The sequence below is a fragment of the Streptomyces sp. P6-2-1 genome (genome assembly GCF_050613165.1).
GTDB lineage: Bacteria > Actinomycetota > Actinomycetes > Streptomycetales > Streptomycetaceae > Streptomyces.
The window spans coordinates 831,828-886,243 of record NZ_CP192513.1 but is presented as its reverse complement, the minus strand read 5'-3'; the positions used below and the strand labels follow the sequence as shown (position 1 = coordinate 886,243).

At 73.5% G+C, this 54,416-nt stretch carries 58 protein-coding genes (2 of these 58 cut by a window edge); 39 read left to right on the top strand and 19 right to left on the bottom strand.

Annotation, left to right across the window (positions count from 1 at the left end):
- The 4 genes from ACQYWQ_RS04010 to ACQYWQ_RS03995 form a co-directional block, all read left to right on the top strand.
- A protein-coding gene (locus ACQYWQ_RS04010; RefSeq protein ID WP_431032482.1) for a hypothetical protein crosses the window boundary here: on the top strand, positions 1-405 show its final stretch. 918 nt of this gene lie to the left of the window's left edge; only the last 405 of its 1,323 coding nucleotides appear in the window; the start codon falls outside the window, past its left edge; the stop codon is at positions 403-405.
- Positions 402-1,562: a type VII secretion-associated serine protease mycosin gene (mycP, locus tag ACQYWQ_RS04005; RefSeq protein WP_431032481.1), complete on the top strand. Its 1,161-nt coding sequence runs from the start codon at positions 402-404 to the stop codon at positions 1,560-1,562. Before ACQYWQ_RS04010 ends, mycP begins: the two co-directional genes overlap by 4 nt.
- A gap of 93 nt (positions 1,563-1,655) precedes the next feature.
- Positions 1,656-2,525 (top strand): poly-gamma-glutamate hydrolase family protein, encoded by an 870-nt coding sequence (locus ACQYWQ_RS04000; protein ID WP_431032480.1) that lies wholly within the window; start codon positions 1,656-1,658, stop codon positions 2,523-2,525.
- Between the two features lie 114 nt (positions 2,526-2,639).
- Positions 2,640-3,371: an SseB family protein gene (locus ACQYWQ_RS03995; protein WP_431032479.1), complete on the top strand. Its 732-nt coding sequence runs from the start codon at positions 2,640-2,642 to the stop codon at positions 3,369-3,371.
- A 94-nt stretch (positions 3,372-3,465) separates the two neighbouring features.
- Here ACQYWQ_RS03995 and ACQYWQ_RS03990 read toward each other — a convergent pair whose 3' ends face one another.
- A complete protein-coding gene (locus ACQYWQ_RS03990; protein ID WP_431032478.1) occupies positions 3,466-3,819 on the bottom strand; it encodes a DUF1844 domain-containing protein in 354 nt (117 codons plus the stop codon).
- A 459-nt stretch (positions 3,820-4,278) separates the two neighbouring features.
- Between ACQYWQ_RS03990 and infC the strand changes: the two genes are divergently transcribed.
- From infC to ACQYWQ_RS03945, 9 genes are all read left to right on the top strand, one after another.
- Complete coding sequence (gene infC / locus ACQYWQ_RS03985) at positions 4,279-4,968, top strand: translation initiation factor IF-3 (protein ID WP_431032477.1); 690 nt, start codon at positions 4,279-4,281, stop codon at positions 4,966-4,968.
- A 104-nt stretch (positions 4,969-5,072) separates the two neighbouring features.
- Positions 5,073-5,267, top strand: a complete 195-nt coding sequence (gene rpmI / locus ACQYWQ_RS03980; protein WP_007829094.1) for a 50S ribosomal protein L35 — start codon at positions 5,073-5,075, stop codon at positions 5,265-5,267.
- A gap of 114 nt (positions 5,268-5,381) precedes the next feature.
- Positions 5,382-5,768 (top strand): 50S ribosomal protein L20, encoded by a 387-nt coding sequence (gene rplT, locus ACQYWQ_RS03975; RefSeq protein ID WP_008748864.1) that lies wholly within the window; start codon positions 5,382-5,384, stop codon positions 5,766-5,768.
- Positions 5,769-5,934: 166 nt separating this feature from the next.
- A complete protein-coding gene (locus ACQYWQ_RS03970) occupies positions 5,935-6,747 on the top strand; it encodes a TrmH family RNA methyltransferase (protein ID WP_431032476.1) in 813 nt (270 codons plus the stop codon).
- Between the two features lie 156 nt (positions 6,748-6,903).
- A complete protein-coding gene (locus ACQYWQ_RS03965) occupies positions 6,904-8,073 on the top strand; it encodes an ATP-binding protein (RefSeq protein WP_431032475.1) in 1,170 nt (389 codons plus the stop codon).
- Positions 8,074-8,275: 202 nt separating this feature from the next.
- Positions 8,276-9,403 (top strand): phenylalanine--tRNA ligase subunit alpha, encoded by a 1,128-nt coding sequence (gene pheS / locus ACQYWQ_RS03960; RefSeq protein ID WP_431032474.1) that lies wholly within the window; start codon positions 8,276-8,278, stop codon positions 9,401-9,403.
- On the top strand, positions 9,403-11,940 hold the full coding sequence (gene pheT, locus ACQYWQ_RS03955; RefSeq protein ID WP_431032473.1) for a phenylalanine--tRNA ligase subunit beta: 2,538 nt from the start codon (positions 9,403-9,405) through the stop codon (positions 11,938-11,940). The genes pheS and pheT overlap by 1 nt, the downstream gene beginning before the upstream one ends.
- 549 nt (positions 11,941-12,489) lie before the next feature.
- Positions 12,490-13,830, top strand: coding sequence for a transcriptional regulator (locus ACQYWQ_RS03950; RefSeq protein WP_431032472.1), 1,341 nt, complete (start codon positions 12,490-12,492; stop codon positions 13,828-13,830).
- 157 nt (positions 13,831-13,987) lie between these two features.
- A complete protein-coding gene (locus ACQYWQ_RS03945; RefSeq protein WP_431032471.1) occupies positions 13,988-14,518 on the top strand; it encodes an NUDIX hydrolase in 531 nt (176 codons plus the stop codon).
- Between the two features lie 163 nt (positions 14,519-14,681).
- Here the strand turns inward: ACQYWQ_RS03945 and ACQYWQ_RS03940 are convergent, their stop codons facing one another.
- A complete protein-coding gene (locus tag ACQYWQ_RS03940) occupies positions 14,682-15,746 on the bottom strand; it encodes an NAD(P)-dependent alcohol dehydrogenase (RefSeq protein ID WP_431032470.1) in 1,065 nt (354 codons plus the stop codon).
- A gap of 94 nt (positions 15,747-15,840) precedes the next feature.
- On the opposite strand from ACQYWQ_RS03940, the gene ACQYWQ_RS03935 reads away from it, so the two are divergent.
- Complete coding sequence (locus ACQYWQ_RS03935) at positions 15,841-16,419, top strand: TetR family transcriptional regulator (RefSeq protein WP_431032469.1); 579 nt, start codon at positions 15,841-15,843, stop codon at positions 16,417-16,419.
- A gap of 273 nt (positions 16,420-16,692) precedes the next feature.
- Positions 16,693-17,649 (top strand): PRC and DUF2382 domain-containing protein, encoded by a 957-nt coding sequence (locus ACQYWQ_RS03930; protein WP_431032468.1) that lies wholly within the window; start codon positions 16,693-16,695, stop codon positions 17,647-17,649.
- A 68-nt stretch (positions 17,650-17,717) separates the two neighbouring features.
- Here ACQYWQ_RS03930 and ACQYWQ_RS03925 read toward each other — a convergent pair whose 3' ends face one another.
- Complete coding sequence (locus tag ACQYWQ_RS03925; protein WP_431032467.1) at positions 17,718-18,323, bottom strand: GNAT family N-acetyltransferase; 606 nt, start codon at positions 18,321-18,323, stop codon at positions 17,718-17,720.
- A 240-nt stretch (positions 18,324-18,563) separates the two neighbouring features.
- Positions 18,564-19,436 carry a 3-hydroxybutyryl-CoA dehydrogenase gene (locus ACQYWQ_RS03920; protein WP_431032466.1) on the bottom strand — a complete coding sequence of 291 codons (873 nt, stop codon included), beginning with the start codon at positions 19,434-19,436 and terminating at the stop codon, positions 18,564-18,566.
- Positions 19,437-19,723: 287 nt separating this feature from the next.
- Here ACQYWQ_RS03920 and ACQYWQ_RS03915 point away from each other — a divergent pair, with 287 nt between their 5' ends.
- Positions 19,724-20,980 (top strand): glycoside hydrolase family 10 protein, encoded by a 1,257-nt coding sequence (locus ACQYWQ_RS03915; protein WP_431032465.1) that lies wholly within the window; start codon positions 19,724-19,726, stop codon positions 20,978-20,980.
- A gap of 95 nt (positions 20,981-21,075) precedes the next feature.
- Here ACQYWQ_RS03915 and ACQYWQ_RS03910 read toward each other — a convergent pair whose 3' ends face one another.
- The gene (locus ACQYWQ_RS03910; protein WP_431032464.1) at positions 21,076-22,020 is read right to left on the bottom strand and encodes a DMT family transporter; all 945 of its coding nucleotides are present in this window, start codon (positions 22,018-22,020) and stop codon (positions 21,076-21,078) included.
- On the opposite strand from ACQYWQ_RS03910, the gene ACQYWQ_RS03905 reads away from it, so the two are divergent.
- Entirely contained in the window at positions 22,019-23,458 is a 1,440-nt protein-coding gene (locus ACQYWQ_RS03905; RefSeq protein WP_431032463.1) for a PLP-dependent aminotransferase family protein, read from the top strand. The genes ACQYWQ_RS03910 and ACQYWQ_RS03905 overlap by 2 nt on opposite strands.
- An 85-nt stretch (positions 23,459-23,543) precedes the next feature.
- Here ACQYWQ_RS03905 and ACQYWQ_RS03900 read toward each other — a convergent pair whose 3' ends face one another.
- From ACQYWQ_RS03900 to ACQYWQ_RS03885, 4 genes are all read right to left on the bottom strand, one after another.
- Positions 23,544-24,032 carry a GNAT family N-acetyltransferase gene (locus tag ACQYWQ_RS03900; RefSeq protein ID WP_431032462.1) on the bottom strand — a complete coding sequence of 163 codons (489 nt, stop codon included), beginning with the start codon at positions 24,030-24,032 and terminating at the stop codon, positions 23,544-23,546.
- 43 nt (positions 24,033-24,075) lie between these two features.
- Positions 24,076-24,555, bottom strand: a complete 480-nt coding sequence (locus tag ACQYWQ_RS03895; RefSeq protein WP_431032461.1) for a DUF6314 family protein — start codon at positions 24,553-24,555, stop codon at positions 24,076-24,078.
- A gap of 113 nt (positions 24,556-24,668) precedes the next feature.
- On the bottom strand, positions 24,669-25,193 hold the full coding sequence (locus ACQYWQ_RS03890; RefSeq protein WP_431032460.1) for an AAA family ATPase: 525 nt from the start codon (positions 25,191-25,193) through the stop codon (positions 24,669-24,671).
- A 29-nt stretch (positions 25,194-25,222) separates the two neighbouring features.
- On the bottom strand, positions 25,223-26,131 hold the full coding sequence (locus ACQYWQ_RS03885) for a LysR family transcriptional regulator (protein WP_431032459.1): 909 nt from the start codon (positions 26,129-26,131) through the stop codon (positions 25,223-25,225).
- A 138-nt stretch (positions 26,132-26,269) separates the two neighbouring features.
- Between ACQYWQ_RS03885 and ACQYWQ_RS03880 the strand changes: the two genes are divergently transcribed.
- Positions 26,270-26,989 carry a flavodoxin family protein gene (locus ACQYWQ_RS03880; protein WP_431032458.1) on the top strand — a complete coding sequence of 240 codons (720 nt, stop codon included), beginning with the start codon at positions 26,270-26,272 and terminating at the stop codon, positions 26,987-26,989.
- A gap of 56 nt (positions 26,990-27,045) precedes the next feature.
- On the top strand, positions 27,046-27,543 hold the full coding sequence (locus ACQYWQ_RS03875) for a GNAT family N-acetyltransferase (protein WP_431032457.1): 498 nt from the start codon (positions 27,046-27,048) through the stop codon (positions 27,541-27,543).
- A 135-nt stretch (positions 27,544-27,678) separates the two neighbouring features.
- Here the strand turns inward: ACQYWQ_RS03875 and ACQYWQ_RS03870 are convergent, their stop codons facing one another.
- Positions 27,679-28,875 carry an alanine--tRNA ligase-related protein gene (locus ACQYWQ_RS03870; protein WP_431032456.1) on the bottom strand — a complete coding sequence of 399 codons (1,197 nt, stop codon included), beginning with the start codon at positions 28,873-28,875 and terminating at the stop codon, positions 27,679-27,681.
- 485 nt (positions 28,876-29,360) lie between these two features.
- Between ACQYWQ_RS03870 and argC the strand changes: the two genes are divergently transcribed.
- From argC to ACQYWQ_RS03840, 6 genes are all read left to right on the top strand, one after another.
- Entirely contained in the window at positions 29,361-30,389 is a 1,029-nt protein-coding gene (argC, locus tag ACQYWQ_RS03865; protein ID WP_431032455.1) for an N-acetyl-gamma-glutamyl-phosphate reductase, read from the top strand.
- A gap of 110 nt (positions 30,390-30,499) precedes the next feature.
- Positions 30,500-31,651 (top strand): bifunctional glutamate N-acetyltransferase/amino-acid acetyltransferase ArgJ, encoded by a 1,152-nt coding sequence (argJ, locus tag ACQYWQ_RS03860; RefSeq protein ID WP_431032454.1) that lies wholly within the window; start codon positions 30,500-30,502, stop codon positions 31,649-31,651.
- A gap of 101 nt (positions 31,652-31,752) precedes the next feature.
- Positions 31,753-32,697 carry an acetylglutamate kinase gene (gene argB / locus ACQYWQ_RS03855; RefSeq protein WP_431039055.1) on the top strand — a complete coding sequence of 315 codons (945 nt, stop codon included), beginning with the start codon at positions 31,753-31,755 and terminating at the stop codon, positions 32,695-32,697.
- The gene (locus ACQYWQ_RS03850; protein ID WP_431032453.1) at positions 32,694-33,893 is read left to right on the top strand and encodes an acetylornithine transaminase; all 1,200 of its coding nucleotides are present in this window, start codon (positions 32,694-32,696) and stop codon (positions 33,891-33,893) included. The genes argB and ACQYWQ_RS03850 overlap by 4 nt, the downstream gene beginning before the upstream one ends.
- Positions 33,894-33,909: 16 nt before the next feature.
- A complete protein-coding gene (locus ACQYWQ_RS03845) occupies positions 33,910-34,455 on the top strand; it encodes an arginine repressor (protein WP_431032452.1) in 546 nt (181 codons plus the stop codon).
- 87 nt (positions 34,456-34,542) lie between these two features.
- Entirely contained in the window at positions 34,543-35,265 is a 723-nt protein-coding gene (locus ACQYWQ_RS03840; RefSeq protein ID WP_431032451.1) for a restriction endonuclease, read from the top strand.
- On the opposite strand, the gene ACQYWQ_RS03835 is transcribed toward ACQYWQ_RS03840, so the two are convergent.
- Positions 35,253-35,456: a hypothetical protein gene (locus tag ACQYWQ_RS03835; RefSeq protein ID WP_431032450.1), complete on the bottom strand. Its 204-nt coding sequence runs from the start codon at positions 35,454-35,456 to the stop codon at positions 35,253-35,255. The two genes, ACQYWQ_RS03840 and ACQYWQ_RS03835, sit on opposite strands and share 13 nt — an antisense overlap.
- A gap of 60 nt (positions 35,457-35,516) precedes the next feature.
- Between ACQYWQ_RS03835 and ACQYWQ_RS03830 the strand changes: the two genes are divergently transcribed.
- Positions 35,517-35,864: a type I-E CRISPR-associated protein Cas6/Cse3/CasE gene (locus tag ACQYWQ_RS03830; protein ID WP_431032449.1), complete on the top strand. Its 348-nt coding sequence runs from the start codon at positions 35,517-35,519 to the stop codon at positions 35,862-35,864.
- Between the two features lie 6 nt (positions 35,865-35,870).
- On the opposite strand, the gene ACQYWQ_RS03825 is transcribed toward ACQYWQ_RS03830, so the two are convergent.
- Together ACQYWQ_RS03825 and ACQYWQ_RS03820 are read right to left on the bottom strand one after the other, a co-directional pair.
- Positions 35,871-36,893: a bile acid:sodium symporter family protein gene (locus ACQYWQ_RS03825; protein ID WP_431032448.1), complete on the bottom strand. Its 1,023-nt coding sequence runs from the start codon at positions 36,891-36,893 to the stop codon at positions 35,871-35,873.
- 88 nt (positions 36,894-36,981) lie between these two features.
- On the bottom strand, positions 36,982-37,833 hold the full coding sequence (locus ACQYWQ_RS03820; RefSeq protein WP_431032447.1) for a L,D-transpeptidase family protein: 852 nt from the start codon (positions 37,831-37,833) through the stop codon (positions 36,982-36,984).
- Positions 37,834-38,285: 452 nt separating this feature from the next.
- On the opposite strand from ACQYWQ_RS03820, the gene ACQYWQ_RS03815 reads away from it, so the two are divergent.
- On the top strand, positions 38,286-38,654 hold the full coding sequence (locus ACQYWQ_RS03815; protein WP_431032446.1) for a DUF805 domain-containing protein: 369 nt from the start codon (positions 38,286-38,288) through the stop codon (positions 38,652-38,654).
- Between the two features lie 119 nt (positions 38,655-38,773).
- Here the strand turns inward: ACQYWQ_RS03815 and ACQYWQ_RS03810 are convergent, their stop codons facing one another.
- Positions 38,774-39,364 (bottom strand): pyridoxamine 5'-phosphate oxidase family protein, encoded by a 591-nt coding sequence (locus tag ACQYWQ_RS03810; RefSeq protein ID WP_431032445.1) that lies wholly within the window; start codon positions 39,362-39,364, stop codon positions 38,774-38,776.
- Between the two features lie 102 nt (positions 39,365-39,466).
- Here ACQYWQ_RS03810 and ACQYWQ_RS03805 point away from each other — a divergent pair, with 102 nt between their 5' ends.
- From ACQYWQ_RS03805 to ACQYWQ_RS03795, 3 genes are all read left to right on the top strand, one after another.
- Positions 39,467-39,835, top strand: coding sequence for a DUF488 domain-containing protein (locus ACQYWQ_RS03805; protein ID WP_431032444.1), 369 nt, complete (start codon positions 39,467-39,469; stop codon positions 39,833-39,835).
- A gap of 122 nt (positions 39,836-39,957) precedes the next feature.
- On the top strand, positions 39,958-41,394 hold the full coding sequence (gene argH, locus ACQYWQ_RS03800; protein WP_431032443.1) for an argininosuccinate lyase: 1,437 nt from the start codon (positions 39,958-39,960) through the stop codon (positions 41,392-41,394).
- A gap of 231 nt (positions 41,395-41,625) precedes the next feature.
- The gene (locus ACQYWQ_RS03795) at positions 41,626-42,597 is read left to right on the top strand and encodes an aldo/keto reductase (RefSeq protein ID WP_431032442.1); all 972 of its coding nucleotides are present in this window, start codon (positions 41,626-41,628) and stop codon (positions 42,595-42,597) included.
- Positions 42,598-42,643: 46 nt separating this feature from the next.
- Here the strand turns inward: ACQYWQ_RS03795 and ACQYWQ_RS03790 are convergent, their stop codons facing one another.
- Entirely contained in the window at positions 42,644-43,147 is a 504-nt protein-coding gene (locus ACQYWQ_RS03790; protein WP_431032441.1) for an HAD domain-containing protein, read from the bottom strand.
- 162 nt (positions 43,148-43,309) lie between these two features.
- Between ACQYWQ_RS03790 and ACQYWQ_RS03785 the strand changes: the two genes are divergently transcribed.
- Both ACQYWQ_RS03785 and ACQYWQ_RS03780 read left to right on the top strand, forming a co-directional pair.
- Complete coding sequence (locus ACQYWQ_RS03785; protein ID WP_431032440.1) at positions 43,310-43,858, top strand: TetR/AcrR family transcriptional regulator; 549 nt, start codon at positions 43,310-43,312, stop codon at positions 43,856-43,858.
- Positions 43,859-43,860: 2 nt separating this feature from the next.
- A complete protein-coding gene (locus ACQYWQ_RS03780; protein WP_431032439.1) occupies positions 43,861-45,468 on the top strand; it encodes an MFS transporter in 1,608 nt (535 codons plus the stop codon).
- A gap of 130 nt (positions 45,469-45,598) precedes the next feature.
- Here the strand turns inward: ACQYWQ_RS03780 and ACQYWQ_RS03775 are convergent, their stop codons facing one another.
- Entirely contained in the window at positions 45,599-46,270 is a 672-nt protein-coding gene (locus tag ACQYWQ_RS03775) for a lysophospholipid acyltransferase family protein (protein ID WP_431032438.1), read from the bottom strand.
- 443 nt (positions 46,271-46,713) lie between these two features.
- Here ACQYWQ_RS03775 and ACQYWQ_RS03770 point away from each other — a divergent pair, with 443 nt between their 5' ends.
- From ACQYWQ_RS03770 to ACQYWQ_RS03760, 3 genes are all read left to right on the top strand, one after another.
- Positions 46,714-47,898: a glycerophosphodiester phosphodiesterase gene (locus ACQYWQ_RS03770; RefSeq protein WP_431032437.1), complete on the top strand. Its 1,185-nt coding sequence runs from the start codon at positions 46,714-46,716 to the stop codon at positions 47,896-47,898.
- A gap of 152 nt (positions 47,899-48,050) precedes the next feature.
- A complete protein-coding gene (locus ACQYWQ_RS03765; RefSeq protein ID WP_431032436.1) occupies positions 48,051-48,638 on the top strand; it encodes a sigma-70 family RNA polymerase sigma factor in 588 nt (195 codons plus the stop codon).
- 25 nt (positions 48,639-48,663) lie between these two features.
- Positions 48,664-49,161 (top strand): GNAT family N-acetyltransferase, encoded by a 498-nt coding sequence (locus ACQYWQ_RS03760; protein ID WP_431032435.1) that lies wholly within the window; start codon positions 48,664-48,666, stop codon positions 49,159-49,161.
- 132 nt (positions 49,162-49,293) lie between these two features.
- On the opposite strand, the gene ACQYWQ_RS03755 is transcribed toward ACQYWQ_RS03760, so the two are convergent.
- The 3 genes from ACQYWQ_RS03755 to ACQYWQ_RS03745 all read right to left on the bottom strand — a co-directional run bounded on the left by ACQYWQ_RS03755 (position 49,294) and on the right by ACQYWQ_RS03745 (position 51,092).
- Positions 49,294-50,040: an SAM-dependent methyltransferase gene (locus tag ACQYWQ_RS03755; RefSeq protein ID WP_431039054.1), complete on the bottom strand. Its 747-nt coding sequence runs from the start codon at positions 50,038-50,040 to the stop codon at positions 49,294-49,296.
- 227 nt (positions 50,041-50,267) lie between these two features.
- Positions 50,268-50,729: a hypothetical protein gene (locus ACQYWQ_RS03750; protein WP_431032434.1), complete on the bottom strand. Its 462-nt coding sequence runs from the start codon at positions 50,727-50,729 to the stop codon at positions 50,268-50,270.
- A gap of 3 nt (positions 50,730-50,732) precedes the next feature.
- On the bottom strand, positions 50,733-51,092 hold the full coding sequence (locus tag ACQYWQ_RS03745; RefSeq protein ID WP_431032433.1) for a hypothetical protein: 360 nt from the start codon (positions 51,090-51,092) through the stop codon (positions 50,733-50,735).
- A 264-nt stretch (positions 51,093-51,356) separates the two neighbouring features.
- Between ACQYWQ_RS03745 and ACQYWQ_RS03740 the strand changes: the two genes are divergently transcribed.
- The 4 genes from ACQYWQ_RS03740 to ACQYWQ_RS03725 all read left to right on the top strand — a co-directional run.
- The gene (locus ACQYWQ_RS03740; protein ID WP_431032432.1) at positions 51,357-52,001 is read left to right on the top strand and encodes an HAD family hydrolase; all 645 of its coding nucleotides are present in this window, start codon (positions 51,357-51,359) and stop codon (positions 51,999-52,001) included.
- Between the two features lie 409 nt (positions 52,002-52,410).
- On the top strand, positions 52,411-53,460 hold the full coding sequence (locus tag ACQYWQ_RS03735; protein WP_431032431.1) for a methionine ABC transporter ATP-binding protein: 1,050 nt from the start codon (positions 52,411-52,413) through the stop codon (positions 53,458-53,460).
- Positions 53,457-54,206 carry a methionine ABC transporter permease gene (locus ACQYWQ_RS03730; protein ID WP_431032430.1) on the top strand — a complete coding sequence of 250 codons (750 nt, stop codon included), beginning with the start codon at positions 53,457-53,459 and terminating at the stop codon, positions 54,204-54,206. The genes ACQYWQ_RS03735 and ACQYWQ_RS03730 overlap by 4 nt, the downstream gene beginning before the upstream one ends.
- Positions 54,207-54,358: 152 nt before the next feature.
- Positions 54,359-54,416, top strand: the 5' portion of a protein-coding gene (locus ACQYWQ_RS03725) for a MetQ/NlpA family ABC transporter substrate-binding protein (protein WP_431039053.1). 800 nt of this gene lie beyond the right edge of the window; only the first 58 of its 858 coding nucleotides appear in the window; its start codon is at positions 54,359-54,361; its stop codon lies off the right edge, out of view.

Genomic DNA, 54,416 nt, shown 5'->3' with positions numbered 1-54,416 from the left:
CTCACCACCGTGGGACTCCTCTTCACCAAGACCGATCCCGCGGGGATGGCCGCGCTGCGCACCCGCTTCCGCACCGAGCACCTCGACACGCGCACCGACCTGCTGCCCCTGCCCTACGGGCCCAAGGGCACGCTCGCCGAGGGCTTCGGCGCGCGTCAGCGCGTCAGCTGGAGCCTCGCGGTGCGCGCGGACCTGCCCGCCGTGGTCTGGGCCGTCTCCGGCTTCGCCGACGGGCGGACCTTCGCCACCCCGGTCCCCGCCGCGCACGCGACCCGCGCGGGCGCCGACGGCACCGTCGCGCTCTCGGGGCTCGGCCACGCCGCCGCCGCGCTCGCCGCCCGTACCGACGCCGCCCTCACCAAGGCCGCCGGTGCCGTCAACCCCTCCGAGGAGCCCTCCCTGTGACCGCGCGGCGCGTCCTGCTCGCCGGGGCCACGAGCCTCGCCCTCGTCCTGCTGCCCGCTCACAGCGCGGCCGCCGACGGCATCCGCGCGCAGCAGTGGGGCCTCGGCGCCGTGCACGCGCAGGAGGCCTGGGCCACGACCAGGGGCAAGGGCGTCACCGTCGCCGTGCTCGACACGGGCGTCGACGCCGAGCACCCCGACCTCGCGGGGAACGTCCTGGCGGGCAAGGACCTCGTCGGCTTCGGCGCGCGTGCGGGCGAGGAGCACTGGGCCGAGCACGGCAGCGCGATGGCGGGGATCATCGCCGCGCACGGCCACGGTCCTGGCGCCGCCGACGGCGTCATGGGCATCGCGCCCGAGGCGAAGATCCTGCCCGTGCGCGTCATCCTGGAGGACGAGGACCCGCAACGCCCCCGTGCGGGGCGCACCAGGGGCGAGGCACTCGCCCAAGGCATCCGGTGGGCCGCCGACCACGGCGCCGACGTCATCAACCTCTCGCTCGGCGACGACAGCACCGAGGCCCGCCCGCAGCCCGCGCAGGACGCGGCGGTGCGGTACGCGCTCGGCAAGAACGTCGTCGTGGTCGCTTCGGCGGGCAACGACGGTGAGAAGGGCGACCACGTCTCGTACCCGGCGGCCTACCCCGGCGTCATCGCGGTCGCGGCCGTGGACCGCTACGGCGAGCACGCGCGTTTCTCGACGCGCCGCTGGTACGCGACCGTCGCCGCCCCCGGCGACGACGTCGTGACCCTCAACCCCGACCTGCGCTACTACGAGGGCTGGGGGACGAGCGCGGCGGCCGCCTTCGTCTCGGGGACGGTCGCCCTCCTGCGCGCCGCCCACCCGGACCTGCCCCCCGACCGCGTACGCGCCCTGCTCGCGAGGACCGCGAGCGCGCGCCCCTCCGGCGGGCACGACGACACGCGCGGCTTCGGCACGGTGGACGCGCGGGCGGCACTCGCCGCGGCGGCGAAGGAGGACCCGGACCACCTGCGCACCACGAGCGAGCACGCCCGCTACTTCGGCGAGGGGCCGGACCCGCTCCCGCACGGAGGAGGCGGGAAGCTCCCCTGGACGGTCCCGGCGGCGGCGACGCTCGGCGCGGTGTTCCTGGGCGCGGCGGCGCTGCTGTGGCGGCGCGGGCGGGGGACGCGGTAGCGGCGCGGGCGGGGACGCGGTGGCGAGGCGCGGCGGAGTGCGAGGGCCTGACGGGGCCTTGCCAAGATCATTCCGCCCGCACACGCTTGCGCCATGAAGAAATCGAACAGTCGTACGTCAGACGTCCGCTCCCGACCCGCGCTCTCGCGCCGCGCCCTCCTCGGCGGCCTCGCCCCGCTCACCGGCGCCGGACTGCTGGGTCTCGCCTCCGCCGCCCCGGCCGCGGCCGCCGGGGACACGTACCCGTCCAACACCGCGCTCTACGCCGACCCCGCCGTGACCGAGGGCGTCGACTACGCACGCCGCTACCGCAGGCACGCGCTCGACGACCAGGACCTTGTCACGCAGGGCGGCTTCACGCGGAGCGTGATCCTCGCGCCCCACGGGGGCGGTATCGAGGTAGGAACCTCCGAGCTGTGCCTCGCCGTCGCCGGCTACCACCCGGACGGGCTCGCGCCCACGCCCGCCGAAGGGCCCCGGCACGACTTCTGGATGTTCGAGGGCCTGCGCTCCAGCGACAACGGCACCCTGCACGTCACGGCGACCCACTGCGACGACACCGTCGCGCGCTCGCTCGCCGCCGCGAGCCTCAACGCGCTCGCCCTGCACGGATGCACCGCGGCCCAGACCGGCCTCGGTGAGGGGGTCGCCGCCGTGCTCGTGGGCGGCCGCAACGCGAACCTGAAGAAGGCCCTCCTCGCGCACTTCGCCGCCGCCGGGATCACCGCGGCGGACGCGGCCGGCAAGCCCGACCTCGCGGGCGTCTCGCCGGACAACATCGCCAACCGCACGCTGCGGGGCGAGGGCGCCCAGCTGGAGATCACCACCGCACTGCGCGCCGCGATGTTCGAGGTCAACACGCGCGCGGGCAGGAAGACGTCGACCACGCGGCTCTTCTGGGACTTCACGGCGGCGACCCGCGCCGCCCTCGCCGCGACCGAGGCGGCACAGCCGGTCCTGTGAGGGGCCCAGGGGCGCGGCCGCGCACCCCCGCCGGACGCGCGGCGGGCGGGCGGGGAGACCCGGGCCAGCCGGTCCGCGCGTCCGCGGCGTCCGGGCCCTCGGTAGGGTCGTCGCGTGGCGAACAAGAACATCCCTGATTCCGGATTCAGCGACGACGACGGCTCCGCCGACCCCGCGCTCGGCGCGGCGCTCGCCGCCTGGGCCGAGGACCGTACGGCGACCGGGCCCGTGCTCGCCGCCCTGCGCCGGGCGCGGCTCCTCGTGCCCGTCGTCGCCGTGCTCGGGGAGACCGAGGAGGGCCAGGACGGGCTCAGGCGCGAGAAGAACAGCGAGATGGCGGTGCCCACGCTCAAGGCTGGGGACCGCACCGCGCTGCCCGCCTTCACGTCCACGGCGAGCCTCGCCCGGTGGGACCCGGCGGCCCGCCCCGTCGCCGTACCGCTGCACCAGGCGCTCCAGGCGGTGGCGCACGAGGGGGCCGACACGCTCGTGCTCGACCTCGCCGGGCCCGTTCCCTTCGAGGTGAGCGGCGGTGCGCTCCGCGCGCTCGCCGAGGGCAGGGACAGCGCGGCACCGCTCGCGGACCCGGCCGTCACGGAGGCGGTGCGCGACACCCTCGCCGCCGAGCCCGCCGTGCTCCGCGCCCACCTGCTCCCGTCCCGCGCGGCGGACGGCACGCTCGCGCTCGTCCTGCACAAGGACGCGGCGCCCGAGCCTGCCGCGCGCGCCGTCGCCGGGAGCCTCGCCGCCCACCCGGTCCTTCGCGAGCGCCTGGAGCGCGGCATCGAACTGGCCCTGCTCCCGCCGGACGCGACGGTGCCGGGGCAGCCGCTCTTCATCCGCTGACGCGCCAGGCCGCCGGAAGGCCGCCCCGGCTCCCGGCCCGGTCCGCGGCTCCCGGCCCCCCGGCTTCCCGCCCCCGGCCCCGGGCCCCCGAGGCTCAGCCGAAGACCGGCCCCGTGTACTTCTCGCCCGGGCCCTGGCCGGGCTCGTCAGGGACGATGCTGGCCTCGCGGAAGGCGAGCTGGAGGGACTTGAGGCCGTCGCGGAGCGGAGCCGCGTGGAAGGAGCTGATCTCGGTGCCGCCCGCGTCGAGGAGCCCGGCGAGCGCGTGGATCAGCTTGCGGGCCTCGTCGAGGTCCTTGTGCGCCTCGCCGTCCTCGGCGAGCCCCAGCTTCACCGCCGCCGCACTCATCAGGTGCACCCCCACGGTGGTGATCACCTCGACGGCGGGCACCTCCGCGATGTCCCGGGTGACGTCGTCGTAGTCGGCTGCGGGCGTCGCTTCGCTCATCGCGGGGCGCTTCCTTCGTTGCGTACGGTGGGAAGGGCCGCACAGCGCCCGCATTCCCCTCGCGGGCGGGCGCCCGCGAGCCCCGTCAGCCTAGTGCGGCGTACGCGGCGCCCCGAGGCCCCGTCCCGCCCGCACGCGGGGGCTCCGGCCCCGTACGCCCTGGTATGCTGGAGGAACGACCGGCCGGAGTGTGTCAGTGGTGCCCGCGAGGGAGCCCGAGACTCCGGCCACAAGTGGAGGCTCCGCACTCCCACCTGATCGCCCTCACGGGCGGCGGGTCACCGGTCAGACGGCACCGCACCCGAGGCGGTGAGCGTCCGAAGTCGCGCCCCGCGTCCACGCGGCGGTGCTCCGGTCAGTACAGGAGCCCCGCTCGTGATCGTCCGGGGCATTTTTCATGTGCCGGCGCGGTTGGTCTCAGGAAGAAGCAAGAGTTGTGCGGCTGTCTGCCAGGCGGCCGTGCGGTGCTACCGAGGAGGATCCATCAGCGCCGAGCCCCGCATCGCCGAGCCCCGTATCAACGACCGGATTCGTGTTCCCGAGGTACGACTCGTCGGCCCCAGTGGAGAGCAGGTGGGCATCGTCCCGCTCGCCAAGGCCCTGGAGCTGGCGCAGGAGTACGACCTGGACCTGGTCGAGGTCGCGGCGAACGCCCGTCCGCCCGTGTGCAAGCTCATGGACTACGGGAAGTTCAAGTACGAGTCGGCCATGAAGGCCCGTGAGGCGCGCAAGAACCAGGCGCACACGGTCATCAAGGAGATGAAGCTCCGGCCGAAGATCGACCCGCACGACTACGACACCAAAAAGGGTCACGTCGTCCGGTTCCTCAAGCAGGGTGACAAGGTCAAGATCACGATCATGTTCCGTGGTCGCGAGCAGTCCAGGCCGGAGCTCGGCCGCCGACTGCTCCAGCGGCTCGCGGACGACGTCCAGGACCTCGGCTTCATCGAGTCGAGCCCGAAGCAGGACGGCCGCAACATGATCATGGTTCTCGGCCCGCACAAGAAGAAGACCGAGGCGATGGCCGAGGCCCGCGAGGCCCAGGCCGCCCGCAAGGCGGAGCGGCAGGGACGTGGCGCCTCCGCCGACGACCAGGACGAGGCCGTTTCCGGCGCGGACGAGGCCGCCGAGGAGCACGCCGAGGCCTGATCCGGGACAGCCGTCCCGGTGACACGGATACAACTGACGCCCCCGCGCGTCCGGTCCCCCCGGGGCCCGGCTGGGGGCGTCACCGACGAGGAGATAACGGCGCCATGCCGAAGAACAAGTCGCACAGCGGTGCCAGCAAGCGCTTCAAGGTCACGGGCTCCGGCAAGGTCCTGCGCGAGCGGGCCGGCAAGCGCCACCTGCTGGAGCACAAGTCGTCCCGCCTGACGCGCCGCCTCACCGGCAACGCCGAGATGGCCCCGGGCGACGCCAAGAAGATCAAGAAGCTTCTCGGCAAGTGAGGCCGGGCCCCCTTTCCCGGGGGCTCCCTCACCGGGGGCTCGCAGCCCCGTACCGGGACCCAATCGAACCGGGCCGTGTGACCACCCCACGGCCCCGCTACAAGGAGTAATCAAGTGGCACGCGTCAAGCGGTCCGTCAACGCCCACAAGAAGCGCCGGGCGATCCTGGAGCAGGCCAGCGGCTACCGCGGGCAGCGCTCGCGCCTGTACCGCAAGGCGAAGGAGCAGGTCACCCACTCCCTCGTCTACAACTACAACGACCGCAAGAAGCGCAAGGGCGACTTCCGTCAGCTGTGGATTCAGCGCATCAACGCCGCTGCCCGCGCCAACGGCATCACCTACAACCGCTTCATCCAGGGTCTCAAGGCCGCCAACATCGAGGTGGACCGCAAGATCCTCGCCGAGCTGGCCGTGCACGACGCGGGTGCCTTCGCGGCCCTCGTCGAGGCCGCGCAGAAGGCGCTGCCCGAGGACGTCAACGCGCCGAAGGCCGCCGCCTGATCAGGGCCCACGCCCAGGCAGGCTCCGCGCGCCGCGTGTCGGCGCGCCGCTCCACCGGACCCGCAGGCCCGCGACGGCCTGCGGGTCCCGTGTGTTCCGGCGGCACCCCGCGGGGCCGCGGCCCCGTCCACCTCCCGAGCCCCCGTACGTCCCCGAGAGTGAGCACATGCCGGCCCCCGAGCTGACCTCCCTGCGCTCCCCCCGCGTCGTCGCCGCGCGACGGCTCGCGAAGCGGAGCTTCCGCGGCAAAGAGCGCCGCTTCCTCGCCGAGGGCCCGCAGGCCGTGCGCGAGGCCGCCGGGCACCTCGTCGAGGTGTACGCGACGGAGGACGCCGCGCGCCGCCACCCCGAACTCCTCGCCGACGCGCGGGCCAGGGGCGTCCCCGTGCTCAGCGCGAGCGAGGAGGTGCTCGCCGCGATGGCCGACACGGTGACCCCGCAGGGCGTCATCGGCCTGTGCCGCTTCCTCGACACCGGCTTCGCCGACGTCCTCGCCGCGCGCCCCCGCCTCGTCGCGGTGCTCGCGCACGTCCGCGATCCCGGCAACGCGGGGACGGTGCTGCGCTGCGCGGACGCCGCGGGCGCGGACGCCGTCGTCCTCACCGACGCGTCGGTGGACGTCTACAACCCCAAGTGCGTGCGCGCCTCGGTCGGTTCGCTCTTCCACCTGCCCGTCGTGGTCGGCGTGCCCGTCGACGAGGCCGTCGCGGGGCTGCGCGGGACCGGGGTGCGGGTCCTCGCCGCCGACGGCGCGGGCGCCGACGACCTCGACGACGAACTCGACCGCGGCACGATGAGCGGCCCGACCGCCTGGGTCTTCGGCAACGAGGCGTGGGGCCTCCCCGAGGAGACCCGCGCCCTCGCCGACGCCGTGGTCCGCGTACCGCTCCACGGCAAGGCCGAGTCCCTCAACCTCGCGACGGCCGCCGCCGTCTGCCTCTACGCCTCGGCACGCGCCCAGCGGGGACGCGCGGCGTAGGCGGCACGGCGCACGCTCCCCTCCGGCGCGGGCGGGCACGCGACACGGGCGCGGGGCTCCCTCCGCCGCACCGGCGGAGCGCCGCCTCCCGCCCTCCCGCACCGATAGGGTGACCCCTCCGAGGGCCCACGGACCGGTCTGGAGGGTGGGGCGAGGATGACAGCCGAGAGTGCCGGGTACGGGGCGGGCGGGGTGGCCCCGGGGGAGTGGCGCGTGCGGGGGCCGCTGTCCGGGGACGCGGCCGCGCCGGCCGAGGTCCCCGCCCCGCGCCCCGCCGAGCCCCTGCGGCCCGACGATCTGCCCGACGGCCTCGTCGTCGCGGACGCCCGCGGGCTCGTCACGTGCTTCAACGCCGCCGCCGCGCGGATCACCGGGGTGCTCCCCGACGCCGCGCTCGGCAGCCCCCTGGAGGAGGTGCTGCCGCTCGAAGACCTCGACGGACGGCGGTGGTGGCGGCTCACCGACCCGTACGGGGGGCTCGCGATCCGGACCCGGCAGCCGGAGAGGAACCTGCTGCTCCCCGGGGGCCGCGAGGTCCTCGTCTCGGCCAGGTACGTGCGGACGCGCCCGCGCGGGCCGCTCGCACGGCTCGTCGTCTCGCTGCGCGACACCGGGGCCAGGCGCCGTACCGAGCGCAGCCACGCCGAACTGATCGCCACCGTCGCGCACGAGCTGCGCTCCCCGCTCACCTCCGTCAAGGGCTTCACGGCGACGCTCCTGGCCAAGTGGGAGAGGTTCAACGACGACCAGAAGCGGCTCATGCTCCAGACCGTCGACGCCGACGCCCACCGCGTCACGCGCCTCATCACGGAACTCCTCGACATCTCCCGCATCGACGCGGGGCGCATGGAGCTGCGCCGCCAGCCCGTCGACATCGCGGGCGCGGCGGCACGGCACGTGCAGGCACATATCGCGGCGGGCCGCTCCTGCGACCGCTTCCTCGTTACCGTGCGCCGCCCGCTGCCCGCCTTGTGGGCCGATCCCGACAAAGTCGACCAGGTTCTGAGCAATCTCCTCGAAAACGCGGTGCGCCACGGCGGCGGAACTGTCACCATCGACATCGCGCCCACGGCGGGCGGCGAGGGACCTGAAGGGACCGTGATCACGGTGAGTGACGAGGGGCCGGGTATCCCCGAGGAGTCGATGAACCGTGTCTTCACCCGCTTCTGGCGCGGCTCCAAGCGCGGCGGCACCGGTCTCGGCCTCTACATCGTGAAGGGCATCGTCGAGGTGCACGGCGGCTGGATCACGGTCGGCCGGGCCCCGCGCGGCGGCGCCCTCTTCCGATTCATGCTGCCCGTCGCGCTGCCGGCCCACCTCCAGTAGCGCCTCGGGCCCCCTCCCGCGCCGGGCCGCCCCACCCCCGTACCGCCTGTGACGTACGGCCCCGGGGCCGCCCACCCGCGCCACGCCCCACCCGCCCCCCGGTAGACTCGGTCTTTGGCACGTCCGCGTCCTCTTTCGTGGACGAATCGTCCACAGAACGAGACGGGACCCTCAGCCACCCACGTCGGAAGCACGGGAAGAAATGTCGGCACCCAACAAGTCGTACGACCCAGTAGAGGTCGAGGCGCTGAAGCCGGACGAGATCGCGCGCATGCGGGACGAGGCGTTCGCCGCCTTCGCCGCCGCCGCCGACCTCGACCAGCTCGCCCAGGCCAAGACCGCCCACACCGGCGGCACCTCGCCGCTCGCCCTCGCCAACCGCGAGATCGGCGCCCTGCCCCCGCAGGCGAAGGCCGAGGCGGGCAAGCGGGTCGGCCAGGCCCGCGGCGCCGTGAACAAGGCGCTCGCCGCCCGGCAGGCCGAGCTGGAGGCCGAGCGGGACGCGCGCGTCCTCGTCGAGGAGACCGTCGACGTCACGCTCCCGTACGACCGCGTCCCCGCCGGAGCGCGTCACCCGCTGACCACGATGATGGAGCGCGTCGCCGACGTCTTCGTCGCGATGGGCTACGAGGTCGCCGAGGGCCCCGAGGTGGAGGCCGAGTGGTTCAACTTCGACGCGCTCAACTTCACCCCCGACCACCCCGCCCGGCAGATGCAGGACACCTTCTTCGTCCAGGGCCCCAAGGGCACCGAAGCCGACGAGTCCGGTGTCGTGCTGCGCACCCACACCTCGCCCGTGCAGGCCCGCTCGCTCCTGGAGCGCGGCGCGCCCGTCTACGTCGTGTGCCCGGGCCGCGTGTACCGGACCGACGAGCTGGACGCGACGCACACCCCGGTCTTCCACCAGATCGAGCTGCTCGCCGTGGACGAGGGCCTGACGATGGCCGACCTCAAGGGCACGCTCGACCACATGGTCCGCTCGCTCTTCGGGCCCGACATGACGACGCGGCTGCGCCCCAACTACTTCCCCTTCACCGAGCCGTCCGCCGAGATGGACATGCTCTGCTACGTGTGCAAGGGCGAGTCGGTCGGGAACCCGGACCGCCCCTGCCGTACCTGCTCCAGCGAGGGCTGGATCGAGCTGGGCGGCTGCGGCATGGTCAACCCGAAGGTCCTCACGGCCTGCGGAGTCGACCCCGAGAAGTACAGCGGATTCGCGTTCGGTTTCGGTATCGAACGGATGCTGATGTTCCGCCACAACGTCGAGGACATGCGAGACATGGTCGAGGGTGACGTCCGTTTCACCCGGCCGTTCGGGATGGAGATCTGATGCGGGTCCCGCTTTCCTGGCTGCGGGAGTACGTCGACCTCCCCGCCACAGAGACCGGCCGTGACGTGCAGGCCAAGCTGGTCTCCGCAGGGCTTGAGGTCGAGACCGTCGAGCAGCTCGGCGCCGGGCTCAAGGGCCCCCTGGTCGTCGGCCAGGTCCGCGCCATCGAGGAGCTGGAGGGCTTCAAGAAGCCCATCCGCTTCTGCCACGTGGACGTCGGCGACGCCAACGGCACCGGTGAGTTGCAGGAGATCGTCTGCGGCGCCCGGAACTTCGCCGTCGGCGACAAGGTCGTCGTGGTCCTGCCCGGCGCCGTCCTGCCCGGCGACTTCGCCATCGCCGCGCGCAAGACGTACGGCAAGGTCTCGCACGGCATGATCTGCTCCGCCGACGAGCTGGGCATGGGGGATTGGGGGTCCCCCCGGACGGAGTCTGGGGGAGGCACGCACGGGATCATCGTGCTGCCGCCGCAGTACGAGGTCGGCACCGACGCGATCGAGCTGCTCGAACTCGTCGACGAGGTCCTCGACATCGCCGTCACGCCCGACCGCGGCTACTGCCTCTCGATGCGCGGCATCGCCCGCGAGACCGCCATCGCCTACGGGCTCCCGCTGCGCGACCCCGCGCTCATCGACGTGCCCGGGCCCAACGCCCACGGCTACCCCGTCGAGATCGCCGACCCCTTCGGCTGCGACCGCTTCACGGCCCGTACGGTCGCGGGGCTCGACCCCGAGGCCCGTACCCCGATCTGGATGGCACGCCGCATCCAGAAGGCCGGGATGCGGCCCGTCTCGCTGACCGTCGACATCACCAACTACGTGATGCTGGAGCTGGGCCAGCCCCTGCACGCCTACGACCGCGCCCAGGTGCGCGGCCCGATCGGCGTGCGCCGCGCACAGGCGGGCGAGACGCTCAGGACGCTCGACGGGCAGAACCGGAAGCTCGACCCCGAGGACCTCGTCATCACCGACGAGCGCGGGCCCATCGGGCTCGCCGGGGTCATGGGCGGCGCCGAGACCGAGATCGCGGACCACGGCGCCGAACTCGGCACCAGCGAGGTCATCGTCGAGGCCGCGCACTTCGACCAGATCGCCGTCGCGCGCGCCTCGCGCCGCCACAAGCTCGCCTCCGAGGCGTCCCGGCGCTTCGAGCGCGGCGTCGACCCGCAGGCCGCCTCCGCCGCGGCGCAGCGCACCGTCGACCTCCTCGTGCTCCTCGCGGGCGGCACGCCCGACGCGGGCGTCACCGAGGTCGTCGCGCCCTCCGCGCCGCGCACCGTCACGATGCCGGCCGGGCACCCCGACCGCGTCGCCGGTGTCGAGTACGGCCGGGAGACCGTCGTACGGCGGCTCCAGCAAGTGGGCTGCGATGTGTACGGCCAGGACGAGCTGATCGTCACGATCCCCTCGTGGCGGCCCGACCTCACCGCGCCCAACGACCTCGCCGAAGAGGTCATCCGCCTGGAGGGCTACGAGAACCTGCCCTCCACGCTGCCCAAGCCCCCCGCCGGGCGCGGCCTCACCGAGCGGCAGCGCTTCCACCGCCGCGTGGGCCGCGCGCTCGCCGGGCGCGGGTACGTCGAGGCGCTCACCTACCCGTTCGTCGGGACCGACGCCTTCGACGCGCTCGGCCTCGCCGAGGACGACCCGGCCCGCCGTGTCGTGCGCCTCGCCAATCCGCTCTCGGACGAGGAGCCCGCGCTGCGCACCACGCTGCTGCCCGGGCTGCTCGCCGCCCTGCGCCGCAACGAGGGCCGGGGCAGCCATGACCTCGCGCTCTTCGAGACGGGGCTCGTCTTCCACCCGCGCGCCGACGCCGTCGTGCCCGAGCGTCTTGCGGTGGCCCACCGCCCCGAGGACACCCAGCTCGACGAGCTGGACGCGGCACTGCCCGAGCAGCCCAGGCACCTCGCCGTGGTCCTCGCCGGGGCCCGCGAGCAGTCCGGCTGGTGGGGCAAGGGCCGCCCGGTCGACTGGGCCGACGCCATCGAGGCCGCACGCACGGCGGCCGCCGAGGCGGGGGCCGACCTCGTGGTCCGCAAGGGCGCGTACGGGCCCTGGCACCCGGGCCGCTGCGCCGAGCTGCTCGCCTTCGTGGACGGTGCCGAGCGCGTCATCGGGCACGCGGGCGAACTGCACCCGCGCGTCATCAAGGCGCTCGGCCTCCCGGCCCGCACCTGCGCGACCGAACTCGACCTCGACGCCCTGGAGCAGGCGGGAGCCGGGGCCGTGCAGGCCCCGCGCATCTCGAACTACCCCGTGGCCACGCAGGACGTCGCACTCGTCGTCCCCGCGGATGTCCCCGCGGTCGAGGTCGAGTTGGCGCTGCGCGAAGGCGCGGGTGAACTCCTGGAGTCGCTGCGCCTGTTCGACGTCTACACGGGCGACCAGCTCGCCGAGGGCCACAAGTCCCTCGCGTACGCGCTGCGCTTCCGCGCCCCCGACCGCACCCTGACCGTCGAGGAGGCCACGACCGCGCGCGACGCGGCGGTGGCCCTCGCGGCGGAGCACACGGGGGCGGTGCTGCGCGGGGTGTGACCCCCGCCGGGGAGCGTGGCTCCCCGTACCGGCGTGATCGGCCGGGTCCTGTCGTGGAGACGGGGCCCGGCCGATGTGCGTGGTGCGGGGGTGAGGGGCGTGCGGTGCGGGCGGTGCCACTCGTTCCGGTGAACCTCGCACACGCCTTCCGGTGACCCCCCGAACACGCGCGCAGGGGGGCGCGGGAGCCCCGCGGAGGGGGAAGACCGCCCCGCGCGGGGAACCCGAAACCCCTCCGGCCAGGGGGGGGGAGAGGCCGGAGGGGCCGGGCGTCCGTGGCGCCGCCCGCCGGGCCGGAGCCGAAGCGGCTGCGGCGGTCGGGACGGCGCCGGTCGGGACGCCGTACTTGTCGAGGGGGGAGCCCGGCGTCCGCGAGACACAGTCAAGCGCCCCCGCGCGCCCCGCGAAAGCGCGCGCGGACCCCCGGTGCGTGCGCTCCTTTCACACCCCGTGTGAATCGCGCTCCCTTACGCTGTGCCACAACCGGTGCCCGTTCGCTCACCCCCAGCGATAAGCGGCGCGCCGCGCACCAGCTCACCCGGAGACAGCATGGAGCCCAACTCCCTCCTCGACGCGATCCTCGACGAGGCCGCGATCTCGCACGCCGGGCTCGCCGCCCACGTCAACCGGGCGGGCGCGGCCCGCGGACTGACCCTGCGCTACGAGCACACGGCCGTCTCGCGCTGGCTGCGCGGCCAGCGCCCGCGCGGCCAGGTCCCCGACCTCATCTGCGACGTCCTCTCGCGCCGCCTCGCCCGGCCCGTCACTCTCGACGACATCGGCCTCGGCATCCCCGGCGAGCCCGCCGCCGCGCGCCCGGGGTCCCTCTCCGGCTTCGTCGAGCGCGCCACCGCGCTGTGGCGCTCCGACCAGCAGCAGCGCGCCCACGTCCTCGGCGCCCCCGCCGTCACGGGCACACCGGCGATCGTCCCCGTGTGGGAGTGGGAGAACCCGCCGGAGGACACCGACGTCTCGCGCGGCGGCCCCCGCCGCGTCTCCGGCGCCGACATCGAGATGCTGCGCGCGGCCCGCGCCCACTACGAACAGCTCTACCGCAAGGCGGGCGGTGTCGTCGTCCGCCCCCGCGTCGTCTCCTTCCTCAACGCCGAGGCCGCGCCGCTCCTGCGCGGCAGTTACGGCGACGACACCGGGCGCGCGCTGCACCGCGCGACCGGCGCGCTCGTCGCCGTCGCGGGGATCTGCGCCTACGACGCCGACGCGCACGGCCTCGCCCAGCGCTACTTCCACCAGGCCCTGCGGCTCGCCAAGGCGAGCGGGGACCGGGCCTTCGGCGCGTACGTCATCGCCCTGCTCGTCAACCAGTCGCTCCACCTCGCCGCGCACCGGCAGGCCGTCGCCTTCGCCGAGGCGGCGCTGCGCGCGGCCGGGCGCGCGGTCTCGCCCGCGCTCGCCTCCGATCTGCACGCGATGCAGGCGAAGGCGTACGCGCACCTCGGCGACGCGGGCAGCGCGCTCGACTGCATCCGGCGTGCGGAGACCGCCGCCGAGCGCATCCGGCGCGGCCATGAACCCGACGAGACGGGGTACGTGCAACCCGGACTCGTCAACGTGCAGGTCGCCGAAGCCCTGTTGAGCCTCGGCGATCTGCGCGGGGCGCGCGAGCACGCGCGGGCGGCCGTGGACAGCCCGGCGCACGACAGGGGCCGCGTGCACCGGCTCGCGATGCTCAGTCACATCGCCCTGCGGCAGGGCGAGACGGACGGTGCGGTCGAGGCGGCCGTCGAGATGGCCGAGCGGGCCACGGGCATGGAGTCCCGGCGGCTGCGCGAACGGCTGCGCGCGGTGCGCGAGCACCTCGTGCGCACCGGCGGGAGCGGCACGGGGCAGGCGGCCGAACTCATCGACCTGGCGCTGCGGGTGCCGGTGTGAGCCTCGGTGAGCCGCGGCGGGCGGTGGTGCGCCGGGGTGAGCGGTCCAGGGGTCCCGGGTGCGCCGCCCGCTGTGCTCCGGTGAGCGGTCAGGGCGCCTGCCCGGTGTGCGGCGGCGACTGCGATAGTGCCACCTCCTCATGAAAGGTGGCAGAAACGTGCGTTGGACGAAACAGAGCGAACAATTCGTGTACGGGAATCGCTGGTTTCGCGTGCACCTCGCTGATGTGGAGTTGCCGGACGGACGCCACCTCGACCACTTCCTGATCCGTCAGCGCCCCGTCGCCGCGGCGACCGTCGTCAACGAGGCGGAGGAAGTCCTGCTGTTGTGGCGGCACCGCTTCATCACCGACACGTGGGGCTGGGAGTTGCCCGCGGGCGTGGTCGAGGACGGGGAGGAGCCCGAGCGGGCCGCCGCGCGCGAACTGGAGGAGGAGTCGGGCTGGCGCCCGGGCGCCCTCCACCACCTGCTGAGCACCGAGCCGTCGAACGGGCTGAGCGACGCCGTCCATCACGTCTACTGGGGCGAGAGCGCCGAGTGGACGGGCGAGCCCGTCGACGGCTTCGAGTCCTCGCGCCGCGAGTGGGTCCCGCTCAAGCTCGTGCCCGATCTCGTGAGCCAGGGCCAGGTCCCCGCGGCCACGATGGCGGCGGCTCTGCTGTTGCTGCACCGGATGCGGGAGGAGTGAGAGGGGCACGAGAGGCGCGGGGTTCGGCGGTACGGGGAGCGGGTTGCCCGGGGCGCCCGCTCCCGTATCGCCAGGGGCGCCCCGCTCCCCGTACCGCCGCGGGGGCGCCCCGCTCCCCGTACCGCCGCGGGCGCCCCGCTCCCGTACGTAACGCCGCCGGGCCTCAGGCGGCCGGCGCCGGGTCCTCGTCCAGGTCCGAGACGTCGAGGACGAAGCGGTAGCGCACGTCTCCGCGCTCCAGGCGCTCCAGCGCCTCGTTCACCTGCGCTGAGGGCAGTACCTCGACGTCCGCCGTGATGCCGTGCGCGCCGCAGAACTCCAGCATCCTGGCCGTCTCGGCGCGGCCGCCCGTGGCCGATGAGCTGAGCTTCTTGGCACCGAGCAGGAGGCCCATGAGCTGCACGGGAGCCTCGCCGAAGAAGCCGAGGACGCTGAGCGTGCCGTCCACGGCGACCACCGACAGCATCCGGTTGAGGTCGTGCGGGGCCGAGATGGTGTCGAGCACGAGGTCGAAGCGCCCGCGCGCGGCGGCCACCGCGGCCTCGTCCGTCGTCAGGAGCAGCGATTCGGCGCCGAGCTCGGCCGCGTCGGCGGCCTTGTCCTCGGTACGGCTCAGGACGGTGACCTCGGCGCCGAGCGCGACGGCGAGTTTCACGCCGAGGTGGCCGAGACCGCCGAGACCTGCCACGGCGACCTTGCTCCCGGGACCGATCCCCGCGGCGCTCAGCGGCTCCCACACCGTGATGCCCGCGCACATCAGCGGCGCTGCGGCGGCCGGTTCGAGCCCGGCGGGCAGGTGGTACGCGAACTTCTCGCGCAGCACGTACGCGCGGCTGTACCCGCCGTGCGTCGGCAGGCCGTCCACGCGGTCCACCGCGCCGTACGTGACCGTCGGGAACTGCGCGCAGTAGTTCTCCCGCCCGGCCAGGCACATCGGGCAGGTCCCGCACGAGTCGACGAGTGTGCCGATCGCGACCTTGTCGCCGGGCGCGAAGCCGGTCACGTCCGCGCCGGTCTCCGTGACCGTGCCGACGAACTCGTGCCCGGGCACGAGCGGGCCCGTGCGCCGCCCCGCGACGTCGTTGATCTGGTGCAGGTCGCTGTGGCAGACCCCGCAGTAGTCGACGCGCACGGCGATGTCGTCGGGGCGCGGCTCGCGCCGCTCGATCGTGGCGCGCTCCAGGGCGGGGGCGCCCGGGGCGTGCTGCCAGGCAGGGGTGGAACGCATGGGACAACTCCAAAGACAGACTGTTCGGTCTGTTTCAGCGTAAGGGCTCGGAAAGGAAAAGCAAACCAACTGTTCTGTTTGCTACCGTGACCCCATGCCCGAGCTGCCCAGTACGCCGCGCGGCGCCGCGACCAGGCGCCGCATCCTCGACGCCGCGACCGAGGAGTTCGCCCTGCGCGGTATCGCGGGCGCCCGGATCGAGCGGATCATCTCGGCCGCGCGCACCAACAAGGCGCAGCTCTATGGCTACTTCGGCAACAAGGACGGGCTCTTCGCCGCGGTCATCGCCGACCGGACGAGCGACATCGTCGAGACCATCCCCTTCGACGCCGACGATCTGCCCGGCTGGGCGGTGGGGCTCTACGAGCAGAACCTGCGCCGTCCCAATCTCGTCCGGCTCATCGCCTGGACCCGCCTGGAGCGGCGGTCAGGGGGGCTGTGGCTCGACGACCCGCAGAGCGGCCCGAAGCTCGCGGCGATCGCGGCGGCGCAGGCGGCGGGGAAGCTGCGTGAGGGGGACCCCTTCGAGTTGCTGACCCTCGTCATCGCGATGGCGTGCGCGTGGTCGCCGGTGAGCCATGTCTTCGCGGCGACGGCGGAGGACCCGCAGGAGGACCACGAGCGGCGCAAGGCCTTGCTGCGGGACGCGGTGCGCCGCGTCGTGGAGCCGTAGCGACCCGGTGACGTCGGGCCTCCGCCCTCGCCCCGCTCCTCGAACGCCGGAGGGGCTTGGTGTGCGTCGGCCGCCGGAGGGTGGGGAAGGCCGGGCTCTCGGCGGATAAACCCTTTTGGCGAGATATCCGCCCAATGGGGTATTTCGTCCCCTGGTCCCCTCTTGCGGTTGCCGAAAGGCCCCGGAGCGCGCCGCATGGAAGGAGTGGCGCGTGTCTCTCGTGGAGGGGACCCCGGCCCCTTCGCCGCGCGCCCTCGCAGGAAGAGGGCACTCATGACTTCAGACGAGGGCTTCCTCAGCGTGGACCAGCTCGTGGGCCTGACCGCGTACGACCGGGACGGGGCCAAGGTCGGCAGCGTCGAGCAGGTCTATCGCGACGACCGCACCGGCCGCCCGGAGTGGGTGACGGTGAAGACCGGTCTGTTCGGGATGAAGGAGAGCTTCGTCCCGCTGGAAGGTGCACGCTCGGACGCCGAGGGTCTGCACCTGGACCACGACAAGAACACGATCAAGGACGCCCCCCGGCTCGACGCCGGGCAGCACCTGGACGCGGCCGGTGAGGAGGAGCTGTACGCCCACTACGGGATGACGGCGACCGGTGCGATGTCCGGCGGGGACGAGGGCAAGAAGGGGGCCGCCGCGCCCGGCGGGATGGACGCGGAGGACGAGTCGCTCACCGGCACGGGCCAGCAGGCCAGGGCGGGCACCACCTCCGCGGACCAGGCCGGGATGAAGGGGGCGGGATCGGGTCTCGGCCCGGCCAACCCGAACGAGGCGACGGGCGAGAGCACCGAGCGCGAACTCGCCGGTGCGGGCGCGCGCAGCTCCTGGGAGGGGGAACCCGGCGAGGAGATGATCCTCTCCGAGGAGCGGCTGCGCGTCGGCACGCAGGAGGAGGAGTCCGGCCGGGCCAGGCTGCACAAGGTCGTGGTGACCGAGAACGTCACGACGACGATCCCGGTCAGCCACGAAGAGGCCAGGCTCGTACGCGAACCGATCCGCGAGGGTGACTCCGTGGATGCCTCCATCGGCGAGGAGAACGCCGAGGTCACCCTGCACGCGGAGCGTCCCGTCATCCGCAAGGAGGCGGTCGCCGTCGAACGCGTCCGCCTGGAGGCGGAGCGCGTCACCGAGGAACAGGAGGTCAGCGACTCCGTCCGCAAGGAGCGCGTCGACTACGACGACGGCTCGGCGAGTCCCGGTCGGGACGCGCCGCCCGAGGAGCGCTGAGCCCCGCACGCACGGGTGCGGCCCCCGGACGTCCCTTCCAGGGAGGTCCGGGGGCCGCTCGCGCCTGTTCAGACCGCGATCAGCCGCGCCTCCACCGCGGGCAGCGCGACGCCGTCCCCGGGGACGAGCGAGTACCCCACGAGGTCCACCCGGCCTTCGTGCACGCGCCCCGCGTTGCGCAGCACACCCTCCCGTACGAAACCCGCCCGCTCGGCGACCGCCTGCGAGGCGAGGTTGCCTGTCGCCGCGCGCAGCTCCAGGCGCTCGAAGCCGCACTCGCCGAGCAGCCAGCCGGCCACCGTCCGCGCGGCGCCCACCGCGACCCCGCGCCGTCTGGCCCAGGGCGCGACCCAGTAGCCGACCTCGCTGACGAGCCCGCGCCAGTCGGTGCGGTTGAGGCCGGTCGTGCCGAGGAGGCGGCCGCTCTCGCGGTCCGTGACCGCCCAGTGGATGCCGTCGCCCGAGGTGCGCAGGTGGTGGCTGAACTCGGTGCACCAGGAGCGGGCCACTTCCGTGTCGTACGGGCGGGGCAGCGGCAGCCAGCGCTGGATCTCCTCGTCGGCGCACGCCCGCCGCACGTCCTCGACGTCCCCGGCGTCGAAGGCACGCAGGCGCAGATTCCCGGAGATCAGCTCCGTCTCGGGAAAGACGTCTTCCGTCCACGTACCGCCCATGATCCGCTCCCCACCCTCGTCACCAGCGGGAATCTCCCCCGGTGGCGCGGATGCTAGCAAGCGGGAAAGTGCTTGCGCGGAGCATGAAAAGCGCTTGCGCCGAGCACGAAAGGCGGGGGCACGCGGCCTTCTCGCGTGCCCCCGCCTCGTGCGGTCGTGCGGGACGAGTCCCCCGGCGCCACTGGTACGCGGGGACGAGTCCCCCGGCGCCACTGGTACGCGGGGACGAGTCCCCCGGTGCTACTGGTACGCGTAGAAACCGGAGCCCGACTTGCGGCCGAGACGCCCCGCCTCGACCATGCGGCGCAGCAGCGGCGGGGCCGCGTACAGGGGCTCCGCGTACTCCGCGTACATGCCCTCCGAGATCGAGACGATCGTGTCGAGACCGATGAGGTCGGCGAGCTTGAGCGGGCCCATCGGATGGGCGCAGCCCAGCTCCATGCCGCTGTCGATGTCCTCGCGGCTCGCGATGCCCTGCTCGAACATGCGGACCGCCGAGAGCAGGTACGGGACGAGCAGCGCGTTCACGACGAAGCCCGAGCGGTCCTGCGCGCGGATCGCGTGCTTGCCGAGCACCTTCTCGGCCCACACGTGGGCGCGGCTGATGGTGCCCTCGGAGGTGGTCAGCGCAGGGATCAGCTCGACGAGCTTCTGCACAGGGGCCGGGTTGAAGAAGTGGATGCCGATGACGTGGTCGGGGCGCGAGGTGGCCACCGCGAGCTTCACGATCGGGATGGAGGAGGTGTTCGAGGCGAGGATCGCGTCCTTGCGGGTCACGACCTGGTCCAGGACCTGGAAGATCTCCGTCTTCACCTGCTCGTTCTCGACGACGGCCTCGATCACGAGGTCGCGGTCGGCGAACTCGCCGAGGTCGGTGGTGAAGCTGAGCCTGGACTGCGTCGCGGCCAGTTCGTCGGCCGTGAGCTTGCCGCGCTCGGCCGCCTTCGCGAGGGAGTTGCTGAGCCGGGTGCGCCCGTACTCCAGCGCGTCGCCGGTGGTCTCGGCGACCTTCACGTCGAGACCGGCGCGCGCGCAGACCTCCGCGATACCCGCGCCCATCTGTCCGCAGCCGACCACTCCGACGCGTGATACATCGGCCTTGAAGTCCGTCACCTCGTGCCTCTCGCCGTCCGGGGATGAAGTCTCGGGCGGCCCGCGGCACACCTCGCGCACCGCGCCGCGACGCCATCCTGCGCCGCCTCACGACGCACATCGGCGCCGCGCCCGACGCACTCAGGCATCGCGCCCGACGCCCTCAGGCATCGCGTGTGACGCACCGGGCGCCGCCGCCCAGGCGTGAACGTTACCGCGCAGTCAATGTGTGGCGGTTCCCCAGGGGAGGGCATGAGATGGGGGTGCACCTGTGACGTACGTGACAACCGAGCCCGTGGAGGTACCGGATGGACGACAGGCGAACGCTCAGCCGCAGAGGCTTCACCGCCCTCGCCGCAGGGGTTGTGGCGGCTCTCGGCACCACGGGCGCCGCCCTCGCGAACGACCCGGGGCACAGCGGGGCCCGCCCGCCGCGCGGGCAGCGGATGCGCGGGGAGTGGGTGGCGAGCATCACGAATCGCGACTGGCCCTCGGCCCCCGGACTGCCCGCCCCGGTCCAGAAGTCCCAGCTGCTCGGTCACCTCGACATGGCCGTCGAGCGCCGTCTCAACACCGTCATCCTCCAGGTCCGTCCCTCGGCGGACGCGTTGTGGCCCTCCCCCTACGAGCCGTGGTCGGCGTACCTCTCGGGGGAGCAGGGCAAGGACCCCGGCTACGACCCGCTCGGCTTCGCCGTGAAGGAGGCCCACCGGCGGGGCCTGGAGCTGCACGCCTGGTTCAACCCGTACCGCATCGCCGTGCACGACGACCCGACCCGCCTCGTGCCCACCCACCCGGCGCGCGTCAACCCGGACTGGGTCGTCACCTATCAGGGGCAGATGTACTACGACCCGGGGCTGCCCGAGGTACGGCGGTACGTCGAGGACGCGATGCTCGACGCGGTCGCGCGCTACGACATCGACGCCGTGCACTGGGACGACTACTTCTACCCGTACCCGACGGCCGGGGTGCCCTTCGACGACGACCGCGCCTTCGCCCTGTACGGCGGCGGCTTCCCCGACCGGGCCGCCTGGCGCCGCCACAACACCGACCAGCTCGTGCGCGAGACGAGCGCCCGCATCCGCCGCCTCAAGCCGCGCGTCCGCTTCGGCATCAGCCCCTTCGGCGTGTGGCGCAACGCGAGCACCGACCCGCGCGGCTCCGACACCTCGGCGGCCGTGCAGAGCTACGACGACCTGTACGCCGACACGCTGCGCTGGGTGCGCGAGGGCTGGATCGACCACATCGTCCCGCAGCTCTACTGGAACATCGGCTTTCCCGCCGCCGACTACGCGACCCTCGCCCGCTGGTGGGCGAAGGCCGTGCGCGGCACGGGCGTGGGCCTCTACATCGGCGAGTCCCTGTACAAGGTGGGCGACCCCGCGCAGCCCGCCGCCTGGGCGGACCCCGCCGAACTCTCCCAGCACCTCGACCTCACCGCGCGCCTCCCCGAGGTGCACGGCCACGCCTTCTTCGCGGCGAAGGAGGTCGCGAACGACCCGCTCGGCGCGATGAGCCGCGTGGTGCGCGACCACTACCAGGAGCGGGCGCCGCTGCGGGGGTGAGGGCGGCGGCGCGGGGGCGGTCCCGGTACGGGGTCCGCGCGGAGGGCTGGGCGGAGGTCGTTACGAGGTCCGCGCGGGCCCCGCTCCGGGGGGATTCAGCGCCGCCTTCGCGTCGCCCACTGCGTCCCGGCGATGCACAGCACCACGCCCACCGCGGCGAGCGGCGCGGCCGCGGGGAGCGACTCGCCGAGCAGCGTCACCGACCACAGCAGCGTCAACAGAGGCTGGGCGAGCTGGAGCTGGCTCGCGCGCGCGACACCGGTCTCGGCCATGCCCCGGTACCAGACGAAGAGCCCGAGGAAGGTCGAGCCCACCGAGACCCACGCGAGACCGGCGAGCCCGTGCCCGGTCCACCGCACCGGGTGCTCCAGGCACAACGCCACCACCGAGCCCACCGCCGTCAGCGGCAGGCACGCCACGAGTGCCCACGCGCTCACCTGCCACCCCGGCATGACCGCCGCGAGCCGCCCACCCTCCGCGTAACTCGCCGCGCACACCACAAGCGCGGCGAAGAGCAGCACGTCCCCGCGCGTGAACCCGCCCCCGCCCTGCGCCAAGGTGAACGCCAGCACGATCGCCGCGCCCAAGCCCGCGGCGGGCCAGAAGGCGCGCGGCGGCCACACACCCGAGCGCACGGCGGCGACGAGCGCCGTCGTGAGCGGCAACAGGCCCACCACGACCGCCGAATGAGCCGTCGTGGACGTCTGGAGCGCGAGCGTCGTCAGGAGCGGGAAGCCCAGCACGCCGCCCCCGGCCACGACCGCGATCCCGGCCCAGTGCGCCCGTACCGGCACCTCGGCCCGCACCGCCCGCAGGAAGGCCGCGGCGACCGCCGTCGCGAGCACGCAGCGCAGGCACACGAGCGACCACGGGCCGAAGCTTTCGAGGCCCCACACGGTCGAGGGGAAGGTGAGGGAGAAGCAGAGCACGCCGAGCGCGGCGAGGAGCGGTCCCGAGCGGCTTCGCGAGGCGGGAGGAAGGGCGGCCTGCGCTTCGACCGCTACCGTGGGTCCATCGATAGCGCTATTGTCACGTCTCATGCAAGAGCGTAGCAGTGTAGGAGAATTGGCGGATCTCCTCCGTGTCGAGTTCGACCGCTATCCTCCGGGTGGAAAGCTGCCGTCCAGCAGGGAACTCGTCGCGCGGCACCACGTCGGTCCTGTCACCGTCTCGCGTGCCCTCGCACGGCTCGCCGCGGAGGGGCTGCTCGTGACGCGCCCCGGCGCGGGCGCCTACCGCGCGGGGCAGGCCACGCCCGCCGCCGATGGCGACACCTCCTGGCAGCACCTCGCCCTGAGCGCCGAGTCCCCGGAGGGCCTTCCGCGCGCCGTCGACGCGAGCGGCGTCCTCGCCACGCTCGCCGAACCGCCCGCCGGAGTCGTCGAGTTCAACGGCGGCTACCTCCACCCGCAGCTGCGCCCCGAACGCGCGCTCGCCGCCGCCCTCGCCCGCGCGGGCCGCCGCCCGGGTGCCTGGGGCCGCCCGCCCGCCGAGGGGCTGCCCGAACTGCGCGCCTGGTTCGCCCGCGACCTCGCGGCCGACGGCGGCGGCCCAGGGCCAGGGGGCGCGCTCGTCAGCCCCGGCGGGCAGGCCGCGCTCAGCGGCGTGCTGCGCGCCCTCGCCCCGCCCGGCGCCCCCGTCCTCGTCGAGTCCCCGACCTACCCGGGCCTGCTCGCCGTGCTCCGCGCCGCCGGACAGCGCCCCGTCCCCGTCCCCGTCGATGCCGACGGGCTCCGCACCGACCTGCTCCCCGAGACCTTCCGCGCGAGCGGCGCACGCGTCCTCGTGTGCCAGCCCCTCCACCAGAACCCGACAGGGACCGTTCTCGCCCCCGCGCGCCGCCCCGCGCTCCTCGCCGCGGCGCGCGCCGCCGGGGCCTTCGTCGTCGAGGACGACTTCGCCCGCCGCCTCGGCCACGCCGACGCAGGCCCGCCGCCCCCGCCCCTCGCCGCCGATGACCCGGACGGGATCGTCGTGCACATCCGCTCGCTCACCAAGGTCACCGCGCCGAGCCTGCGCGTCGCCGCTGTCCTCGCCCGCGGTCCCGTCCTGGAACGGCTGCGCGCGGTGCAGGTCGTCGACCACTTCTTCGTGCCGCGCCCGCTCCAGGAGGCCGCGCTCGAACTCGTGGGCTCCCCGTCCTGGCCGCGTCATCTCCGTACCGTGGCGAGCGAGCTGGGCGCGCGGCGGGCCGCGCTCGCGACGGCCGTCGCCCGCCGCCTCCCCGGGCTGCTGCCCGCGCGCGTGCCCACCGGCGGCTACCACCTGTGGCTCCCGCTCCCCGAAGGCACCGATGAGTCCGCGCTCGCCGCCGAGGCACTGCGCAGGGGCGTCGCTGTCGCGCCCGGCCGCCCCTACCACCCGGCCGAACCCGACAGACCCCACCTCAGGATCAGCTACGGGGGAGTGGCGGACGCGGGTGAACTGGAGGAAGGGGTACGGAGACTGGCGGAGGCGCTCGCCGAGGTGCGGGCGTGAGGCGGGTGGTGGGGCTCGCCGAAGTGCGGGCGTGAGGCGGGTGGCGGGGCGGCCGTGCGCGAAGAGGCGGCGCGGGCGCGGGTGCTCACGCCAGGGGCAGGATCATCCACTTCCCCCGCTCCACCTCGTCGTACCCCACCGAGCGGTACAACTCCTGCGCGGTGCTCGTGACGAGCAGCACGCGCCGCACCCCGTCCTCCTCCATCCGCGCCCGCACGGCGGCGAGCAGCGCCTTCGCGAACCCCCTGCCCCTGGACTCGCGCGGCACGTAGACGTCGCAGAGCCAGGCGAAGGTGGCGTGGTCGGTGACGACCCGCGCGTAGGCCCGCTGCTCACGGCGCGCCCCCGCTTCCCGGGAGGGGGTGCCCGCCTCGTCGGCCACGTCCTCGTACACACCGAAGTTCAGCGAGGCGGCCGCCGCCGCGCGCTGCTTCTCCAGGCTGCGCCCGAGCGCCCAGTAGGCATCGGTCGAGAGCCAGTGGTGGACGCGTTCGATGTCGACGAGTTCCGGCGCGTCCGAGACGAAGTGGCCGGGCGGGAGGGGGACGGCCGGCAGGTCCGTGTATGTGGTCATGCGCGCAGTCTCACCCTGCCCGCGTGGCGCGGACCAGCCGGTTTCACTCCGTGGACGGCGTCTCGCGGGTGTGCTCCGTGCGCAGTACGAGGTCCTTCGCGGGGCCGGCCACGCGCCACACCACACTCCACAGGTGCGGGCCGCTCACGGTGAACTCGCCCCGGTAGAGGTCGAGGGAGCAGGGGTGGTCGGCGACCGCGTGGCCCGCGCTCAGGTCGATGTCGTGGAAGAAGCGCCCGTCGTCGAAGGTGACGCGCGCCGCCGCGGGTGCGCGGTGGGGCAGCCAGCGCAGGGTCCGGTACGCGGGCCGCGCGACCCCGTCCCACGTGAAGGTGCCCTCCTCGTGGTGCCGCAGGCCGCCGCCCGGGAGCGCGGTGAACTCCGCCGTGCCCGTGAAGTGCCCGCGCGTCCCGGTGTGCAGGTCCTCCGCGGTCCGCCGCACGCGCCAGCGCCCCTGGAGGAAGGCGAGCAGATCGGGGACGAGGACGGCGGTGGCGGGCGTCTCGGGCCGGGCGTCGGACATGCCTCCTTCCTACTCCAGAGGTACGGGCCCTGACCACCTCGGGGCCGGGCACCGCACCCGCGCGCCGCGCCGCGCCGCACCCGCCCCGCCCCGCGCCGCCGCGCCGCGCCCTGTCAGCCGGTGACCGTACGGGCGATACGCGCCGCGGCTCCCTCGGGTGTCAGGTGTGCCGTGTCGATCACGGTCGCGCGCTCGCGCAGCCACCCCAGCGCCCGCGCGTAGTCGTCGAGGTGCGCGAGCCGCCACGGCCCCGCGCCGGCGCTCTCGGGCTTGTCGTCCCCCGCGATCCGCGCGCGCAGCGTCTCCTCGTCGGCGTGCAGCACGAAGTGCCGTACGGGGGTGCCCGCCGCGAGGAAGCCGGCCTCGATCTCGTCCCAGTACTCCTCGCTCAGCACGGTCTGCGGTACGACGAGAGTCCCGCCCGCGTACGCGAGCACCTGCCGCGCCGTCTCGACGACGAGCCCGCGCCACATGGGCCAGTGCTGGAAGTTCCCCGGCCACTCGTCCCGCAGAATCCCCCGCAGCAGCGCTCCGACCTCCTCGGAGTCGAAGACCCGCGCCCCCGGCAGTATCCCCGCCAACTCCCGCGCCGTCGTGGTCTTCCCGGCCCCGTAGGTCCCGCCCAGCCATACGATCATGCGGGGACTCTACGGTGCCGGCCCCTGCCTCACCCGGCGGACACCGCACCGGCGTCCGCCGCACCCGCGAGGAGCAGGTCCCGCAGCGCCGCAGCCGCTTCCGGCGGCTCATCGGCGGTCAGGACGACTTGTTCCACCGTGGTCGATGGCCCGACGAGCGGGATGACGCGCAGCCCCGCCGGTGCGTGGTCGAGCGCGGACGCCACCGTGATCCCGATCCCCGCGCCCGCCGCCACGTGGGCGGCGATGGCCTGCACGCTGTCCGCGGTCCTGATGATGCGCAGATCGGCCCCGTCGCTGCGGAAGGCCGCGAGCAGCCGGTCGCACAGGCCGCTGTTGACCTGGTGCGGCCAGGTGAGCAGCGCGTCGCCCGACACCTCGCGCGCGCTCAGGCCGGGGCGTGCGGCGAGGGCGTGGTGCGCGGGCACGAGCGCCACGAACCGCTCCGTGGAGAGCGCCCGGGTCCTTACCCCGACGATGTGGCCCGTCGCCCAGCCGATGCCGAGACCGATCGTTCCCGCGCGCAGGGCGGCGAGCTGCGCCGTGGTCGGCATCGCCTCGGGCACGATCGGCAGTTCCGGATGGAGCGCGCGCAGCCGGGGCAGGCAGCGCAGCAACAAGCGCTGCCCGGTGTACGCGGCGTGACCGATCACGAGGGGAGCGCGGTCGCGCTCACCGGCGGCCAGGGACCGCCCGCGCTCCTGGAACCGCCGCAGCTGGGCGAGCGCCGCACGCGCGTCGGGCAGCAGCTCCGCACCGAGCCCGGTCAGCGCGACGCGACGGCTCGTACGGTCGAAGAGCCGTCCCCCGAGGGTGTGTTCGAGCCGCCGCACGGCCTCGCTCACGGTCGGCTGCCCCCGGTGCAGACGCGCGGCCGCCCGCCCGAAGTGCAATTCCTCGGCGACCGCCACGAAGGCTTCCAGCTCGATCCTGTCCACACGCGCAGCGTACTGCCGCCTCCGGCGGATCGATCGGTGCGGCCGATCGCTGCGCACCGGAGTCCGGCGTTGATGGCGCGGTCCGTACGGGCTGGGATGGACGGGAGGACGAACCCCCTGCGGAAACGGTGAACACGCATGACGGTCAACACGCATCAGGACACTCCGGCGGTCGCCGTGACGGTGGTCCACCACTCGGTGCACGGGCACACCCGCGTCCTGGCCGAGCACGTCGCGCACGGCGCGCGGGCCGTGCCGGGCGCGCACGTGCGACTCGTCGAGATCAGGGCCGAGGACGTCGTGGCGGGGCGGTGGCACGACACCGAGGTGATGGAACTGCTCGGCCGTTCCGACGCGATCGTCTTCGGCTGCCCCACCCTCATGGGCAGTGTCTCGGCGGTCTTCAAGGCGTTCATGGAAGCGGCCTTCACGCCGTTCGTCACCCAGGCATGGAAGGACAAGCTCGCGGGCGGATTCACCATGTCCGCCTCGCAGAGCGGCGACAAGCTCGCCGTTCTCGAACAACTCGCCGTTTTCGGCGCGCAATTGGGAATGCAGTGGATCGGGGTCGGCGATATGCCGGGCAACAACTGGAGCGGCGGCAGCCGCGACGACGTCAACCGGCTCGGCTCCTGGCTCGGCCTCATGAGCCAGAGCCACGCCGATCTCGGCCCGGAGCGAGCCGGTTCGCGCGGCGACCTGCGCACGGCGGAGCGGTACGGCGAGCGCATCGCCCGGCTCGCGCGGCGGTGGGTCAACGGCGTCCCGTACGAGACCGAGCGGATGACCGAGCACGAGGCGCGGGCGTTCTCGGCCGCGCTCAGGGAGGCGGAGCCGGCGGGCGAGGGAGCCGCCTGAGCCCGGACGTGCGCAAAGGCTCCCCGGGAGCCCTCCGCCGCCGTTACCCTGCCCGCATGATCGACATCCAGCTGGCCAGGCCCGTCGACGGAGACGCGCTCGGCGAGGTGCACGCGGCGGGCTGGGAAGCCGCGTACGCCCCTTTCCTCGCCCCGGAGTTCGCCGCCGCGGGGGTCCGCGAGCGCCGCACCCGCTGGCACGCCAGGATCACGAACGGCGAGGGGGCGATCCTCCTCGCCCGCGTCGAAGGCCGCCCCCTCGCGCTCTCCTGGGCCGGTCCCTCGCCGCGACGCCCCGGCTGGGCCGAGGTGTTCGGCTTCTACGGGCACCCGGACGGCTGGGGGAGCGGCGTCGCGGCGGCGCTCATGACCCGTACCCTCGGCCGCCTCCGCGCCGCCGGGCACCAGCGCGTGCACCTGTGGACCCTGCGCGAGACACCGCGCTCGCGCCGCTTCTACGAGAAGAGCGGGTACACCCCGACCGGGGCCGAGCGGCCGCACGACTTCGGCGACGGACGGCCGCTGACCCAGGTCGAGTACGCGCGGGAGTGCTGAGCGCGCGGCGCGCGGCGGGCGGCGGGCGCAGGGGAGGGACGCCGGGCGGGCGGCGGGCGCGCGGGCGGTCAGGCGCGGCGGCCGCGCGCGAGCCGCACCTCCCGGGACGCCCGCCGCTCATGTGGCCCGCCCGCCTCAGGCGCCCTCCTCGCGCAGCTTCTCGACGAGGTCGCGCGGCAGGCCGTGCGTGTCGTGCAGGTAGTGCAGGTCGGCCTCGTCGAGCGGGCCCCTGAAGCGCGGCCCGGCGAGCACCCGGCGGCCGCGGTCGAGCAGCGAGCGGAAGCGGGTCTCCTCGTCGGCGAGGGTCCCGAGCACTCTCCGTACCGTCCTCGGGTCCTCGCCGCCCTGCCCGAAGTGGCCGAGCGTCCCGGTCACCAGTTCCCTGGGCAATTCCCCGAACCCGTACGAGGGATCGGCTCGCCACAGTGTCGTCAGGACCCGCCGCACGAGGCGTCGCAGTACGTACCCGCGGCCCGTGGCGGCGGGCCTCACGCCGTCGCCGATGACGACGACGGCCGAGCGCAGGTGGTCGCTCACGAGCCGCAGCGAGGTCTCGTCGATGCCCCACAGCGGCGGGAGCAACCGCCGCCACGGAGCGAAGACGTCGCCGTCGAAGACGGAGCGCTCTCCCTGGAGCAGTGAGGCGAGCCGTTCGAGGCCGAGACCTGTGTCGACATTGCGCTGCGGGAGCGGTACGAGGGAGCCGTCGCCGAGGCGGCGGTGGCGCATCATGACGTGGTTCCACACCTCGACCCAGCGCTCGTCCCCGGTCGGCGTGGACTCCGGCGGGCCGTCCCCGGTCCACAGGAAGATCTCCGAGTCGGGGCCGCAGGGCCCGGTGGGGCCGTTCGACCACCAGTTGTCCTCGACGGTCCGCTCCACGGGCACCCCGAGCCGTTCCCACACCTCCAGCGAGGCGAGATCGGGGCCGGTGTCCTCGTCGCCGCCGAAGACGGTGGTGTGCAGGAGCCGGGGGTCGATCCCGAGCCACTCGGTGAGGAGTTCGTACCCCCACTCCAGGCTGCGCGGCCCCTCGTAGTCGCCGAGCGACCACGTGCCGAGCATCTCGAAGACGGTGAGGTGGGTCGGGTCGCCGACCTCCTCCAGATCCGTCGTGCGCAGGCAGCGCTGCACGTTCACGAGCCGCCGCCCGAGCGGGTGCGGTCGGCCTTCGAGGTACGGCGTGAGCGGGTGCATCCCCGAGGTGGTGAAGAGCACGGAGCCGTCGCCGGGCGGCGGCAGCAGCGTCGACCCGGTGATCCCGGCGTGGCCGCGCTCCTCGTAGAACGCGGTGAAGCGGCGGCTGATCTCGTCGGTGGTGAGCTTGTCCACGGCTGATTCCTTCGCGGTACGGGCGCCGGAGCACGGACCGCGAGGCGCGTCGTGGGAGGCGGGAACGCCTCGCGCACGCGCGAACCACCGGGGACCGTGTTCCGGTCGCCGGTGGAAAAGAGGGGGAGGGGGGACGTCAGGCGGCGGCGACCGGGGAGCGGGGCGCTCGCGCGGTCGCGGTGGTGCGTCGGCCTGTGACGTTCATGGGGCCGAGGATAACGCGCGGGCGGGCGAAGTGGCGGGTGGTTATACGGCGTGCGGGAGCCGGGAGCCGGGAGCCGGGAGTCGCGCACGAGGACGGGCGCTCCGGGCACTCTCGTCAATAAGGTGAGGCTAACCTAAGCTAAGCGGCCGGAGGGGGGTGGAGCCCTGCTGGGGTCGCACCTCCGTGCGCCCGTGCGCCCGTGCGCCCGCTCGTGCCCCGTACTTTTATTGCATAGTTCTGCGGGTGAATGTATAGTCATGCTCTCACGTAGGAGGTCCTCATGACGGTACGCGCGGCAGTCGCCGGAGCCAGTGGATACGCGGGCGGAGAGGTGCTGCGCCTGCTTCTCGCCCACCCCGGGGTCGAGATCGGCGCGGTCACGGCGAACTCCAACGCGGGCCAGCGCCTCGGCGCGCTCCAGCCGCACCTCGTGCCGCTCGCCGACCGCGTGCTCGAAGCGACGAGTGCCGAGAGCCTCGCCGGGCACGACGTCGTCTTCCTCGGCCTCCCGCACGGCCAGTCCGCGGCCGTCGCCGAGCAGCTCGGCGACGACGTCCTCGTGATCGACATGGGCGCCGACTTCCGGCTCAAGGACGCCGCCGACTGGGAGACCTTCTACGGCTCCCCCCACGCGGGCACCTGGCCCTACGGCCTGCCCGAGCTGCCGGGCGCCCGCGCCGCGCTCGCCGGCACCCGCCGTATCGCCGTGCCCGGCTGCTACCCGACCGCCGTCTCGCTCGCCCTCGTCCCCGCCTACGCGGCCGGGCTCGTCGACGACGAGGCCGTGATCGTCGCCGCTTCGGGCACCTCGGGCGCGGGCAAGGCGGTCAAGCCGCACCTGCTCGGCAGCGAGGTCATGGGCGCGATGTCCCCGTACGGCGTCGGCGGCGGCCACCGGCACACGCCCGAGATGGTCCAGAACCTCAGCGCGGCCGCCGGTCACCGCGTCACCGTCTCCTTCACACCCACCCTCGCCCCCATGCCGCGCGGCATCCTCGCCACGTGCAGCGCCAAGGCGAGGCCCGGCGTCGACGCGGCACACCTGCGCGAGACGTACGAGAAGGCGTACGCCGACGAGCCGTACGTGCACCTGCTGCCCGAGGGCCAGTGGCCCCACACCGGCGCCGTGCTCGGCTCCAACCACGTACAGCTCCAGGTCGCCCACGACCCCGCCGCGGGGCGCGTCCTCGTCATCGCCGCGATCGACAACCTCGCCAAGGGCACCGCGGGCGGCGCGATCCAGAGCATGAACCTCGCCCTCGGCATCCCCGAGACCACGGGCCTGCCCGCCGCGGGCATCGCGCCGTGAGCCGCGGCCACGCGGACCGTACCGCCCCCCTGATCACCCTTTTGACGAACCGGCTGCGCGCCGCCCTCCGCACCGCCCAGCGCAGCAAGCCCAAGGAGACCTGAGACACCGTGAGCGTCACCGCACCCCAGGGATTCACGGCGGCGGGCATCGCCGCCGGGATCAAGTCGTCGGGACAGCCCGACCTCGCCCTCGTCGTCAACCAGGGGCCGCGCCTCGCCGCAGCCGGGGTCTTCACGTCCAACCGCGTCAAGGCCGCCCCCGTCCTGTGGTCCGAGCAGGTGCTCAAGGGCGGCCAGGTCTCCGCCGTCGTCCTCAACTCCGGCGGCGCCAACGCCTGTACGGGCCCGCAAGGCTTCCAGGACACGCACGCGACCGCCGAGCGCGCGGCCGAGGCGCTCGGCCACAGCGCGGGCGAGATCGCGGTCGCTTCGACGGGCCTCATCGGCGAACTCCTGCCGATGGACAAGCTGCTTCCCGGCGTCGACACCGCCGTCGCCGCGCTGAGCGAGCACGGCGGCGAGAAGGCGGCCCTCGCCATCAAGACCACCGACACCGTCCACAAGACGGCCGTGGCCCAGCGGGAGGGCTGGAGCGTCGGCGGCATGGCCAAGGGCGCGGGCATGCTCGCCCCCGGCCTCGCCACGATGCTCGTCGTCCTCACCACCGACGCCGACCTCGACAGCCCCGCGCTCGACCGCGCCCTGCGCGCGGCGACCCGCGTCACCTTCGACCGCGTCGACTCCGACGGCTGCATGTCCACCAATGACACCGTCCTCCTTCTCGCCTCGGGCGCGAGCGGCACGACGCCCGCCGAGGAGGAGTTCACCGCGGCGGTACGGGAGGTCTGCGCCGACCTCGCCCGCCAGCTCATCGGCGACGCCGAGGGCGCGAGCAAGGACATCCGCATCGAGGTGGTGAACGCGGCGAGCGAGGACGAGGCCGTCACGGTGGGCCGCGTCATCGCCCGTAACAACCTCCTCAAGTGCGCCGTCCACGGCGAGGACCCCAACTGGGGCCGCGTCCTCTCCGCGATCGGCACCACCGACGCCGCTTTCGAGCCCGACCGCCTCAACGTCGCCATCAACGGCGTCTGGGTCTGCAAGAACGGCTCCGTCGGCGAGGACCGCACCCTCGTCGACATGCGTTACCGCGAGGTCGTCATCACCGCCGACCTCGCCGCCGGGGACGCCTCGGCCGAGATCTGGACCAACGACCTCACCGCCGACTACGTCCACGAGAACAGCGCGTACTCCTCATGAACGACGCGACCGAGACCGAGACGAGTGCTGTGACCGGGACGAGTGCTGTGATCGAGACGAGTGCTGTGACCGGAACCAGTGCTGTGGCCGGGACACGCGCTGTGACGAAACCCGCCGGTGGCGCGACCCGCAAGCACACCGCCCTCCCCAAGGCCCAGACGCTCATCGAGGCCCTGCCCTGGATCACCCGCCACCAGGGCAAGACCGTCGTCATCAAGTTCGGCGGCAACGCCATGATCGACGAGGAGCTGAAGGCCGCCTTCGCACAGGACGTGGTCTTCCTGCGGCACGCCGGGCTCCGCCCCGTCGTCGTGCACGGCGGCGGCCCGCAGATCAGCGCCCAGCTCGACAAGGAGGGCCTGGTCAGCGAGTTCCGCGCGGGCCTGCGCGTCACGACGCCTGAGGCGATGGACGTCGTACGGATGGTGCTCGCCGGACAGGTCCAGCGCGAGCTGGTCGGCCTGCTCAACCAGCACGGCCCGCTCGCCGTCGGCCTCACGGGCGAGGACGCGCAGACCATCACAGCGACCAAGTACTTCCCGCGCATCGAGGGCGAGCTGGTCGACATCGGGCGCGTCGGCGAGATCACAGCGATCGACACCGGCGCCATCGAGACGCTGCTCGACGACGGCCGTATCCCCGTCGTCTCCTCGATCGCCCGCAGCGCCGACGACGACCACGTCTACAACGTCAACGCGGACACCGCCGCCGCCGCGCTCGCCGCCGCGCTCGGCGCCGAGACCCTCATGGTCCTCACCGACGTCGAGGGCCTGTACGAGGACTGGCCGCACAGCGACGAGGTCATCAGCCGCCTCACCGCGAGCCAGCTGGAGAAGCTGCTGCCGGAGCTGGCGAGCGGCATGGTCCCGAAGATGGAGGGCTGCCTGCACGCCGTCCGCAACGGCGTACGCACCGCCCGCGTCATCGACGGACGCGTCCAGCACTCCATCCTCCTGGAGATCTTCACCGACGAGGGCATCGGCACGATGGTCGTGGACGACGACCGGCGAACCGCCGAGCCCGTCACGGAAGGGCAGACACAGTGACCGAGCACCCCCTCACCGGGCGCTGGCAGCACACCCTGATGAACAACTACGGCACCCCCCGCCTGGAACTCGCACGCGGCGAGGGCGCCACGGTGTACGACACCGGGGGCCGCGCCTACCTCGACTTCGTCGGCGGCATCGCCGTCAACGCCCTCGGCCACGCCCACCCGGCGATCGTCGATGCCGTCAGCAAGCAGATCGCCTCGCTCGGCCACATCTCCAACTTCTTCATGGCCGAGCCGACCGTCGCCCTCGCCGAACGCCTCGTACGCCACGCGGGCCGCCCCGCCCGCGTCCTCTTCTGCAACTCGGGCGCCGAGGCCAACGAGGCCGCCTTCAAGATCGGCCGCCTCACGGGCCGCCGCCACATGGTCTCCACCACCGGCGGCTTCCACGGCCGCACGATGGGCGCGCTCTCGCTGACGGGCCAGCCGGGCAAGCAGGACGGCTTCGCGCCGCTCCCCGGCGACGTCACCTTCGTACCGTACGGAGACACCGAGGCCCTGCGCGCGGCCGTCACCGAGGACACCGCCTTCGTCATCATCGAGCCCCTCCAGGGCGAGAACGGCGTTGTCACCCCGCCGCCGGGCTACCTGCGCGCGGCGCGCGAGATCACCCGCGCCACCGGCACACTCCTCGTCCTCGACGAGGTGCAGACCGGCATCGGGCGTACGGGGCACTGGTACGCGTACCAGGCCGAGGAGGGCATCGACCCCGACGTCGTCACGCTCGCCAAGGCACTCGGCGGCGGCCTCCCGCTCGGCGCTGTCCTCGCCTTCGGCGAGACGGGCGACCTCCTCACCCCCGGCCGCCACGGCTCGACCTTCGCGGGCAACCCCGTCGCCTGCGCCGCCGGGCTCGCCGTGCTCGACACCATCGAGGACGAGCACCTCCTCGACCGGGTCAAGCGCACCGGGGAGCGGCTGCGCGAGGGAATCGAGCAACTCGGGCACCCTCTCGTCGGCCACGTCCGCGGTGCCGGGCTGCTGCTGGGTATCGTGCTCACCGAGCCGCTCGCCCCCCAGGTGCAGCAGGCAGCCCAGGACGCCGGACTCCTTGTCAACGCCCCGGCCCCCGACGTCGTACGGCTCATGCCGCCGCTGAACCTCGGCGAGGCCGAGGCGGACGCCTTCCTGGCCGCGCTCCCTGGGGTGCTGGACGCGGCGACGGGAGAAGGGACGCACGCGGGCCGATGAGAGTGGGACGACGACGATGAGTCAGCCGAGTCAGGCGCAGGACAACGAGCAGGCCGGGCCCGCGGTGCCGCAGACGCGCACCGCGCGGCACCGCAGGATCGTGGACATCCTCAACCGGCAACCGGTGCGCTCCCAGAGCATGCTGGCGAAACTGCTCGCCGACGACGGACTCACCGTCACCCAGGCGACCCTCTCCAGGGACCTGGACGAACTCAACGCGGTGAAGATCCGCAACAACGACGGCGACCTCATCTACGCGGTGCCGAGCGAGGGCGGCTTCCGCACCCCGCGCGCCCCGCTCGGCGAGTCCGCCAAGGAGGAGCGGATGCGCAGGCTCTCCTCGGAGCTGCTCATCTCCGCCGAGGCCAGCGCCAACCTCGTCGTCCTGCGCACCCCGCCGGGCGCGGCCCAGTTCCTCGCCTCGGCGATCGACCAGGCCGAACTCCACGACATCCTCGGCACGATCGCGGGCGACGACACGCTGCTCCTGATCAGCCGCGACCCGGCGGGCGGCCAGCAACTGGCGGACCACCTGCTGCGGCTGGCGGCACGGGTGGGCTGAGCGGCCACCTGCCGACCGTTCGATCATGAAACCCGCCCCTGCGGGCACACGACCGTCACAACGGACGCGTGACGAGGGGCGGGTTTCATGGCATACGGCGGACAGCAGGCGCGGGTACGCACACGCGCGACCCTCCTGACACTGGGCCTGGCCGCCGCCCTCCTCGGAGCGGTGGCCCTCCTCTTCGTCCGCCTCGCCCACTGGGCGGGCGGGCACCCCGTGCCCGCCGTGCTCCTGACCGTCCTCTCCCTTCCCCTCCTCTACGCCCTGGTACGGGGCATGCCCCGCGCCCGTGAACTGCGTCGCGCTGCCCGGGCGGGCATGGCGGAGGCGGACGCGGAGGCGCCGGCGGCCGAGCCCACGGCGGTGCTGCCCCCGGCCGGCCCGCAGGACGGCCGCACCCTCCCCCTGCCCGAACCGTCACTCGGCCTCACCCCGGACGCCTTCGAGGAGGCGGTGGCGAACCTGTGCCGCCGCGACGGCTGCCAGGACGCCGAAGTCGTGGGCGGCGCGGGCGACCTGGGCGCCGACATCCTGGCCACGGCCCCCGACGGCCGCCGCGTCGTCATCCAGTGCAAGCGCTACGCCCCCACCCACAAGACCGGCTCCCAGGACCTCCAACGCTTCGGCGGCACCTGCTGGACGGTCCACGGCGCCCAACTCGCCATCCTGGTCACCACCAGCACCTTCACGGAACCGGCCAGGGACTACGCGAAGACATGCGGCATCCGCCTGATCGACGGACCGGAACTGGAGGCATGGACCACCGGCGAGTCCCCGGCACCGTGGGGCCCCGCTCACGCCCCCTGACCCCCCGAAGGCTCCGCCAGCAGCAAGGGAAGGTGGACGAGGTACAACTCGGCGAACCCGGGAGCGGTCTCGGGGAGGACGTGGGGGAGCACGGGGGAGGGCGGCTGGGCGGCCGGCGCCGGGTGCGCGAGGACGTACGCGTGCGGCCTGCGGTCGTCCAGCATGAGGAACCGGCCGACCGGACCGAGCACGACCTGACGGACCTCCTCGGCGGCCCGCTCTGTTCCGCCACGTCTTCGGCGTGAAGCGCGGTGCCTGCCGCCGCCAGCACTTCGCCGACCGCGCGCGGGAAGCGGGTCTCGCACACCACTCCCGAGCACGCGCGGAACTGGTTCGCCCGCAGGCTCCAGCCGGTGGGTGAGCCGCCCGTCGCGCCCGACGGGGTCGTACGGATCGGGGCGGATGCCGATCGCGAGCGGCTCGCCGTGCGGCTGCTGCCCAAGGCGACGAGCAACACCGCGCACCGGGGCCTCAAGCTGGGCAGGACCGAGGTCAAGGGTCGCCTGACCGTTACCGACCCGGTGGCCTTTGTCGCGGCGCTGACCCGGGGGATCGGGCACGGGCGGGCCTACAGCTGCGGGTTGTTGCTGGTGCGGTGAGGGGACTCAGGGGGTGGGCACCGGCGCGGTCGTCCCCGTGGGCACCCGCTCCGCGCGGCGCGAGCGGTGCGCCATGACGGCGGCGACGAGCGCGCCCGAGATGTTGTGCCAGACCGAGAAGACGGCGGCGGGCAGCGCGGCGAGCGGGCTGAAGTGGGCGGTCGCGAGCGAGGCGGCGAGACCGGAGTTCTGCATGCCGACCTCGAAGGCCATCGCGCGGCTCGCGGGCGGGCCGAGGCGGGTCAGCTTGCCCGCCCCGTAGCCGAGCGCGAGGCCGAGGCCGTTGTGGAGGACGACGGCGAGCAGGACGGTCGCGGCGGCGGACTTGATGCTGTCGGCGCTCGCCGAGACGACGGCGGCGACGATCGCCGCGATCGCGACGGAGGAGAGCCACGGCATGACGCCGAGGACGCGCTTGACGATCCGCCCGGCGACGAGTCGTACGAGCAGCCCGCCGAGCACGGGGAGCAGCACCGTCTTGAGGATGTCGCCGACCATCGCGCCCGCGTCCACGGGCAGGTACGTACCCGCGAGGAGCAGCGTCAGCGGCGGTGTGATGAGCGGCGCGAGCACGGTCGACACGGTGGCCACGGAGACGGAGAGCGCCACGTCGCCGCGTGCGAGGAAGGTCACCACGTTCGAGGCCGTCCCGCTCGGCGCGCAGCCGACGAGAATCACCCCAGCAGCCAACTGCGGGGACAGGCCGAGGAGATGAGCCACCAGCCAGCCGAGTCCCGGCATGATCACGTAGTGCGCCACGAGCCCGATGAGGACTGCCCAGGGGCGTTGTGCCACGCCCTTGAAGTCGAGCGGCGTCATCGTCAGGCCCATACAGAACATGACGACGCCGAGCAGGTACGGCACGTTCGCCGACCAGCCGTCGAAGGCGGAGGGAGCGAAGAGTCCGCCCGCGCCCGCGAGCAGGACGAGCAGGGGGAAGACGGTGACGGCGAGCTTGGCGGCACGGTCGGCGGCGGGGGAGGCGGGCGCCGGCGACCGCGTGGGGGGAGTGGGGACGGACGGTTGCATTTGCCAATGCAACTGCTCCGTCTCATATTCGCGCAAGCGTGTCTCATGATGCGGTCACGACAATCAGGGCCCGCCTCCCCCCCGCCGCTCAGTACCGCGTCACCGCCGTCCCCCTGTCCGCCGCCTCCCTGCCCGCCGCCACCGTGCCCTCCGTTCCCGTGCCCTCCGCCTCCGGGCCCTCCGTCCCCACCGCGAGCCGCGCCCCCGGCCGTACCCACCGCAGCAGTTCTCGCATCGTCGCGGCCGGGACCGAGACGCACCCTGCCGTCGCACCCTTGCCGTTGACGTGGAGGAAGATGCCGGCGCCGCGGCCGCGCACCGGGTGCGCGTAGTTGAAGTCGGTGACGAAGGCGTGCGCGTACTGCACCGGGTAGTCGGCCAGACGCTCGGACTCCTCGGCACGGCAGTCGGCGGCGCGGGGCTCGCTCCAGCGGTTGTACGCCCGCGAGGCGTTGTCCTCGCACCACCACGAACGCGGCGTCACGGGCCGGTAGGGCAGGCGGGTGCCCGTGGGGGCGGCCTCGGTGCCGAAGGCGAAGGGGAGGCCGAAGAGGCCGGTCGGGGTCGTGTTCGTCCCCTGCTCGCGCCGCGTGCCCTCGACGAGCCCGCCCGCGCCGAACCGTGCGGCGGCCCGCCCGCGCGCCCGCCACTCGCCGTCCGCGCGGCGCTCCCACCACGTGAGCGTGCCGTGCGTCGAGCGGGCGTCGGGGGCGGTGGCGATGAGCAGTTGGCGCGCGCCGCCGGTGTCGGCGAGGCGCGCGGGGAGCGGGCGCGTCCCGGCGTGCGGGGCCGGGGCGGCGGGGCCGGTGAGCGGGCCGATGAGCAGTGCGGGCAGCAGGGCGAGCGCGAGGGCGGCGCGGCGGGGCGCGACGAGGTGCCGGGCGGTGCGGTGCGGGACGTCGCGGTGCGGCGCGGCGCGGTGCCGGGGTGTGGGTCTCATGCCGCCGAACGTAGGCGGCACTGCGGCTGTCGGCAGGGCGGCGAGGACCGTACGAGTGCCGCTCCTGTCCGGCGGACAGGAGCGGCGGACAGGCCCGGAGAACCCGCACGGTGAATCTCCGAAAGTTTGTTTGACGTGCTCGCGTCGGCGCCCTTACTCTCCCCTTACGTGATCAGCACGAGTGCGGCACGCGTCACGCGTACGCGCTCGTGTCGGGGGGTCTCCTTTCTCGTCGAGGGCGTGTGCCGTCGTACGTGTCCACCGTGTCGACCGGGTGGCCGTCGAGCCGCTCCGCCGCGCCGAAAGCACTTCTCCGTCATCGCCTGTCGTCCGGCCCGTCCCCGGCCCGGTGACACCCGGCGACCGCTGACGCGCCCGCTCACCAGTCACCGCGCGTGCGTCCGCCACGCGCTCGCACAGGGGTGTCCATACCCCGGGGGGTTTCACCGCACATGCACCACTACCTCGACGGCTTCAAGAAGTACGCCCAGTTCAGCGGCCGTGCCCGCAGGACCCAGTACTGGATGTTCCAGCTGTTCAACATCATCGCGATGCTGGTCCTGTTCATCCTCGCGGTGGCCGTCACGAAGGTCTTCTTCGTGCTGTACGGCCTGTACGCGCTCGCCGTCATCGTCCCTTCGCTCGCCATCACGTGGCGTCGGCTGCACGACACCGGCCGCTCCGGCGGCTGGTTCTTCATCGGCTGGGTGCCCTTCATCGGCGGGATCTGGCTGCTCGTCCTCACCCTGCTTGAGGGCACCCGCGGGCCGAACATGTACGGCCCCGACCCGAAGGCGCCGGCGGGCGTCCCTCAGTACTGAGCACCGGTACCGAGCACCGGTACCGAGCGCCGGTACCGAGCGCCGGTACCGAGCACCGGTACCGAGCCTTTGCGCCCACGGGCCCGTTCCCCTTTCCCGGGGCCGGGCCCGTTCGCGTGTCAGTGCGCGGGTGTCGGCGGCAGCGGGAGCGGCAGCCCCGGCAGTCCGTCGATGCTCTTCGCGATGTGCTCCTTCTTCCCGAAGTACGCGTCGAGCGAGGCGTCGTCCTCGCGGGCGAAGCGCCGCGCGTGCAGGTCGCGTTCCTCCTCGTACGCCATGAAGGGCACCGCGTAGCCGCACGTGTCCCTGATCAGTTCGGCGTGCACGACGATCACCGCGCGCAGCCCGTGCCTGCTCGGGTCCACGGCGGCGAAGCGCGCCACGAGGCCGGGGAATCGCGGGTCGTCGCGGAAGACCGCCTCGCCGTGGCCGTGGACCCGCACGATGTTCGGGGGGCCCTGGAAGGCGCACCACATCAGCGTGATGCGCCCGTTCTCGCGCAGGTGGGCGATCGTCTCCGCGTTGCTGCCCGCGAAGTCGAGGTACGCGACGGTGTGCGCGTCGAGCACGGCGAACGAGCCGCGCACACCCTTGGGGGAGAGGTTGACCGTGCCCTGCTCGGAGAGCGGCGCCGTCGCCGTGAAGAACACGGGCTGTTCCTCGATGAACGTGCGCAGACGGCCGTCGATGCGTTCGTAGGTCTTTCCCATGCTCCGATTCTTCATCGCGCGCCCGCGCGGAGGCAGGGGTTCCGCCGCGCGGGACGGCGAGAAGTGCTCCAGCATGGTGTGCGGGAGCGAAGGGAGCGCGGCATGGTGCGCAAGGCGGCGACGCAGGTGCGGGTACGGCGCGCCTACGACCCTGCGGAGGCCGCGGACGGGCAGCGCGTCCTCGTCGACCGGCTGTGGCCGCGCGGGCTCTCCAAGGAGCGCGCGCACGTGGACGAGTGGCTGAAGTCCGTCGCGCCGAGTACCGCATTGCGCAGGTGGTACGGGCACGACCCCGCCAGGTTCGACGAGTTCGCCGAGCGCTACCGCGCCGAACTCGCCGACCCCGCCCGCGAGGAGGCCCTCGCCCGGCTGCGCGGCCTCGCCGCCGACGGGCCGCTGACGCTGCTCACCGCGACGAAAGACCTCGCTCACGCGCATACCTTTGTGCTCGCTCGCGCGTTGAAGGGATGAGCGTGGGCCGAAGGCTTGGGCCGAGGGGTGAGCGCGCGGGCCGAAGGCTGATTGACGAATCATGCATGAGTCTGCATACTCATGCACAAGAAGTCCGATCATGCCGCGCGAGGAGCACAGCAGTGAGCAGCAACAACGGTGACGTCCGTCTCTGGGGCGGCCGCTTCGCCGACGGCCCCGCCGAGGCCCTGGCGAAACTCTCCGCTTCGGTGCACTTCGACTGGCGCCTCGCCCCGTACGACATCGCGGGCTCCCGCGCGCACGCCCGCGTGCTGCACAGCGCCGGGCTGCTCACCGCGGACGAGCTGACCCGGATGCACGAGGGCCTCGACACGCTCGCCGCGGACGTCGCCGACGGCAGCTTCACCGGGACCGTCGCCGACGAGGACGTGCACACCGCCCTGGAGCGCGGGCTCCTGGAGCGCGTCGGGCCCGACCTCGGCGGCAAGCTCCGCGCCGGGCGCTCGCGCAACGACCAGATCGCCACGCTCTTCCGCATGTACCTGCGCGATCACGCGCGCGTCATCGGCGGCCTCGTCGCGGAGTTGCAGGACGCGCTCGTCGGGCTCGCCGAGGCGCACCCCGACGTCGCCATGCCGGGCCGCACGCACCTCCAGCACGCGCAGCCGGTCCTCTTCGCGCACCACGTGCTCGCCCACGTACAGGCCCTGTCCAGGGACGCGGAGCGGCTGCGGCAGTGGGACGAGCGCACCGCCGTGTCGCCGTACGGCTCGGGCGCCCTCGCCGGCTCCTCGCTCGGCCTCGACCCGCAGGCCGTCGCCGCCGACCTCGGCTTCGAGCACGGTTCGGTGGCCAACTCGATCGACGGCACGGCGGCCCGCGACTTCGTCGCCGAGTTCGCCTTCGTGACGGCGATGATCGGCGTCAACCTGTCGCGTGTCGCCGAGGAGATCATCCTGTGGAACACGAAGGAGTTCTCCTTCGTGACCCTCCACGACGCCTTCTCGACCGGCTCGTCGATCATGCCGCAGAAGAAGAACCCGGACATCGCGGAGCTGGCGCGCGGCAAGTCCGGTCGCCTCATCGGCAACCTCACGGGTCTCCTCGCGACGCTCAAGGCGCTCCCGCTCGCGTACAACCGCGACCTCCAGGAGGACAAGGAGCCGGTCTTCGACTCCTGCGACCAGCTGGAGGTGCTTCTCCCCGCCTTCACGGGCATGATCGCGACGCTCACCGTGCACCGCGAGCGCCTGGAGGAGCTGGCTCCGGCCGGTTTCTCGCTCGCGACGGACATCGCCGAGTGGCTCGTCAAGCGCGGCGTGCCCTTCCGCGTCGCGCACGAGGTCGCGGGTGCGTGCGTCAAGGAGTGCGAGGCGCACGGCATCGAGCTGGACGAGCTGAGCGACGAGCAGTTCGCGAAGATCTCCCCGCACCTGACCCCCGAGGTCCGCGAGGTGCTCAACGTCCCCGGGGCCCTCGCGGCCCGCGACGGACGCGGCGGCACGGCCCCCTCGGCAGTCGCCCTCCAGCTCGCCGAGGTCAAGGAGGACCTGGCCGCGCAGCACGCGTGGGCGGAGGCCAAGCAGCCACTGGTCTGAGGCCGGGCCGGCAGGGGCGGCCGTACGCGACGGCGAAGGGGCCCGACACCGTTCGCGGGGGCGGTCCCTTCGTACCGTTCGCGGGGCCTGTCCCTTCGCGCCGGGTGCGTGGCGGGTCCGCCGGGTCGGTGCGGACCGGCCCGCCTGCGGCGTTACGTTGGCGGGGGTGCCGGCCCGGGCACACCACCCGGGTCGGCGCCCCCGCCCCCGTACCCCCGCGAAGGAGCCCCCATGCCGTTCGCCCGTCTCGCCGCGGCGTCCACGCCCGTTTCCCGGATCGGTCTCGGTCTCGCCGCCGTGGGCCGCCCCGGCTACCTCAACCTCGGCAGGGAACGCGACCTGCCGCCCGGGCGGAGCGTCGACGACATGCGCGCCCGCGCCCACGACCTGCTCGACGCCGCGTACGAGCAAGGCGTGCGGTACGTGGACACCGCCCGCTCCTACGGGCGCGCCGAGGAGTTCCTCGCCGGGTGGCTCGCCGCGCACCCGCAGGCCACCGACCTCGTCGTCGGCAGCAAGTGGGGCTACACGTACACGGCGGGCTGGCGCACCCACGCCACCTCGCACGAGGTCAAGGACCACTCGCTCGCGACGTACGAGCGCCAGGTCGCCGAGTCCCGGCAGCTTCTCGGCGCTCGCCTGGACCTCTACCAGATCCACTCCCTCACCCCCGAGAGCCCCGCGCTCACCGACCGCGCCCTGCACGAACGCCTCGCCGCGCTCGCCGCCGACGGCGTCACGATCGGCTGCTCGGTGAGCGGCCCCGACCAGGCCACGGCGATCCACGAGGCCCTCGCCGTCGAGGTCGCGGGGCAGCCCCTCTTCCGTACGATCCAGGCCACCTACAACGTCTACGAGCACAGTGCGGGCCCCGCGCTCGCCGCCGCGCACCGTGCCGGGCGTTCCGTCCTGATCAAGGAGGCGCTCGCCAACGGCCGCCTCGCGGGCGAGGCGGCCCCGCCCGCCGTGCGCCGGATCGCCGACGAGCTGTCCACGAGCCCGGACGCCGTCGCCCTCGCCTTCGTCCTGCGCGCCCCCTGGGTCGACGTCGCCCTGTCCGGCGCCGCGACGGTCGGTCAGCTCGACACCAACCTGCGCGCGCTCGCGCTCCCGCTCGACGAGGAGCGGCTCGAACGGCTCGACGCGCTGACGGAGGACGCGGGGGACTACTGGCGGACGCGGGCGGGGCTGCCGTGGGAGTGAGGCGCCGCGGTGGCCGGGCGGCCTGACCCCGGCGGCCCTGCCGGGGTCACAGGCTCTCCGCCCACTCCTCCAGGGCGAGGAAATCCTCCTCGGTGAGCCCGCGGGCCGGGTCGATGCGCAGGAGCGCCGCCCGGGCCGGGTAGTGGGCGTCGACCCATGCGCGGTCACGCGGCCCGAGTTCGTCGTCGACCCAGGCGAAGGGGCGGCCCGCCGCCCGGGCCAGCACCTCGCGCAGCTTCCAGAAGGTGCCGTCAGGACCCGCCGTCCGCGTCGGCCAGCGCACGTACGGGAGCGCGGGCAGTCCCAGCTCGGGGGCGATGTACGTGTTCGCCTCGGCCTCCCACGTCGAGGCCCACACCAGCTCGTACCGCCCGGCGAGGGCGCGCAGCCGCTCCCCGTGCGCCGGGTTGAGGCGCAGCACCAGGGGCTCGGTCCAGGTCCAGCCCGCCGGGCGGACCGTGCGGCTGCGATAGCCGGGCAGGCGGCGACGGCGGCCTGCCGCGAAGGGGTTGAGGGGGCCGTCGACGTCGAGGAAGAGGAGCGGTTTCATGGGGCGTCCCTGGGGTCTGTGGTGTTCATTGTGGCCGGAACGCCCGGGCGAACGGCTTCCGCACTGCGGACGCGTGTCCGCATCGCAAGACGTCACCGGTTCGAGTGAGACGTTGACGATGCTTATGAGACGTTGATGTCTCATTTTGCTAGCATCGGCCGCATGACTGTCGACCGTGAGCAGGTGCTGCGCTCCGCCGCCACGCTCCTCGTGCGCCGCTCCGGCGCCACGATGGACGAGGTGGCGCGCGCCGCCGGGATCAGCCGGGCCACTCTGCACCGGCTCTTCGCCGGGCGCGAAGCCCTCGTACGGGCCCTGGAGGAGCTGGGCATCCGCGAGTGCGAGGCGGCTGTCGCCGAGGCGCGGACCGACGAGGGCCCCGCCGTCGACGCGCTGCGCAGGCTCGTCGCCGGTCTGCAGGGCCCCGCCCCGCTGCTCTCCTTCCTCATCACCGAGGCGCAGCTCTTCGAGGGCGAGGAGATCGACGAGGGCTGGGCCAGGCTCGACGGCCGCTTCACGGCGCTGTTCGCACGCGGCCAGCGCACCGGTGAGTTCCGTATCGACCTGAGCCCCACGTGGCTCACCGAGGCGCTCTACGCGCTCATCGGGTCCTGCGGCTGGTGCGTCGTCGACGGTCGCGTCGCCGCCCAGGACTTCCCGCGCAACGTGACCGAGCTGCTGCTCGGCGGGGTGCTGAGGAGGACCCCGTGACCATGACCACGCCCCCCGCCGCCCCCCAGCGGCCCCTCGCGCGCTGGCTCGCTCTCGGCGTCCTCGTCCTCGCGGTGCTGCTCATCGCGGTCGACGCGACCGTGCTCGGCCTCGCGACCCCGTACATCAGCGAGGACCTGCGCCCCTCGGGCACCCAGCTCCTGTGGATCGGCGACGTCTACTCCTTCGTCATCGCCGGACTGCTCGTCTCGATGGGCGGACTCGGCGACCGCATCGGCCGCAAGCGCCTGCTGCTCCTCGGCGCGGTCGCCTTCGGCGGGGTCTCGGTCCTCAACGCCTACGCGGGCACGCCCGAGATCCTCATCCTCGCGCGCGCCCTGCTCGGCGTCGCGGGGGCGACCCTCATGCCGTCCACGCTGGCACTGATCCGCAACATCTTCCCCGACCCGCGCGAGCGCAGTTTCGCGATCGGCGCCTGGGGCGCGGCCTCCTCGGCGGGGATGGCGCTCGGCCCGATCGTCGGGGGCTTCCTGCTCGAACACTTCTGGTGGGGCTCGGTCTTCCTCATCAACCTGCCCGTCATGGCGCTCCTCGTCCTCGTCGGCGCCAAGCTCCTGCCCGAGTCGAAGGACCCGGCCCCGGGGCCCTGGGACCTGCCGAGCGTCGCGCTCTCGCTCGCCGGGATGTTCGGCCTCGTGTACGCCGTGAAGGAGCTGGCGGCGGGCGAGATCACGGGGCTCACGCTCGGCGCGGGACTCGGCGGGCTGCTGCTCCTCGTGTGGTTCGTACAGCGTCAGCTCACGCTGCCCAAGCCGCTGCTGAACATGCGCCTCTTCCGCAACCGGGGTTTCAGCGCCGCGGTCGTCGCCGACCTGCTCACGGTGCTCGGTCTCTCCGGGCTGGTCTTCTTCCTCTCGCAGTTCCTGCAACTCGTCCAGGGCCGGACCCCGTTGGCGGCCGGCCTCGCCGAACTGCCGTCCGCGGCCGGTGCGGTGGGCGCGGGGCTCGTCGCGGGAATCGTCGCGCGCCGCTTCTCGGTGCGGGCCGTCGTCTCGGGCGGGCTCGCGGCGATCGGGATCGCGCTCGCCGCCGTCGTCCTCATCGGCGAGCACACCGGGTATCCGCTGCTCGGCGGGGTGCTGCTCGTCGTCGGCCTCGGCGCCGGTTTCTCCTTCACCGTCACCGCCGACGTGATCCTCTCCGCCGTGCCGAAGGAGAAGGCGGGGTCCGCTTCGGCCGTCTCGGAGACCGCCTACGAACTCGGCACGGCCCTCGGCATCGCGTTGCTCGGCTCCGTGGTCAACGGGGTCTACCGGGGCTTCGCCACGCCGCCGGGCGTCCCTGGGCCCGTCGCCCACGCGGCCCACGAATCGCTGGGCGGCGCGGCCGAAGCCGCCCACAGGCTCCCCGCGCCGCTCGCGGCCCGCATGTTCGACGCCGCGAGCGACTCCTTCGTGACGGGACTGCACTACGCGGCGGTCGGTGGCGCGGTCGTCCTGCTCGGCACGGCCGTCGCGGCCTGGTTCCTCCTCAAGGGCCAGCGACTCGACGTGGCGGACGACGAGGGGGAGGAGGCGGCGATACGGGGGGCCGGGGCACCGGCGGGGGCGGGAGGCCGGGTCCCGGTGCGGCAGGGGTCAGCGGGGTGACGTGGCGCCTGCGGCGTTGACGAGGCGCGCCGGGGGACGCGAGGCGGAAAGGCGGCGGCCCGGGAGCGCCGCGGCCGGAGCGGGGTCCGGGGCCGTACGGTAAGGCAGCGGATCGCGCGGGGCGTGGGCCTCAGGCCGCCTTCGCCTTGGTCGCGTACATGTCCACGTACTCCTGGCCGGAGAGCCGCATGACCTCGGTCATGACCGAGTCCGTCACCGCGCGGAGCACGTAGCGGTCGCGGTCCATGCCCTCGTAGCGCGAGAACTCCATCGGCTCGCCGAAGCGGACCGTGACCTTGCCCGGGCGGGGCAGGCCCTTGCCGCCCGGCTGGAGCTTGTCGGTGCCGATCATCGCGAAGGGGACGACGGGAGCGCCCGTCATGAGGGTCAGGCGCGCGATGCCGGTGCGGCCCCGGTACAGGCGCCCGTCGGGGGAGCGGGTGCCCTCCGGGTAGATGCCGAAGATCCGGCCCTCCTCCAGGACGCGACGCCCCGTCATGAGCGCGGCCACCCCGCCGTTGGCGCCGTCGCGGTCCACCGGGATCATCCCGACGCCCGTGAAGAACCACGCCATGACACGGCCCTTGATGCCCTTGCCCGTGACGTACTCGTCCTTGCCGATGAACATCACCTGCCGGTCGCAGACGACGGGAAGGATCAGCGAGTCGATGAACGTCAGATGATTCCCGGCCAGGATCACCGGGCCGTCGCCGGGGATGCGCTCCATGCCCTCGACCTGCGGCCGGAACCACAGCCGCATGACAGGACCCAGGACGGCCTTCAGGAACGCGAAGCGGGACAACTGACCCTCCGGAGCAGTCAGGGACGACAAGCGGACCCGCGGGGCCCGCAGGTGAGGACGATACTCGCGCGTCGCCGGGCGGCGCACACCGGGGTTCACCGTAGCGATACGCGGAGTTGATCCGTACGCGATCCCGTGCCCGGTTCGTGCGCGATTCCGTGCCGGGTCCGTGCCCGGTTCGTGCGCGAGTCGTGGGCGATTCCGTGCCCGGTTCGTGCGCGATCCCGTGCCCGGTCCGTGCGTGATTCCGTGCGTGATCGGGGCGCCGGTCCGCGGGGCCGGTTTTCACCCGCTGTTCGGCACGGGTTCTCCCCCTGCGCGAGGCCCCGCGCCTAGCATCGGCACCGCTTCACCGGGCGCCCGGCCCGTCACGGGACGGACCCCTCGTGACGGCGGGCCCCCGTCCCCGTACCCGCACGTCCACGAGCGCAGGAGGACCCCTCATGACGGACCAGGCACCCAAGGAGCCCGCTCCCCGCACGGGCACCGCACGCCGCGCCCTGCTCGGCGCCGCCGTGGCGGGCGCGGGCGCGGCGGTCGTGGGACTGCCGGGCGTGGCGGCCGCGAGCGAGGGCAAGGCGCGCGGCGGCGGTGCGCTGCGCGACCTGCCCGAGGTGACGGTCATCGGCCACCGCGGCACCTCCGGCTACCGCCCCGAGCACACCTTCGGCTCCTACCAGCTCGCGCTCGACATGGGCGTGCACATCATCGAGCAGGACCTCGTCCCCACGAAGGACGGCCACCTCGTGTGCCGGCACGAGAACGACATCACGCAGACCACCGACGTCGCCCAGCACCCCGAGTTCGCCGCGCGCAGGACCACCAAGACCGTGGACGGCGCGAAGCTCACCGGCTGGTTCACCGAGGACTTCACGCTCGCCGAGCTGAAGACCCTCCGCGCGGTCGAGCGCATCCCCGAAAACCGCCAGCACAACACCCTCTACAACGGCCGCTGGGAGGTGCCGACCTTCGAGGAGGTCCTCCAGTGGGCCGAGCGCGAGGGCCGGGCGCGCGGCCGGAAGATCTGGCTGTACGTCGAGACGAAGCACCCCACCTACTTCCGCGGTATCGGGCTCGGCCTCGAAGAGCGCCTCGCGCGCCTCCTGCGCAAGTACGGGCGCGACAGCCGCGACTCCTCGGCGCTCATTCTCCAGTCCTTCGAGCCGACGAGCATCCAGCGCCTCAAGAAGCTCGTGCGCACGCCGGGCATCGTGCTGCTCTCGACGGCGGGCACCAAGCCGTACGACTTCGAGGCCACCGGTGACCCGCGCACGACCGACGACCTCGTCACCCCGGCGGGCCTGCGGTGGATCGCGTCCTTCGCCGAGGGCATCGGCCCCGACCTGAGCCTCGTCATCCCGCGCAAGGCGGACGGCACCCTCGGCACGCCCACGCGCCTCGTCCGTGACGCCCACGCGAAGGGGCTGCGGCTGCACCCGTACACCGTCCGCAACGAGAACACCTTCCTTCCGGTGGACTACCGCATCGGCACGGACCCGAACGCGTACGGGGACGCCTTCCGGTTCTTCGAGGCGTACTACGCGACCGGGATCGACGGCCTCTTCTCGGACAACGGCGACACGGCGCTCCTCGCGCGCGAGAGCTACCTCGCCAAGAAGCACCGCTGACCGCCGGGGGTGTCCCGCCCCCCCCCGCGGGATATCGCGGGACATCGCGGGACACCCCCTTGGAGCGTCAGCACTGGAGCGCGGCGGCATTCCTCCGGGTGAGCCGCCGCCGCTCGCGGAACCTTCCGCGCGCGCACGCGGTCCCGCCAGGCATGACGACCACACCGCCCCCGTACGACCACTGGCACCCCCTCGTCCGCGCCGCGGCCCGCGCCGAGGCACTCGCGCACGGGCTCGACCAGGCCGACCTCGAACAGTCGCTGTGGGTCCGGCTCCTGGAGCGCCTGCGCGGCGCCCCGCCGCCCGCCGACCCCGCCGCCTGGCTGCGGACGGCGGTACGGGCCGAGGCGCGCGCGGTACGAGCCGTACGGGACGAGACCGGAGCCGTACGGGAACACCCGCGGGCTCCCGAGCCCGCCGACCCGCGCCCGGGGCCCGAGCAGCAGCACATCGACGCCGAGTTGCTGCGCACGGTGCGCGAGGCGGTGGGCCGCCTCCCCGCCCGCTGCCGCGTCCTCGTCCGGGCACTCCTGTCGTCCCGCGATCTCACCTACCGGGAGATCGCGGCGGAGTTGGGAATCTCACAGGGAAGCCTCGGACCGAGGCGCTCACACTGCCTGAACTGCTTGGGAAGACTGCTCGGACCGGCCGGAGCGCAGGCCCGTTCCGGTCCCCGAAGCCGCCCCCAAGGTTTCGCGCGGGGTGCGGGATGGGGAATCCTGCGGGAGACACACCGGTGAACAGGTGAGCGGGAGGCGTGCACACATGGGCGCGAGCGTGACCATCTCTGCGGCGGCCGAAGAGGACGCCGAGAAGATCCTGAAGCTCCAGTACCTCTGCTTCCAGAGCGAGGCGGAGCGCTACGGGGACTGGGGCATCGAGCCCCTGACCCAGAGCCTGGAGAGCCTGCGCGAGGAACTGCGCTCGGGACACGTGCTCGTCGCGCGCCTCGGCGACGAGGTCGTGGGCTCGGTAAGGGGCGCGGTCGACGAGGGTGGGATCGCGCACATCGGCAAGCTCGTCGTGCACCCGCGGATGCAGCGGCACGGGCTCGGCGGCCGGCTGCTGCTCGCCGTGGAGAACGCGGTGCGCGCCGAGGGCCGCGCGCACCGCTTCCAGCTCTTCACCGGCCACCGCAGCAACGTGCGCCTGTACCGCAAGTACGGGTACGCGCCCATCGGCACCGAGCAGGTCAGCGAGCGCCTCAGCATGGTGACGCTGACCAAGGAGACGGTCGCGGGACGGCACCCCGCCGGGGTATGAGGAACGGGGCGGGCCGCTCGTCGCGACCCGCCCCGCGTGATCATCCCGAGGCCGCCGCCAGTGCCTCTGGCGCCAGCACTGACGGTGTCAGCGCTGCCGGTGTCAGCGCTGCCGGTGTCGGCACTGACGGTGTCAGCGCGCCATCAGTGCGAACACGCCCCAGCCCAGATACCGGCGCTGGTACCGCACATGCCGCACCGGAGCCGTCTCCAGCTCGGCACGCATCCCCGGTGCCATCGGGTCCTCCGGGTGCGCGTCGAGCCAGCGCCGCGTCGTGAGCCACTGCGCCCCGGCGTACCGGTCCCAGCCCGCCCGCTCGGCGAGGACCATCTCGACGACGTCGTACCCGAGCGGCCCGAAGGACTCCAGGAGCCCGTCGAGCGGCAGGTACCTGTCCCGCGTGGGCGCGTCGCACGCCCGCGCGGTCTCCTCGTCGGGCGGCAGCTCCGTCCAGTAGGGCTCCCCGACGAGGAGGAGGCCACCGGGCCTGAGCGAGCGGCGGAGCAGGTCGAGCGTGCCCGGCACGCCGTCACCGATCCAGGTCGCGCCGAGGCAGGCCGCGACGTCGACGGGCTCCTCGGCGACGTAGCCGGAGGCGTCGGCGTGCACGAAGCGGACCTGCTCGGCGACACCGAGTTCGCCCGCGCGAGCGTGCGCGGCGGCCAGGAAGACGGTGGAGATGTCCACGCCCGTGCCGCCGATGCCGTGCGCCAGGGACCAGGTGCTGAGCATCTCGCCCGAACCGCAGGCGAGATCGAGCACCCGCATACCGGGCCGCAGCCCGATGGCCCGGCCGAGCTGCGCGAGCTGGTCCTCGGTGAAGGGGTTGTGGATGCGGTGTCCGCTCTCGCGGATGGTGAAACTACGGGGAAGATCCAGGGAATCCACGGGTGAATGTCCTCAAGGGGGAGATGACGGGGATACGGGTCGCCTCGTGCGACCGCTCGTCCGCGCGCGGCCCGGTGGCCGCGCTCTCCTGCGCCGTCATCAACTCACCCTTTGTGCCTGGCCGAAGTGGTGGAACACGTCGAGCCTAGGGTCGCTGTCCCGCACCGGGCCAGCCGATAAAGCGAATGAACCGCCGGGCGCGGGCTCGGGCCTGGTGCTCAGGCCGTCCGCGCCGCCGTCTTCGCGTCGAGCGCCTCCACGCGCGAGCGCCGCAGCCACAGCAGGGCGCTCACGGGAAGGATCACCGGGATGAAGAGGTAGCCCATGCCGTAGTCGGACCACACCGTCGCGTCGGGGAAGGAGTCGCTGTCGACGAGTGTCCAGGTGCCCACGACGAGTACGCCGAGCAGCTCGATCGCGCAGCAGATCCGCGCCGCCGTGCGCGCGCCCTCACCGCCCCGTACGAGGCTCCACGTGATGAAGCAGTAGACGACCCCCGCGACGGCCGACAGCACGTAGGCGAGCGGCGCCCGGTCGAACTCGGTGCTCAGCTGGTAGACCGAGCGCGAGAGGGCGCCGACCACCATGACCCCGTACACCCACAGGAGCAGGATGCCAGGACCGCTGATGAGCCTGGTCCGTCCCGCCGTCCTCGGCTCCCGCACCGTTTCGCGCTCCATCGCTCAGCCACCCCAGATGTCGTAGAGCCGGACTTCGAGAACCGCGAGGACGACGCCGCCGGCCAGAACCGTCATCGAGCCCCACTTGCTGCGCTCGGTGAGCGACATGAACCCGGCGAGCGGGACGCACAGCGCGGCCCCCACGAGGTAGGCCACGAAGATCACCGTGCCCTGGTCCGGGTTCTCGCCGCGCGCGAGCTGGACGATGCCGATGACGAGCTGCACGAGTGCGAGCAGCGAGACGAGCGCCACCCCGATGAAGTGCCAGTCCTTCGTCGGCTGGTCCTTGGCGAAGGCGTGCCCGCACCAGGCGGCGAGCGCGAGCGCGGCGACGGCGGTCGCGATCGTCAGGGCATCGAACATGCGGCAGACCCTATTACGGCCCCCATTCCGCCCGAAAAGCGGCCCGCCCCTGGCACGGCGGCCGCGCGGACCGGCTCCGCGCCACCGGACCGCCGCCCCGCGCCTCCCCGCGCCGCACGCGCCCCGCGCCGCACGCCTCCCCGCGCCGTACGCGCCCCGCGCACCCCCTGCCACCCCGTCGCCCGCGCCCCCATTGCCCGCGTCCCCATCGCCCGCCGCCCCCACCCCGCGCCGCCGCCGTCCCCCGCGACTAGGCTCGCCGTCATGAAGCTCCAGGCCCGCGCCCTCCTCTTCGACAACGACGGCACCCTCATGTCCTCGCTCCGCTCCGTGCGCCGCTGCTGGACCCAGTGGGCCGTCGAGTACGGGGTCACCGAGGCCGACTTCGCGCGGATCGAGCTGCACGGGCGCCCGTCCGCCGAGATCGTCGCCGACCTCCTGCCCCCGGAGAAGGTGGCCGAGGCGACCCGGCGGATCGAGGACCTGGAGGTCGCCGACGCCGAGGGCACCGAGGCGCTGCCAGGCACCGCCGACCTGCTCTCCGGGCTCCCCGCCGGGCGCTGGGCCGTCGTCACCTCGGCGAGCCGCAGGCTCGCCCGCGCCCGTCTCGCGGGCCTCGGCCTGCATCCCCGTACCCTCGTCGCCGCCGACGACATCACGCGCGGCAAGCCGGACCCCGAGCCCTACCTGCTCGGCGCGGCGAAGCTCGGCTTCGCGCCCGAGGACTGCGTCGTCTTCGAGGACGCCCCTGTCGGCCTGCGCTCCGCCCAGGCGGCCGGGATGCGGACCGTGGCCTTGACCACAACGTATCCGCGCGTCGAGCTGACCGCCGACGCCGTCGTGCCGGACCTGTCGGCGGTGTCCGTGCAGGTCAACGGCGATTTCCTGGAGATCGTGACCGAGGACTGAGGCGCGTCCCCCCGTCCGGGTACTGGGCAGTAGGTGTCCGCGATACGGACCGGCGGAGGGGGCACCGCCACGCGTCTGGTTAACTGGCTTCATGACCACGACGAGCGCACGCATCCCAGCGACCGAGGCGAACCAGACGCCCGGTGCTCGCCGTATGTGTCGAATGTGTGCCTTCTGAGGGTCCCCGCCTCGCGCCCCGAAGCGAGACCGGCAGCACCGCGAAGCCGTACCCCCTGAGCGGGTACGTGCCGCGCCTGCCCCGGACCTGAACCCCTGCCGCCCCACGGCCCCGGCCTGCCCGGACCCGGAAGCGGCGACAGGTCCCGCCCCCCTCAGCACCGTGCCCCGCGCACGGCACTACCCGTGCCGGTGAACACCGCCGCGCACTCGACATCCCAGGGACACCCCCGTGATCACCACCCAGGACCTCACCAAGGTCTACCGGTCGGGCGGCCGTGACCTCACCGCGCTCGACGGCGTCGATCTGCACGTACGCGAGGGGGAGGTCTTCGGCGTCATCGGCCAGAGCGGCGCCGGGAAGTCCTCCCTCATCCGCTGCGTCAACATGCTGGAGCGCCCCACGTCGGGCACCGTCCTCGTCGACGGCCAGGACCTCACCGCGCTCCAGGGCCGCGGCAGCCGGGCGAGCCGCGAACTGCGCGCCGCGCGCAGCCGCATCGGCATGGTCTTCCAGCACTTCAACCTGCTCTCCTCGCGCACGGTGCGGGACAACGTCGAACTGCCGCTCGAAATACTGGGGCACAGCCGCCGCGCCAGGGCCACGAAGGCGGGCGAACTGCTCGAACGCGTCGGCCTCGGCGACAAGGCGAACGCCTATCCGGCCCAGCTCTCCGGCGGCCAGAAGCAGCGCGTCGGTATCGCCCGCGCCCTCGCGGGCGACCCCAAGGTCCTCCTCTCGGACGAGGCGACCAGCGCGCTCGACCCCGAGACGACCCGCTCGGTCCTTGAGCTGCTGCGCTCCCTCAACCGCGAACTCGGTCTCACCGTCCTCCTCATCACGCACGAGATGGACGTCGTCAAGACCGTCTGCGACTCGGCCGCGCTCATGGAGAAGGGCCGCATCACCGAGTCCGGGACGCTCGACGAACTCCTCGCCACGCCGCACTCCGCGCTCGCCGCCGCGCTCTTCCCCCTGAGCGGCGAGCGCGGCGGCCCCGCGCGCACCGTCATCGACGTCACGTTCCACGGCGACTCGGCGAGCCGCCCGGTGATCTCGCAGCTCTCCCGTACGTACAACATCGACATCTCGATCCTCGGCGCCGCGATGGACACCGTCGCCGGTCGCCAGGTCGGCCGGATGCGCATCGAACTGCCGGGGCGGTACGAGGAGAACGTCGTGCCCATCGGCTTCCTGCGCGAGCAGGGGCTCCAGGTCGAGCCCGTGCACCACGAGGCCGGGTCCTTCACGACGATCGAGAAGCAGGAGGCGGCCCGATGAGCTGGTCCGAGATGCGGCCGCTGCTGAGCCAGGCGAGCTGGGACACCCTGTACATGGTCGGCTGGTCGACGCTCATCGCCGTCGCGCTCGGGCTGCCCATCGGCGTCCTGCTCGTGCTCACCGCCCGCGGCGGGCTGCTCCAGAACGCCGTGCTCTCCAAGGTGCTCGGGCAGCTCGTCAACATCGCCCGCTCGATGCCCTTCATCATCCTCATGGTCGCCCTCATGGGCTTCACGCGCTGGCTCACAGGGACCACGATCGGCCGCGAGGCCGCGATCGTGCCCCTCGCGATCGGCGCCATCCCCTTCTACGCGCGCCTCGTCGAGACGGCGGTGCGCGAGGTCGACCACGGGCTCGTCGAGGCCGTGCAGTCGATGGGCGGCACGACGTGGGCCGTCGTCCGCAAGGTCCTCGTACCCGAGTCGCTGCCCTCGCTCGTCTCCAGCGCCACCACCACGATCGTCACGCTCATCGGCTACTCCGCGATGGCGGGCACGGTCGGCGCGGGCGGCCTCGGTGACATCGCGATCCGCGAGGGCTTCCAGCGCTTCGAGACCGGGCTGATGTGGGTGACCGTCGCGATCCTCGCCGTCGTCATCTCCGTCATCCAGTTCCTCGGCGACTTCGCGGCCCGCGCGCTCCACGACAGGGGCGGCCGCTCCGGACCCGTACCCGCGCTCCGCTTCCTGCGGCCCCGTACCCCCGCGAAGGCGGCAGAGGTACGGGACACCGCCGACGCCGCCTGAGGGCAACCGCCGACCGCCGCCCGGGCGCACCCCGGGACCTTCGCGACGCCCGCCCTCCCCGGCCCACGGACCACCACCGCACCACCTCCCCGCGTCCGCGGGGAGCGGCACCACCGAGAAAGGCACTTTTCGTGCGTAACCACACCCGCGGCATCAGCACCCGCACCGCCACCCGCCGTACCACCCGCGTCGCCACCGCCGTCGCCGTCG

What these genes read in the sequence shown, in the direction of transcription:
- pheT (WP_431032473.1), top strand. Translation starts at nt 9,403, where the DNA reads ATGCGGGTCCCGCTTTCCTGGCTGCGGGAGTACGTCGACCTCCCCGCC.
- pheS (WP_431032474.1), top strand. Translation starts at nt 8,276, where the DNA reads ATGTCGGCACCCAACAAGTCGTACGACCCAGTAGAGGTCGAGGCGCTG.
- ACQYWQ_RS03905 (WP_431032463.1), top strand. Translation starts at nt 22,019, where the DNA reads ATGCAAGAGCGTAGCAGTGTAGGAGAATTGGCGGATCTCCTCCGTGTC.
- ACQYWQ_RS03730 (WP_431032430.1), top strand. Translation starts at nt 53,457, where the DNA reads ATGAGCTGGTCCGAGATGCGGCCGCTGCTGAGCCAGGCGAGCTGGGAC.
- ACQYWQ_RS03765 (WP_431032436.1), top strand. Translation starts at nt 48,051, where the DNA reads ATGACGACCACACCGCCCCCGTACGACCACTGGCACCCCCTCGTCCGC.
- ACQYWQ_RS03875 (WP_431032457.1), top strand. Translation starts at nt 27,046, where the DNA reads ATGATCGACATCCAGCTGGCCAGGCCCGTCGACGGAGACGCGCTCGGC.
- ACQYWQ_RS03990 (WP_431032478.1), bottom strand. Translation starts at nt 3,819, where the DNA reads ATGAGCGAAGCGACGCCCGCAGCCGACTACGACGACGTCACCCGGGAC.
- ACQYWQ_RS03815 (WP_431032446.1), top strand. Translation starts at nt 38,286, where the DNA reads ATGCACCACTACCTCGACGGCTTCAAGAAGTACGCCCAGTTCAGCGGC.
- ACQYWQ_RS03940 (WP_431032470.1), bottom strand. Translation starts at nt 15,746, where the DNA reads ATGCGTTCCACCCCTGCCTGGCAGCACGCCCCGGGCGCCCCCGCCCTG.
- ACQYWQ_RS03795 (WP_431032442.1), top strand. Translation starts at nt 41,626, where the DNA reads ATGCCGTTCGCCCGTCTCGCCGCGGCGTCCACGCCCGTTTCCCGGATC.
- ACQYWQ_RS03840 (WP_431032451.1), top strand. Translation starts at nt 34,543, where the DNA reads ATGGCATACGGCGGACAGCAGGCGCGGGTACGCACACGCGCGACCCTC.
- ACQYWQ_RS03910 (WP_431032464.1), bottom strand. Translation starts at nt 22,020, where the DNA reads ATGAGACGTGACAATAGCGCTATCGATGGACCCACGGTAGCGGTCGAA.
- ACQYWQ_RS03900 (WP_431032462.1), bottom strand. Translation starts at nt 24,032, where the DNA reads ATGACCACATACACGGACCTGCCGGCCGTCCCCCTCCCGCCCGGCCAC.
- ACQYWQ_RS03970 (WP_431032476.1), top strand. Translation starts at nt 5,935, where the DNA reads ATGCCGGCCCCCGAGCTGACCTCCCTGCGCTCCCCCCGCGTCGTCGCC.
- ACQYWQ_RS03750 (WP_431032434.1), bottom strand. Translation starts at nt 50,729, where the DNA reads ATGGAGCGCGAAACGGTGCGGGAGCCGAGGACGGCGGGACGGACCAGG.
- ACQYWQ_RS03930 (WP_431032468.1), top strand. Translation starts at nt 16,693, where the DNA reads ATGACTTCAGACGAGGGCTTCCTCAGCGTGGACCAGCTCGTGGGCCTG.
- ACQYWQ_RS03950 (WP_431032472.1), top strand. Translation starts at nt 12,490, where the DNA reads ATGGAGCCCAACTCCCTCCTCGACGCGATCCTCGACGAGGCCGCGATC.
- ACQYWQ_RS03820 (WP_431032447.1), bottom strand. Translation starts at nt 37,833, where the DNA reads ATGAGACCCACACCCCGGCACCGCGCCGCGCCGCACCGCGACGTCCCG.
- ACQYWQ_RS03760 (WP_431032435.1), top strand. Translation starts at nt 48,664, where the DNA reads ATGGGCGCGAGCGTGACCATCTCTGCGGCGGCCGAAGAGGACGCCGAG.
- ACQYWQ_RS03810 (WP_431032445.1), bottom strand. Translation starts at nt 39,364, where the DNA reads ATGGGAAAGACCTACGAACGCATCGACGGCCGTCTGCGCACGTTCATC.
- rpmI (WP_007829094.1), top strand. Translation starts at nt 5,073, where the DNA reads ATGCCGAAGAACAAGTCGCACAGCGGTGCCAGCAAGCGCTTCAAGGTC.
- ACQYWQ_RS03825 (WP_431032448.1), bottom strand. Translation starts at nt 36,893, where the DNA reads ATGCAACCGTCCGTCCCCACTCCCCCCACGCGGTCGCCGGCGCCCGCC.
- ACQYWQ_RS03935 (WP_431032469.1), top strand. Translation starts at nt 15,841, where the DNA reads ATGCCCGAGCTGCCCAGTACGCCGCGCGGCGCCGCGACCAGGCGCCGC.
- ACQYWQ_RS03880 (WP_431032458.1), top strand. Translation starts at nt 26,270, where the DNA reads ATGACGGTCAACACGCATCAGGACACTCCGGCGGTCGCCGTGACGGTG.
- ACQYWQ_RS03915 (WP_431032465.1), top strand. Translation starts at nt 19,724, where the DNA reads ATGGACGACAGGCGAACGCTCAGCCGCAGAGGCTTCACCGCCCTCGCC.
- ACQYWQ_RS03785 (WP_431032440.1), top strand. Translation starts at nt 43,310, where the DNA reads ATGACTGTCGACCGTGAGCAGGTGCTGCGCTCCGCCGCCACGCTCCTC.
- ACQYWQ_RS03890 (WP_431032460.1), bottom strand. Translation starts at nt 25,193, where the DNA reads ATGATCGTATGGCTGGGCGGGACCTACGGGGCCGGGAAGACCACGACG.
- ACQYWQ_RS03780 (WP_431032439.1), top strand. Translation starts at nt 43,861, where the DNA reads ATGACCACGCCCCCCGCCGCCCCCCAGCGGCCCCTCGCGCGCTGGCTC.
- ACQYWQ_RS03925 (WP_431032467.1), bottom strand. Translation starts at nt 18,323, where the DNA reads ATGGGCGGTACGTGGACGGAAGACGTCTTTCCCGAGACGGAGCTGATC.
- ACQYWQ_RS03740 (WP_431032432.1), top strand. Translation starts at nt 51,357, where the DNA reads ATGAAGCTCCAGGCCCGCGCCCTCCTCTTCGACAACGACGGCACCCTC.
- argC (WP_431032455.1), top strand. Translation starts at nt 29,361, where the DNA reads ATGACGGTACGCGCGGCAGTCGCCGGAGCCAGTGGATACGCGGGCGGA.
- ACQYWQ_RS03895 (WP_431032461.1), bottom strand. Translation starts at nt 24,555, where the DNA reads ATGTCCGACGCCCGGCCCGAGACGCCCGCCACCGCCGTCCTCGTCCCC.
- ACQYWQ_RS03845 (WP_431032452.1), top strand. Translation starts at nt 33,910, where the DNA reads ATGAGTCAGCCGAGTCAGGCGCAGGACAACGAGCAGGCCGGGCCCGCG.
- ACQYWQ_RS03805 (WP_431032444.1), top strand. Translation starts at nt 39,467, where the DNA reads ATGGTGCGCAAGGCGGCGACGCAGGTGCGGGTACGGCGCGCCTACGAC.
- ACQYWQ_RS04000 (WP_431032480.1), top strand. Translation starts at nt 1,656, where the DNA reads ATGAAGAAATCGAACAGTCGTACGTCAGACGTCCGCTCCCGACCCGCG.
- ACQYWQ_RS03770 (WP_431032437.1), top strand. Translation starts at nt 46,714, where the DNA reads ATGACGGACCAGGCACCCAAGGAGCCCGCTCCCCGCACGGGCACCGCA.
- ACQYWQ_RS03790 (WP_431032441.1), bottom strand. Translation starts at nt 43,147, where the DNA reads ATGAAACCGCTCCTCTTCCTCGACGTCGACGGCCCCCTCAACCCCTTC.
- ACQYWQ_RS03965 (WP_431032475.1), top strand. Translation starts at nt 6,904, where the DNA reads ATGACAGCCGAGAGTGCCGGGTACGGGGCGGGCGGGGTGGCCCCGGGG.
- ACQYWQ_RS03745 (WP_431032433.1), bottom strand. Translation starts at nt 51,092, where the DNA reads ATGTTCGATGCCCTGACGATCGCGACCGCCGTCGCCGCGCTCGCGCTC.